Source organism: Streptomyces hygroscopicus (assembly GCF_026168105.1).
In the GTDB taxonomy this organism is placed as follows: domain Bacteria; phylum Actinomycetota; class Actinomycetes; order Streptomycetales; family Streptomycetaceae; genus Streptomyces; species Streptomyces hygroscopicus_D.
Window position 1 is genome coordinate 113,841 of record NZ_LBMW01000012.1, and the last position, 56,848, is coordinate 170,688.

General features: G+C 69.9%; 53 protein-coding genes and 1 pseudogene (2 of these 54 only partly in view). 36 read left to right on the top strand and 18 right to left on the bottom strand.

Going from position 1 to position 56,848, the window contains the following annotated elements; translation table 11 throughout:
• On the top strand, positions 1–643 hold the final stretch of the coding sequence (gene uvrA / locus AAW14_RS14755; protein ID WP_265564009.1) for an excinuclease ABC subunit UvrA. It extends 2,396 nt beyond the left edge of the window; only the last 643 of its 3,039 coding nucleotides appear in the window; the start codon falls outside the window, past its left edge; its stop codon occupies positions 641–643.
• Between the two features lie 144 nt (positions 644–787).
• On the opposite strand, the gene AAW14_RS14760 is transcribed toward uvrA, so the two are convergent.
• Both AAW14_RS14760 and AAW14_RS14765 read right to left on the bottom strand, forming a co-directional pair.
• Positions 788–1,711 carry a carbohydrate kinase family protein gene (locus AAW14_RS14760; protein WP_265564011.1) on the bottom strand — a complete coding sequence of 308 codons (924 nt, stop codon included), beginning with the start codon at positions 1,709–1,711 and terminating at the stop codon, positions 788–790.
• Positions 1,708–2,811: a LacI family DNA-binding transcriptional regulator gene (locus AAW14_RS14765; protein ID WP_265564012.1), complete on the bottom strand. Its 1,104-nt coding sequence runs from the start codon at positions 2,809–2,811 to the stop codon at positions 1,708–1,710. Before AAW14_RS14765 ends, AAW14_RS14760 begins: the two co-directional genes overlap by 4 nt.
• A gap of 335 nt (positions 2,812–3,146) precedes the next feature.
• Between AAW14_RS14765 and AAW14_RS14770 the strand changes: the two genes are divergently transcribed.
• Complete coding sequence (locus AAW14_RS14770) at positions 3,147–3,575, top strand: Rieske (2Fe-2S) protein (protein WP_265564014.1); 429 nt, start codon at positions 3,147–3,149, stop codon at positions 3,573–3,575.
• A gap of 18 nt (positions 3,576–3,593) precedes the next feature.
• Here AAW14_RS14770 and AAW14_RS14775 read toward each other — a convergent pair whose 3' ends face one another.
• On the bottom strand, positions 3,594–4,541 hold the full coding sequence (locus tag AAW14_RS14775; RefSeq protein ID WP_265564016.1) for a hypothetical protein: 948 nt from the start codon (positions 4,539–4,541) through the stop codon (positions 3,594–3,596).
• Positions 4,542–5,087: 546 nt separating this feature from the next.
• On the opposite strand from AAW14_RS14775, the gene uvrC reads away from it, so the two are divergent.
• The 12 genes from uvrC to pgi all read left to right on the top strand — a co-directional run bounded on the left by uvrC (position 5,088) and on the right by pgi (position 20,063).
• Complete coding sequence (uvrC, locus tag AAW14_RS14780; RefSeq protein WP_265564018.1) at positions 5,088–7,121, top strand: excinuclease ABC subunit UvrC; 2,034 nt, start codon at positions 5,088–5,090, stop codon at positions 7,119–7,121.
• Positions 7,118–8,131, top strand: coding sequence for an RNase adapter RapZ (gene rapZ / locus AAW14_RS14785; RefSeq protein WP_265564020.1), 1,014 nt, complete (start codon positions 7,118–7,120; stop codon positions 8,129–8,131). The genes uvrC and rapZ overlap by 4 nt, the downstream gene beginning before the upstream one ends.
• Complete coding sequence (locus AAW14_RS14790) at positions 8,128–9,195, top strand: gluconeogenesis factor YvcK family protein (protein WP_265564022.1); 1,068 nt, start codon at positions 8,128–8,130, stop codon at positions 9,193–9,195. The genes rapZ and AAW14_RS14790 overlap by 4 nt, the downstream gene beginning before the upstream one ends.
• Positions 9,186–10,175 carry a DNA-binding protein WhiA gene (gene whiA, locus AAW14_RS14795; protein WP_265564025.1) on the top strand — a complete coding sequence of 330 codons (990 nt, stop codon included), beginning with the start codon at positions 9,186–9,188 and terminating at the stop codon, positions 10,173–10,175. Before AAW14_RS14790 ends, whiA begins: the two co-directional genes overlap by 10 nt.
• Before the next feature lie 151 nt (positions 10,176–10,326).
• Entirely contained in the window at positions 10,327–13,281 is a 2,955-nt protein-coding gene (locus AAW14_RS14800) for a M14 family metallopeptidase (protein WP_265564027.1), read from the top strand.
• Between the two features lie 227 nt (positions 13,282–13,508).
• Positions 13,509–14,516 carry a type I glyceraldehyde-3-phosphate dehydrogenase gene (gap, locus tag AAW14_RS14805; RefSeq protein ID WP_265564029.1) on the top strand — a complete coding sequence of 336 codons (1,008 nt, stop codon included), beginning with the start codon at positions 13,509–13,511 and terminating at the stop codon, positions 14,514–14,516.
• Positions 14,517–14,684: 168 nt separating this feature from the next.
• Positions 14,685–15,896, top strand: a complete 1,212-nt coding sequence (locus tag AAW14_RS14810) for a phosphoglycerate kinase (protein ID WP_265564031.1) — start codon at positions 14,685–14,687, stop codon at positions 15,894–15,896.
• A 5-nt stretch (positions 15,897–15,901) separates the two neighbouring features.
• Complete coding sequence (gene tpiA / locus AAW14_RS14815) at positions 15,902–16,678, top strand: triose-phosphate isomerase (RefSeq protein ID WP_265564032.1); 777 nt, start codon at positions 15,902–15,904, stop codon at positions 16,676–16,678.
• Positions 16,679–16,831: 153 nt separating this feature from the next.
• Positions 16,832–17,068 carry a preprotein translocase subunit SecG gene (gene secG, locus AAW14_RS14820; protein WP_265564034.1) on the top strand — a complete coding sequence of 79 codons (237 nt, stop codon included), beginning with the start codon at positions 16,832–16,834 and terminating at the stop codon, positions 17,066–17,068.
• Between the two features lie 211 nt (positions 17,069–17,279).
• A complete protein-coding gene (locus AAW14_RS14825) occupies positions 17,280–17,615 on the top strand; it encodes an RNA polymerase-binding protein RbpA (protein WP_003957010.1) in 336 nt (111 codons plus the stop codon).
• 177 nt (positions 17,616–17,792) lie between these two features.
• The gene (locus AAW14_RS14830; protein ID WP_265564036.1) at positions 17,793–18,338 is read left to right on the top strand and encodes a hypothetical protein; all 546 of its coding nucleotides are present in this window, start codon (positions 17,793–17,795) and stop codon (positions 18,336–18,338) included.
• Between the two features lie 72 nt (positions 18,339–18,410).
• The gene (gene pgi / locus AAW14_RS14835) at positions 18,411–20,063 is read left to right on the top strand and encodes a glucose-6-phosphate isomerase (RefSeq protein ID WP_265564038.1); all 1,653 of its coding nucleotides are present in this window, start codon (positions 18,411–18,413) and stop codon (positions 20,061–20,063) included.
• A 293-nt stretch (positions 20,064–20,356) separates the two neighbouring features.
• Here the strand turns inward: pgi and AAW14_RS14840 are convergent, their stop codons facing one another.
• The 3 genes from AAW14_RS14840 to AAW14_RS14850 all read right to left on the bottom strand — a co-directional run bounded on the left by AAW14_RS14840 (position 20,357) and on the right by AAW14_RS14850 (position 23,962).
• On the bottom strand, positions 20,357–22,636 hold the full coding sequence (locus AAW14_RS14840) for an ABC transporter permease (RefSeq protein ID WP_265564040.1): 2,280 nt from the start codon (positions 22,634–22,636) through the stop codon (positions 20,357–20,359).
• A gap of 64 nt (positions 22,637–22,700) precedes the next feature.
• Positions 22,701–23,450 (bottom strand): ABC transporter ATP-binding protein, encoded by a 750-nt coding sequence (locus tag AAW14_RS14845; protein ID WP_265564043.1) that lies wholly within the window; start codon positions 23,448–23,450, stop codon positions 22,701–22,703.
• Positions 23,447–23,962, bottom strand: a complete 516-nt coding sequence (locus AAW14_RS14850; protein ID WP_265564044.1) for a PadR family transcriptional regulator — start codon at positions 23,960–23,962, stop codon at positions 23,447–23,449. Before AAW14_RS14850 ends, AAW14_RS14845 begins: the two co-directional genes overlap by 4 nt.
• A gap of 124 nt (positions 23,963–24,086) precedes the next feature.
• Here AAW14_RS14850 and AAW14_RS14855 point away from each other — a divergent pair, with 124 nt between their 5' ends.
• The 5 genes from AAW14_RS14855 (at position 24,087) to AAW14_RS14875 (ending at position 30,795) form a co-directional block, all read left to right on the top strand.
• Positions 24,087–25,358: an ABC transporter substrate-binding protein gene (locus AAW14_RS14855; RefSeq protein WP_265564046.1), complete on the top strand. Its 1,272-nt coding sequence runs from the start codon at positions 24,087–24,089 to the stop codon at positions 25,356–25,358.
• Positions 25,359–25,557: 199 nt separating this feature from the next.
• Positions 25,558–27,204 carry an alpha-amylase family glycosyl hydrolase gene (locus AAW14_RS14860; RefSeq protein WP_265564048.1) on the top strand — a complete coding sequence of 549 codons (1,647 nt, stop codon included), beginning with the start codon at positions 25,558–25,560 and terminating at the stop codon, positions 27,202–27,204.
• A 61-nt stretch (positions 27,205–27,265) separates the two neighbouring features.
• Positions 27,266–28,591, top strand: coding sequence for an ABC transporter substrate-binding protein (locus AAW14_RS14865; RefSeq protein WP_265564050.1), 1,326 nt, complete (start codon positions 27,266–27,268; stop codon positions 28,589–28,591).
• A 6-nt stretch (positions 28,592–28,597) separates the two neighbouring features.
• Positions 28,598–29,959: an ABC transporter permease subunit gene (locus AAW14_RS14870; protein ID WP_265564052.1), complete on the top strand. Its 1,362-nt coding sequence runs from the start codon at positions 28,598–28,600 to the stop codon at positions 29,957–29,959.
• Entirely contained in the window at positions 29,956–30,795 is an 840-nt protein-coding gene (locus AAW14_RS14875) for a carbohydrate ABC transporter permease (RefSeq protein WP_265564053.1), read from the top strand. Before AAW14_RS14870 ends, AAW14_RS14875 begins: the two co-directional genes overlap by 4 nt.
• Before the next feature lie 136 nt (positions 30,796–30,931).
• Here AAW14_RS14875 and pgl read toward each other — a convergent pair whose 3' ends face one another.
• The 5 genes from pgl to tkt are packed head-to-tail and all read right to left on the bottom strand — an operon-like array spanning position 30,932 to position 37,573.
• Entirely contained in the window at positions 30,932–31,714 is a 783-nt protein-coding gene (gene pgl, locus AAW14_RS14880; RefSeq protein ID WP_265564056.1) for a 6-phosphogluconolactonase, read from the bottom strand.
• Positions 31,711–32,799 carry a glucose-6-phosphate dehydrogenase assembly protein OpcA gene (opcA, locus tag AAW14_RS14885; protein WP_265564058.1) on the bottom strand — a complete coding sequence of 363 codons (1,089 nt, stop codon included), beginning with the start codon at positions 32,797–32,799 and terminating at the stop codon, positions 31,711–31,713. Before opcA ends, pgl begins: the two co-directional genes overlap by 4 nt.
• Positions 32,796–34,328 carry a glucose-6-phosphate dehydrogenase gene (gene zwf, locus AAW14_RS14890; protein ID WP_265564060.1) on the bottom strand — a complete coding sequence of 511 codons (1,533 nt, stop codon included), beginning with the start codon at positions 34,326–34,328 and terminating at the stop codon, positions 32,796–32,798. Before zwf ends, opcA begins: the two co-directional genes overlap by 4 nt.
• A gap of 4 nt (positions 34,329–34,332) precedes the next feature.
• Entirely contained in the window at positions 34,333–35,451 is a 1,119-nt protein-coding gene (gene tal / locus AAW14_RS14895) for a transaldolase (protein WP_265564062.1), read from the bottom strand.
• A 34-nt stretch (positions 35,452–35,485) separates the two neighbouring features.
• Positions 35,486–37,573 carry a transketolase gene (tkt, locus tag AAW14_RS14900; RefSeq protein WP_265564064.1) on the bottom strand — a complete coding sequence of 696 codons (2,088 nt, stop codon included), beginning with the start codon at positions 37,571–37,573 and terminating at the stop codon, positions 35,486–35,488.
• A 356-nt stretch (positions 37,574–37,929) separates the two neighbouring features.
• Here tkt and AAW14_RS14905 point away from each other — a divergent pair, with 356 nt between their 5' ends.
• The 3 genes from AAW14_RS14905 to AAW14_RS14915 all read left to right on the top strand — a co-directional run bounded on the left by AAW14_RS14905 (position 37,930) and on the right by AAW14_RS14915 (position 40,543).
• Complete coding sequence (locus tag AAW14_RS14905; protein WP_416223303.1) at positions 37,930–38,916, top strand: heme o synthase; 987 nt, start codon at positions 37,930–37,932, stop codon at positions 38,914–38,916.
• A 93-nt stretch (positions 38,917–39,009) separates the two neighbouring features.
• The gene (locus AAW14_RS14910; RefSeq protein ID WP_265564068.1) at positions 39,010–39,366 is read left to right on the top strand and encodes a hypothetical protein; all 357 of its coding nucleotides are present in this window, start codon (positions 39,010–39,012) and stop codon (positions 39,364–39,366) included.
• A 70-nt stretch (positions 39,367–39,436) separates the two neighbouring features.
• Entirely contained in the window at positions 39,437–40,543 is a 1,107-nt protein-coding gene (locus tag AAW14_RS14915; RefSeq protein WP_265564070.1) for an amidohydrolase family protein, read from the top strand.
• A gap of 8 nt (positions 40,544–40,551) precedes the next feature.
• Here the strand turns inward: AAW14_RS14915 and AAW14_RS14920 are convergent, their stop codons facing one another.
• The 4 genes and pseudogenes from AAW14_RS14920 to AAW14_RS14935 form a co-directional block, all read right to left on the bottom strand.
• A complete protein-coding gene (locus AAW14_RS14920; protein ID WP_265564072.1) occupies positions 40,552–41,559 on the bottom strand; it encodes a COX15/CtaA family protein in 1,008 nt (335 codons plus the stop codon).
• 94 nt (positions 41,560–41,653) lie between these two features.
• Positions 41,654–42,424 carry an ABC transporter permease gene (locus AAW14_RS14925; RefSeq protein ID WP_265564073.1) on the bottom strand — a complete coding sequence of 257 codons (771 nt, stop codon included), beginning with the start codon at positions 42,422–42,424 and terminating at the stop codon, positions 41,654–41,656.
• A complete protein-coding gene (locus AAW14_RS14930; protein ID WP_265564076.1) occupies positions 42,421–43,344 on the bottom strand; it encodes an ABC transporter ATP-binding protein in 924 nt (307 codons plus the stop codon). Before AAW14_RS14930 ends, AAW14_RS14925 begins: the two co-directional genes overlap by 4 nt.
• Positions 43,334–43,874: pseudogene (locus AAW14_RS14935) on the bottom strand (AAC(3) family N-acetyltransferase); the annotation flags it as partial. The gene AAW14_RS14930 and the pseudogene AAW14_RS14935, both read right to left, overlap by 11 nt.
• Before the next feature lie 172 nt (positions 43,875–44,046).
• Between AAW14_RS14935 and AAW14_RS14940 the strand changes: the two are divergent.
• From AAW14_RS14940 to AAW14_RS14995, 12 genes are all read left to right on the top strand, one after another.
• On the top strand, positions 44,047–44,811 hold the full coding sequence (locus AAW14_RS14940; RefSeq protein ID WP_265564078.1) for a helix-turn-helix transcriptional regulator: 765 nt from the start codon (positions 44,047–44,049) through the stop codon (positions 44,809–44,811).
• Complete coding sequence (sufB, locus tag AAW14_RS14945) at positions 44,808–46,229, top strand: Fe-S cluster assembly protein SufB (protein WP_265564080.1); 1,422 nt, start codon at positions 44,808–44,810, stop codon at positions 46,227–46,229. The genes AAW14_RS14940 and sufB overlap by 4 nt, the downstream gene beginning before the upstream one ends.
• Positions 46,230–46,318: 89 nt before the next feature.
• Positions 46,319–47,542 (top strand): Fe-S cluster assembly protein SufD, encoded by a 1,224-nt coding sequence (gene sufD / locus AAW14_RS14950; protein WP_265564081.1) that lies wholly within the window; start codon positions 46,319–46,321, stop codon positions 47,540–47,542.
• Positions 47,539–47,859 (top strand): non-heme iron oxygenase ferredoxin subunit, encoded by a 321-nt coding sequence (locus AAW14_RS14955; RefSeq protein WP_265564083.1) that lies wholly within the window; start codon positions 47,539–47,541, stop codon positions 47,857–47,859. Before sufD ends, AAW14_RS14955 begins: the two co-directional genes overlap by 4 nt.
• 7 nt (positions 47,860–47,866) lie before the next feature.
• Positions 47,867–48,631, top strand: a complete 765-nt coding sequence (gene sufC, locus AAW14_RS14960) for a Fe-S cluster assembly ATPase SufC (protein ID WP_265564085.1) — start codon at positions 47,867–47,869, stop codon at positions 48,629–48,631.
• Entirely contained in the window at positions 48,628–49,884 is a 1,257-nt protein-coding gene (locus AAW14_RS14965) for a cysteine desulfurase (RefSeq protein ID WP_265564087.1), read from the top strand. The genes sufC and AAW14_RS14965 overlap by 4 nt, the downstream gene beginning before the upstream one ends.
• Positions 49,885–49,894: 10 nt before the next feature.
• A complete protein-coding gene (gene sufU, locus AAW14_RS14970; RefSeq protein ID WP_265564089.1) occupies positions 49,895–50,362 on the top strand; it encodes a Fe-S cluster assembly sulfur transfer protein SufU in 468 nt (155 codons plus the stop codon).
• Positions 50,359–50,694 (top strand): metal-sulfur cluster assembly factor, encoded by a 336-nt coding sequence (locus tag AAW14_RS14975; RefSeq protein ID WP_265564091.1) that lies wholly within the window; start codon positions 50,359–50,361, stop codon positions 50,692–50,694. The genes sufU and AAW14_RS14975 overlap by 4 nt, the downstream gene beginning before the upstream one ends.
• Positions 50,695–50,826: 132 nt before the next feature.
• Positions 50,827–51,147 carry a DMT family transporter gene (locus tag AAW14_RS14980; RefSeq protein ID WP_265564092.1) on the top strand — a complete coding sequence of 107 codons (321 nt, stop codon included), beginning with the start codon at positions 50,827–50,829 and terminating at the stop codon, positions 51,145–51,147.
• A complete protein-coding gene (locus tag AAW14_RS14985) occupies positions 51,147–51,761 on the top strand; it encodes a TetR/AcrR family transcriptional regulator (RefSeq protein ID WP_265564094.1) in 615 nt (204 codons plus the stop codon). Before AAW14_RS14980 ends, AAW14_RS14985 begins: the two co-directional genes overlap by 1 nt.
• Positions 51,758–52,747, top strand: a complete 990-nt coding sequence (gene dapD, locus AAW14_RS14990; protein WP_265564095.1) for a 2,3,4,5-tetrahydropyridine-2,6-dicarboxylate N-succinyltransferase — start codon at positions 51,758–51,760, stop codon at positions 52,745–52,747. Before AAW14_RS14985 ends, dapD begins: the two co-directional genes overlap by 4 nt.
• 229 nt (positions 52,748–52,976) lie before the next feature.
• The gene (locus AAW14_RS14995; protein ID WP_265564097.1) at positions 52,977–53,384 is read left to right on the top strand and encodes an SseB family protein; all 408 of its coding nucleotides are present in this window, start codon (positions 52,977–52,979) and stop codon (positions 53,382–53,384) included.
• A 111-nt stretch (positions 53,385–53,495) separates the two neighbouring features.
• Here the strand turns inward: AAW14_RS14995 and AAW14_RS15000 are convergent, their stop codons facing one another.
• Positions 53,496–53,999, bottom strand: a complete 504-nt coding sequence (locus AAW14_RS15000) for a hypothetical protein (protein ID WP_265564099.1) — start codon at positions 53,997–53,999, stop codon at positions 53,496–53,498.
• Positions 54,000–54,066: 67 nt separating this feature from the next.
• Positions 54,067–54,972: a 4-hydroxy-tetrahydrodipicolinate synthase gene (gene dapA / locus AAW14_RS15005; RefSeq protein ID WP_265564101.1), complete on the bottom strand. Its 906-nt coding sequence runs from the start codon at positions 54,970–54,972 to the stop codon at positions 54,067–54,069.
• A gap of 144 nt (positions 54,973–55,116) precedes the next feature.
• Between dapA and AAW14_RS15010 the strand changes: the two genes are divergently transcribed.
• Both AAW14_RS15010 and AAW14_RS15015 read left to right on the top strand, forming a co-directional pair.
• Entirely contained in the window at positions 55,117–55,779 is a 663-nt protein-coding gene (locus tag AAW14_RS15010) for an ArsR/SmtB family transcription factor (protein WP_265564103.1), read from the top strand.
• 29 nt (positions 55,780–55,808) lie between these two features.
• Complete coding sequence (locus tag AAW14_RS15015; RefSeq protein ID WP_265564105.1) at positions 55,809–56,543, top strand: SRPBCC family protein; 735 nt, start codon at positions 55,809–55,811, stop codon at positions 56,541–56,543.
• Between the two features lie 98 nt (positions 56,544–56,641).
• Here the strand turns inward: AAW14_RS15015 and AAW14_RS15020 are convergent, their stop codons facing one another.
• Positions 56,642–56,848, bottom strand: partial view of an endonuclease/exonuclease/phosphatase family protein gene (locus AAW14_RS15020; RefSeq protein ID WP_265564107.1) — the end only. The gene runs 1,620 nt beyond the window's last position; only the last 207 of its 1,827 coding nucleotides appear in the window; the start codon falls outside the window, past its right edge — the gene reads right to left on this strand; the stop codon is at positions 56,642–56,644.

Consider the following 56,848-nt stretch of genomic DNA (forward strand, 5'->3'; position numbering starts at 1 on the left):
GGCCCTGCACTTCTTCGAGGCCGTTCCGGCGATCGCCCGTCATCTGCGGACGCTGCACGACGTCGGTCTCGGCTATGTCCGTCTCGGTCAGTCGGCGACCACCCTGTCCGGTGGTGAGGCCCAGCGGGTGAAGCTCGCCAGCGAGCTTCAGAAGCGCTCCACCGGGCGCACGGTCTACGTGCTGGACGAGCCGACCACCGGTCTGCACTTCGAGGACATCAGCAAGCTGCTCAAGGTGCTCGGGGGACTCGTCGACAAGGGCAACACGGTCATCGTCATCGAGCACAACCTCGACGTCATCAAGACCGCCGACTGGGTCGTCGACATGGGCCCCGAAGGCGGCGCGGGCGGCGGCCTGGTGGTCGCGGAGGGCACGCCCGAGGAGGTCGCCGGGGTCCCGGCGAGCCACACCGGAAAGTTCCTGCGCGAGATCCTCGGCGCCGAGCGCATCAGCGACGCGGCTTCGGTGAAGGCTCCCCGCGGGACGGCGGCCAGGAAGACGGCCGCCGCCTCGTCGACGGCGAGGAAGACCGCGACGGCCAAGACGGTGAAGACCGCGAACAACACCGTGACCAAGAAGGCGGCCGGCGCCACGAAGAAGGCGGCACCCGCGAAGAAGACCACGCGGGCGCGCAAGGCCTGACCGGATCAGGAACACGATCCGGCCTATCCAGCCCATCCGGCCGATCCGGCGCTCCGCGGGAATGTCCCGCGGAGCGCCGCTTGTCGCACCCGGGGCCTACGATCACGATCGGCCGCCGGGCCGGCATCGAGCGGTCCGTCGGTGTCAGACCTGGAGCCAGGGGCCGGTCAGTTCGGACGCGAACGGTGGTTCCGCACCGGCCCGGGAGCAGGTGATCGCCGCGGCGCGGGCCGCGAAGCCCAGCAGTTCGGCCCAGCCGTCGGCATCCAGGGCGGCCAGGGCCGCCGGGGAGAGGGCATCGAGGGCGGCCAGGCCATGCAGCAGCGCCGCGTTGACCGTGTCACCGGCGCCGATCGTGTCCACGACGTCGACCCGCACACCCGGCACGGAGTGCTCCGCCCCGTCGCGGGTGAAGGCCGTCAGTCCGTCACCACCATGGGTGATCACCACGGCGGCTGGGCCCGAGGCCAGCCATTCACGCGGAGTGCCGCCCAGCCACTGGGCGTCCTCCGCGGAGAGCTTCAGCAGCGACACGGACGGCAGCCAGTTCTTGAAACGGGCCCGATAGGCGTCGGGATCCGGGATCAGCCCCGCGCGGATGTTGGGGTCGAGCGCCGTGAACAGGCCCTGGGCGGCGGCGTCGCGCATCAGCTCCTCGTATGCGCTCGCCCCCGGTTCCAGGACGAGCGAGCAGGTGCCGAACGACAAGGCCCGGGTGCCCTGCGGAAGGCGCACCGGCGCCGTGAACAGCCGGTCGGCGGTGCCGTCGACGTAGAAGGAGTACGCGGCCGAGCCCCTCTCGTCGATGGTGGCGACCGCCAGTGTGGTCGGCTCGGTGCCGCGCTGGACGGCGGAGACATCCACGCCCGCCTCGCGCAGCCCGTCGAGCAGGGCTTCTCCGAAGGCGTCGTACGAGGCGCGGGAGCAGAAGGCCGTCGGGGAGCCGAGTCGGCCGAGTGCCACGGCGGTGTTGTACGGGCCGCCGCCGAGTGCCGGCTTCAGGTGTGCGAGTGCGCCCGGGCCCTGCGGGACCAGGTCGATCAGGGCCTCACCGGCGACGACGATCACGAGACGGTTCCCTTCTCGGAGGGTGTGTCGGGGCAACCGCACGAGGTGCGGTGGACGAACGCACAGGGCAGCCGCAGGGTGCGGGAAGGACGGTCCGGCGACTCCAGCCGGTCCAGGAGCAGCCGTACGGCCTGGGCGCCGAGCTCCGTGCTCGGCTGGGAGACGGTGGTGAGCCGGGGCGAGAAGAGATCCGCCCACGCGAAGTCGTCGAAGCAGCACAGTGCCAGGTCGTCCGGCACGGACAGCCCGCGGTCGCGCAGGGTGCGCAGAGCGCCGATGGTCATCGCGTTGTTGGCCGTGACCAGAGCCGTCGGCGGTGCAGCGAGCGACAGCAGAGTGGCGGTGGCGCGCTCGGCGCCCTCGGCCGCGGAGTCACCCCGGGCCACCAGTCGCTCGTCGTAGGGGAGGCCGGCGGCAGCGAGTCCGTGCCGGTAGCCGCCGATCCGCTCGCTCGTGGTGCTGAGCCCGGGAAGGCCCGCTACCAGTCCGATGCGCCTGTGCCCGAGTCCCGCGAGATGGGTGACCAGACGCGCCATGGGTTCGGCGTTCTCCGCGCAGACCTGGTCGAAGCGAAAGGGAGCCCTGGCATGTCCGTCGCGCTCGGAGGCGCCCTCGCCGGTGGCCGGTGGCGGGGGCGTGCGCGCGGGGACGTCCTCGACCAGTCGGTCGAGGAACACGGTGGGTACGCCATGCCTCCCCAGCAGCGCGAGAAGTCCGCGCGGGTCCGCCGAGGGCGCGATGATCAGGCCGTCGACGCGGCGCTCGTGCAGGAGCTGGACGACCTTGCGTTCGTGTTCGGGGTCGTCGTGGGGGTCGGCGATGAGCAGGCCGTAGCCGTGTTCCAGGGCCCCGGCTTCGACGCCCTGGAGGATCTCCGTGAAGTACGGGTTGCTGATCGCCGACACCGCGAGTCCGATGGACCGGGTGCGAGAGGTCACCAGGGAACGGGCGAGTGTGTTCGGTGTGTAGCCCAGCTCGTCGATGGCTTCCAGCACCGCCTGGCGGGTGTGGGGCAGTACCGGGCGGGTGCCGTTCAGAACGTGGGAGACGGTCGCCACGGAGACGCCCGCGCTCCGCGCGACATCGGCCATGGTTGCCAAGCGCGTCTCCCTCCTCGGGCCCTCGCTGCTCACGCCTTCCGATCGGAAGGTATCCCATTCGACGGCGGACGTAAACGCTTGCGCAAACGTTTACGTCCTCGCGCCCCCACCGTCTCCGGGCCACCGTCTCCTCAATCGGCCACCGCTCTCCTCACCCGTCATCGTTCCCCTAACCCGTCATCGACCTCCTCGCTCATCACCATCTCCTCGCTCATCACCGTCTCCTCGTCCGGCCACCGGCCCCTTGCCCCGCTCCCAGGCGGAACGGCCGCTGCCGGTATCGTCGGTCTGCCTCGCCGTCCCGGTGCGTACCGGACCCGACCAGTGGAGATCTCATGCCCGCCCGCCCCTCCGCGACCCGTCGTACCGTCCTTCGCGGGGCGGCGCTCACCCCGGTCGCCGGGCTCGGCCTCGCCGCCTGCTCGCAGGGAGGCGACGGTGCCGCCGCGCCCGCCACGCCGACCGCGCCGGTCACGCTGGGAGCCGACGGTGAGGTTCCCGAGGGCGGCGCGAAGCTGTACCGGGACGAGAACGTGGTGGTGAGCCGGGCCAAGGACGGCTCCCTGAAGGCGTACAGCACCATCTGCACACACGCGGGGTGCGCCATCGACAAGCTGTCGGGCACGACGCTCGTCTGCCCCTGTCACGGCAGCCGGTTCGACGCCACGACCGGCAAGGTGGTGCAGGCTCCGGCCACCGAACCGCTGCCCGAGCTGCCCGTCGAGGTGAAGAACGGCCACATCGTGGCGGGCCCGGCGGTCTGACGGTTCAGGCGGGCCCGGTCACTCCCACTCCCAGCCGATCCCCACGATCCCCGACCGCACCCGCGGCTCCACCAGATGCACCGAGCGGTGGCGTCCGCTCAGCGCCAGCTCTTGGCGGCCGCTGCGCGGGGCGGCGGCGGAGTGCTGGGTGAAGCGGTGGCAGCGCACCGGCAGCGCCTCCTCGGCGAAGCGGATCTGAAGCGCGTACTGCCCGCCCGCCAATCCGAATCCCCGGACGTACTCGCAGGATGCGCCCGCGGTGCCGTCCTCGATGGCGTAGCGGAAGAGAAACGTATCCCCGCTACGCAGTCGTGTGTCGAAGAGCAGTTCGGCGACCAGGACGCCCGTGTCGTGGTGCCATCGCACGCGCCCGGTGCGGCAGTTTTCCAGCGCATGCACCCGGGTGCGCTCCGGGTTGCAGCCCGGGTCACCGTGATGGATGGCGACATAGCGGTCCACGCCGTCCTTGTGGGCGCGCACGATGTGGTGCGACTCGCGGGCCAGCAGCTCCCGGCGCGCCCCGATGCGGACGCGTTCGTGGTGCCCGATGGTGTGCAGCCCCCCGTCGAGCGGCGACTCCAACTCGGCGAGGAGCCGTTCCAGCACGTCCGAGGCCTCCACCAGGGAGCGGTACGAGCGGCCCGAGGGACGGTCGGGGCCGGTGTGCTCGTCGGCCTTGGTCAGCAGCCGGACCAGCGACTCGTCCGGCAGCTGGAGTATCTCCTCCAGGGCACGCACGGCGCGCAGGGACTCCGGGCGTTGGGGGCGGCGCGCGCCCTGCTGCCAGTAGCTCAGACTCGTCACGCCGACCCTGACCCCGTACCGCGACAGATGGTGCTGCACACGCTGCAGCGGCAGCCCGCGGGCGGCGATCGCGGCGCGCAGCGCGACATGGAAGGGGCCGCCACGCAGGGCCGCCTCCAACTCTGCCGGGGCGACGTCCGCGTGCTGTGTGCCGTGCCGCATACAGGGGCCTTTCTGTGTATGTTCACGACGGCTGGTCAGACCGTTCGAGCGGGTCGTTCCGGGCCGCCGGGGGACGCCCGGAGCTCGTTCACAAGCGAACCCCGCCGTTCACGGCCCAAAGTTTCCCCGCATTGAAGCGTGTTGACCAAGCTCCGACAACACCCGATGCCCACTCCACGCAACACTCTCGTCGCCGACACCGCGAGGCCGGCCGGCCGGGCGCGCCCGGGTGCGCGGCCCACATGACGCGGGGCTGCGGCCTCCACCGCCGGGAGCTGCCGAGGCGGGGGAGCGGTGCCTGGGACGCCGTACGGCACACGCGCGTGCCGCTCACGTTGCGGAAGTACGGGGCGGGTGGCCTCACCGTCCCCCCTTCTCGGCCAGCGCCGTGGATGTGGCCGGTACCGGCGCCACGGCAGCCGTCGTCGCTACCGGTGCCACGTCAGCCGTCACCCCAGGGCCCGCGCCTCTCGTGTCCCACGGGTCCCGTTGGCCCTTGTCCACAGGGGCGCCGCGGTGTCGGTGGCCGCCAGTAGGGTGTGAGACATGGCCGACCCCTCCAGCTACCGCCCCAAGCCGGGAGAGATCCCGGACTCCCCCGGGGTCTACAGGTTCCGTGACGAACACCGTCGGGTGATCTACGTCGGAAAGGCGAAGAGCCTGCGCCAGCGCCTGGCGAACTACTTCCAGGACCTGGCGAGCCTCCACCCGCGCACCCGCACCATGGTCACCACGGCGGCGTCCGTGGAGTGGACCGTGGTGTCCACGGAGGTCGAGGCCCTGCAGCTGGAGTACACCTGGATCAAGGAGTTCGACCCCCGGTTCAACGTCAAGTACCGCGACGACAAGAGCTACCCCTACCTTGCGGTGACGATGAACGAGGAGTTCCCGCGCGTCCAGGTGATGCGCGGCCAGAAGCGCAAGGGCGTACGGTACTTCGGGCCGTACGGGCACGCGTGGGCGATCCGTGACACCGTGGACCTGCTGCTGCGCGTCTTCCCCGTGCGCACCTGCTCGGCCGGCGTCTTCAAGAACGCCGAGCGCACGGGCCGCCCCTGTCTGCTCGGCTACATCGGCAAGTGCTCCGCGCCCTGCGTCGGCCGGATCTCCCCCGAGGACCACCGTGAACTGGCCGACGAGTTCTGCGACTTCATGGCCGGCCGCACGGGGACGTACCTCCGCCGTCTGGAGAAGCAGATGACGGAGGCGGCCGAGGAGATGGAGTACGAGCGGGCCGCCCGCCTGCGCGACGACATCGAGGCCCTGAAGAAGGCCATGGAGAAGAGCGCGGTCGTGCTCACCGACGCGACCGACGCCGACCTCGTCGCCGTCGCCGAGGACGAGCTGGAGGCGGCCGTACAGATCTTCCATGTGCGCGGCGGACGCGTGCGCGGCCAGCGAGGCTGGGTCACCGACAAGGTCGAGGACGTCACCACCGGCGCCCTCGTCGAGCACGCCCTCCAGCAGCTCTACGGCGAGGAGACGGGCGATTCCGTGCCCAAGGAGGTCCTCGTCCCGGCGCTGCCCGACCCCATAGAACCGGTCCAGGACTGGCTCACCGGCCGCCGCGGGTCGAACGTGTCGCTCCGCATCCCGCAGCGCGGCGACAAGAAGGCACTGATGGAGACCGTGCAGCGCAACGCCCAGCAGGCGCTCGCGCTCCACAAGACCAAGCGCGCCTCCGACCTGACCACTCGCTCGCGCGCCCTGGAGGAGATCGCCGGGGCCCTTGAGCTGGACAGCGCCCCGCTCAGGATCGAGTGCTACGACATCTCGCACCTGCAGGGCGAGGACGTCGTGGCCTCCATGGTCGTCTTCGAGGACGGGCTCCAGCGCAAGAGCGAGTACCGCCGCTTCCAGATCAAGGGCTTCGCCGGTCAGGACGACGTCCGGTCGATGCACGAGGTGATCACCCGCCGCTTCCGGCGTTATCTCGCTGAGAAGGAGAAGACGGGGGAGTGGGCCGACGGTGACGTGCTGACGGAGGAGGACGGGCGGCCCAGGCGGTTCGCCTACCCACCGCAGCTCGTCGTGGTCGACGGTGGGCAGCCGCAGGTCGCGGCGGCCAAGAGGGCCCTGGACGAGCTCGGCATCGACGACATCGCCGTGTGCGGCCTCGCCAAGCGTCTGGAGGAGGTCTGGCTGCCGGAGGAGGACGATCCGGTGGTCCTGCCCCGCACGAGTGAGGGCCTGTACCTGCTCCAGCGCGTCCGGGACGAGGCGCACCGCTTCGCGATCACCTACCAGCGTGCCAAGCGGGGCAAGCGTCTGAGGTCGGGCCCCTTGGACGAGGTGCCGGGTCTCGGCGAGGGCCGCAAACTGGCGCTGATCAAGCACTTCGGCTCGGTGAAGAAGCTGCGGTCCGCGACAATCGACCAGATTCAGGAGGTCCCCGGTATCGGCCGCAAGACGGCCGAGACAATCGCCGTGGCCCTCGCCCGGGCGGTCCCGCCCGCACCCGCCGTGAACACGGCGACTGGAGAGATCATGGAAGAGGAGGAACCCGGGACATCGGCGGGTTCCCCCGGGGCACCCGTGTCTGCGGGCGCCCCGGACGAACGACGGGGGCAGGAGACATGAGCGAGCACGAACGGCGCACGGAAGAACGCTCGGCACAGGGCCCGGCCGCCCACAAGGAGACGGGCGACGATCGGGCGCGACAGCACGCGGCCCAGGAAAACGGAGCACAGGTGAGTACGGGCATCGAAACAGCCGGGGTCCCCGACGCGGCGATCCCCGAATTGGTGATCATCTCCGGCATGTCCGGCGCCGGCCGCTCGACGGCCGCCAAGTGTCTGGAGGACCTCGGCTGGTTCGTCGTCGACAACCTGCCGCCCGCGCTGATCCCGACCATGGTGGAACTGGGCGCGCGCTCCCAGGGCAACGTGGCCCGGATCGCGGTCGTCGTCGACGTCCGCGGCAGACGTTTCTTCGACAACCTCCGCGAGTCCCTGGCGGACCTGGAGGCGAAGAACGTCACGCGGCGGATCGTCTTCCTGGAGTCCTCCGACGAGGCCCTGGTACGCCGCTTCGAATCCGTCCGCCGTCCCCACCCCCTCCAGGGCGACGGCCGTATCGTCGACGGCATCGCCGCCGAGCGCGAGCTGCTGCGCGAGCTGCGTGGCGACGCCGACCTCGTCATCGACACCTCCAGCCTCAACGTGCACGAACTGCGCGCCAAGATGGACGCCCAGTTCGCCGGCGAGGAGGAGCCCGAGCTGCGGGCCACCGTCATGTCCTTCGGGTTCAAGTACGGCCTCCCGGTCGACGCCGACCTGGTCGCGGACATGCGCTTCCTGCCCAACCCGCACTGGGTCCCGGAGCTGCGCCCGTACACCGGTCTGAACGAGGAGGTGGCCGCGTACGTGTTCAACCAGCCCGGGGCCAAGGAGTTCCTCGACCGTTACGCCGAGCTGCTGCGGCTCATCGCGGCCGGATACCGCCGCGAGGGCAAGCGCTACGTGACCATCGCCATCGGTTGTACCGGCGGCAAGCACCGCTCCGTCGCCATGTCCGAGAAGCTCGCCGCCCGTCTGGCCGCCGAGGGAGTGGAGACCGTGGTCGTACACCGGGACATGGGGCGCGAGTGACTGGACGTGCTCTGCGGCTTAGCAGGCTGCGCCGGGTGGTGCCCGAGGGGCGCGGGGGCGCACCCGCCGAGGCCCGCGGCGGCCGGGCGCGCCGCCGTGGCGCCCAGCCCAAGGTGGTCGCCCTCGGCGGCGGCATGGGCCTGTCCGCCTCGCTCGCCGCGCTGCGCCGGATCACCGGCGACCTCACCGCCGTCGTCACCGTCGCCGACGACGGCGGCTCCAGCGGCCGACTCCGCGACGAGCTGGGTGTGCTGCCGCCGGGCGATCTGCGCAAGGCGCTGGCCGCGCTGTGCGGCGACGACGACTGGGGCCAGACCTGGGCCCGCGTCATCCAGCACCGCTTCCAGTCGAAGGGCGACCTGCACGAGCACGCGGTCGGCAACCTCCTCATCGTCGCGCTGTGGGAGCAACTCGGCGATCACGTCCAGGCGCTCGACCTGGTGGGGCGGCTCCTGGGCGCCCACGGACGTGTCCTGCCCATGTCCGCCGTGCCCCTGGAGCTCCAGGCGCTGGTCAAGGGGCACGACCCGGAGCGTCCGGACGAGGTGGGCACCGTACGGGGGCAGGCGACCGTCGCGCTCACCCCGGGCGAGGTGCAGTCCGTGCACCTGGTACCACCCGACCCGCCCGCCGTCCCCGAGGCCGTGGCCGCGGTCCTGGACGCCGACTGGGTGGTGCTCGGGCCCGGCTCCTGGTTCTCCTCGGTGATCCCTCACCTGCTTGTGCCCGAGCTCCTGGACGCCCTCGTGGAGACCAAGGCGCGCCGGGTGCTCTCCTTGAACCTCACGCCGCAGCCCGGAGAAACCGAGGGCTTCTCCCCGCAGCGTCATTTGGAGGTTTTGGGACGACACGCCCCTAAACTCGCCCTGGACGTGGTGCTGGCCGACCGGGCTGCCGTGCCCGACAGCGCCTCGCTGACCGAGGCCGCCAAGCGGTTCGGTGCCGCGGTCGAGCTGGCGCCGGTGGCCCGTACCGACGGGTCCCCGCGGCACGACCCGGAGCTGTTGGCCGCCGCGTACGACCGTATTTTTCGGATGCATGGAAGGATCGGCCCATGGCGATGACGGCAGCGGTGAAGGACGAGATCTCCCGGCTTCCCGTCACCCGGACCTGCTGCAGAAAGGCGGAGGTCTCGGCGATCCTGCGGTTTGCGGGCGGACTTCACCTGGTCAGCGGCCGTATCGTGATCGAGGCGGAGCTGGACACGGCCATGGCGGCCCGGCGTCTGAAGCGGGACATCCTGGAGATCTTCGGCCACAGCTCCGAACTGATCGTGATGGCGCCCGGCGGTCTGCGCCGCGGCTCCCGTTATGTGGTGCGCGTGGTCGCGGGCGGGGACCAGCTGGCCCGGCAGACCGGCCTCGTCGACGGCCGGGGCTGGCCGATCCGGGGTCTTCCCCCGCAGGTGGTCTCGGGGGCCACCTGTGACGCCGAGGCGGCCTGGCGCGGCGCGTTCCTGGCGCACGGCTCGCTGACGGAGCCCGGGCGCTCGTCCTCCCTCGAGGTGACCTGCCCCGGTCCGGAGGCCGCGCTCGCCCTGGTCGGCGCCGCCCGCCGGCTGTCCATCGCCGCGAAGGCCCGCGAGGTCCGGGGTGTGGACCGCGTGGTGGTCCGGGACGGGGACGCGATCGGCGCGCTGCTCACCCGCCTCGGCGCGCACGAGTCCGTGCTTGCCTGGGAGGAACGCCGGATGCGCCGCGAGGTCCGGGCCACGGCGAACCGTCTGGCCAACTTCGACGACGCCAATCTGCGCCGCTCGGCCCGTGCCGCCGTCGCCGCCGGGGCGCGGGTCGCCAGGGCCCTGGAGATCCTCGGTGACGAGGTCCCCGAGCACCTCGCGGCCGCGGGCCGTCTGCGCATGGAGCACAAGCAGGCCTCCCTGGAGGAGCTGGGTGCCCTCGCCGACCCGCCGCTGACCAAGGACGCGGTCGCGGGCCGTATCCGCCGTCTGCTGGCGATGGCCGACAAGCGTGCCGCGGACCTCGGGATCCCGGGCACGGAGTCCAACCTCACGGAGGAGATGGCGGACAACCTCGCGGGGTGACGGACCGAGCCCCAGCACGCCGGTGCCGACGCACAACAGGGCTGTCGGCACCGGCGTTTGTCTGTCTTTGAGGCGCCCTTGACTCGATCATGAACTGACATGAACCTGGCAATCTGTTCGCCGCTGTGGCGAACCACCGCTAGGGGGGTTCATGAGACACAGAGCGAGATCGATCCTCGCAGTCGGCGCACTCCTGCTCGGTGGAGCGGGCCTTGCACCCATGGCCCAGGCGCAGCCCGGAGGTTCGTCGAGGCCCGACCCGGACGAGGTGAAGGTCTTCCGGGCCGACGTCACCCAGAGGCAACTACCCCTGCTGCTCGAGGCCGGACAGGACGGCCATGAACTGGGCGAGCAGGTGGCCGCGCACGGCTCCTCCACCGTCGAGGTCTACCTCACCGACCGGCAGGCCAAGAGCCTGCAGAAGCAGGGGGTCGCCCTCACCGAGCACGCGCTTTCCACCAAGGCCGAGACGCGGGTCGAGAACGCCGCGCAGGGCGTGTTCCGCCCTTACAGCGGCAAGGGCGGTCTCAAGGAGGAGATCGTCAGCACCGGCCGGACCCACCCCGACCTCACCAAGGTCGTCTCCATCGGCAAGACCCTGGGCGGCAAGGACATCCTCGCGCTCAAGCTGACCAGGAACGCCAAGAAGTCCAAGGACGGCTCCAAGCCCTCCGTGCTGTATCTGTCCAACCAGCACGCGCGTGAGTGGATCACACCGGAGATGACCCGCCGGCTGATGCACTACTACCTGGACAACTACGCGACGGACAAACGCATCAAGAAGATCGTCGACTCCACCGAGCTGTGGTTCGTCCTGTCGGCCAATCCCGACGGCTACGACTACACCTTCAAGAACTCCGGCACCCGCCTGTGGCGCAAGAACCTGCGGGACGTCAACGGCGACGGCGTCATCGGCGTCGGAGACGGCGTCGACCTCAACCGCAACTTCGCCTACAAGTGGGGCTACGACAACGAGGGTTCCTCACCCGACCCCACCAGCGAGACCTACCGCGGCGCACGCCCCGAGTCCGAGCCCGAGACACGCGCGCTCGACACCTTCGAGAAGCGCATCGGGTTCACCTACGGCATCAACTACCACTCCGCCGCTCAGCTGCTCCTCTACGGCGTCGGCTGGCAGGTGGCCACGCCGACCCCCGACGACGTCCTCTACAAGGCGCTCGCCGGAACCCCCGACACCCCGGCCATCCCGGGATATCGCTCACAGGTCTCCTCGGAGCTGTACACGACGAACGGCGAGGCGGACGGCCACGCGTCGAACGTCAACGGCATGGCGATGTTCACCCCCGAGATGTCGACCTGCCAGACGGCGTCGAACGTCGACCCCAACGATGCCTGGAACGCGTCCGACTGCCGGTCGGTCTTCAATTTCCCCGACGACGAGAAGCTGATCGAGCAGGAATTCGAGAAGAACATCCCGTTCGCGCTCTCCGTCGCCGAGACGGCGCCCCACCCCGACCAGCCGTCATCCCCGGTCGGCATCGACGCACCGGACTTCACCCCCGCCGCGTTCCCGACGTCGTACGCGCGCGGCGCCGACCAGGAGGTCTCGGTCGTCGTACGGAAGTCCGTGCGCGACAAGGAACTCAAGTACCGCGTCAACGGCGGCCGTACGCAGGACATGGCGCTCAGGCCCTGGAAGGGCGGTGAGACGTACGGCGGTGACGACAACCTCTACTTCGACGAGTACCGGGCCAAGGTGAAGGACGGCGACCCGGGCGACAAGGTCGAGGTCTGGTTCACCGGCGAAAACAGGGGCGGCAAGAAGACGTCCAGCCCGCACTTCACCTACACCGTGGCCGAGCGGGCGCGGGCGGACATTCTGGTGGTCGCCGAGGAGGGCGCCAAGGCCACCCAGGCCCAGATCTATCTCGATGCCCTGAGGGCCGGCGGCCGAAAAGCCGTCCTCTGGGACGTCGCCACCCAGGGCGCGCCCGACGCGCTCGGCGTGCTGGACCACTTCAGGACGGTCGTCCACTACACGGGCGCGAGCATCCCCGGCAGCGCCACCCAGCTGCAGCTGCGCGCCTTCCTCAACGAGGGCGGCAGGCTGATAGAGGCGGGCGAGCAGGCCGGCGGCGCCGTCGACCTCGGCCGCGGCACGCTCTCCGACGACTTCAGCCAGTACTACCTGGGCGCCTACTCGCGTACGTCGACCTCGGGGGCCACCGGCTTCAGCGGCTCCGGCAGGCTGAGCGGCTTCGCGGGGCCACTGGGTGCCGCGCCCGGCAACCCCCTGGACAAGGCGGGCATGTACGGCGTCACCTCGGACGAGCTGCCCGTCGCGCAGTACCCCCGGTTCGCGAGCGCCGGGGCGGGCCGGTTCGCCGGGATCGTCAATCCGTACGGGCCGTACGCGGGCTCCTACATGGCCGCCGCCGTCCACACCGACGACGCCTACAAGCGGTTGACCCGCTCCATCGACCTCACCAAGGTGAGCGCCGCCGACAGGCCCACCCTGCGCGCCCACATGCTGTGGGACACCGAGCCCGGCTACGACCATGCCGTGGTCGAGGTCCACACCGCCGGGGCCGACGACTGGACGACGCTGCCGGAGTCCGGCGGGGCCACCAGTGACGCGGTGCCGGCGGGCTGCGCGGCAGGGTTCCTCGTCGGGGAGCACCCCTGGCTCAAGCACTATCTGACCGTGGCGTCGGGCGGCTGCACCGCGGCCGGCGCCACCGGCACGTGGCACAGCCTCACCGGCTCCTCGGGCGGCTGGCGGCAGGTGAACTTCGACCTCAGCGCGTACGCCGGGAAGACGGTCGAGGTCTCGCTGAGCTACATCACCGACCCCGGTACGGGCGGCCACGGTGTCCTCGCCGACGACGCCTCGCTCGTGGTCGGCGGCACGGCCACCGGGACCGAGGGCTTCGAGACGTCCCTCGGCGCGTGGAGGGTGGCGGGCCCACCCCCGGGAAGTCCGGCCGTCCTCAAGGACTGGGCGCGCACGGGAGAGCTGTTCAGGACGTACGGAGCGGTCACCACGGACCGGACCGTGCTGCTGGGCTTCGGGCTGGAGCACCTCGCGTCGGGGGCCGACCGGACGGCCCTGATCAGGAAGGCACTCGCCGCGCTCGGCGGCTGACGCCGCGCAGTCAATGGCAGTTGGTTCCGTATCACCGGAAGGAGTGATCGGGCCCTCGCGCAAGGGCGGTCCGTACCCCTACTGGCGGGTACGGGCCGCCCGTCCGAGTATGAGGCATCTCGATGTCACTACGGCGGCCTCCGGAGGGTAGGGTCGTAGGCGGTCGGGGACATCCCAAATAGAGCTCGCCGGCGTCGAAACCGGCGTACCAACGAGGAGATCGGTTCGTGACGATCCGCGTAGGCATCAACGGCTTTGGCCGCATCGGTCGTAACTACTTCCGCGCGCTGCTGGAGCAGGGTGCAGACATCGAGATCGTGGCTGTCAACGACCTGGGTGACACCGCGACCACCGCCCACCTGCTGAAGTACGACACCATCCTGGGCCGCCTCAAGCAGGAGGTCTCCCACACCGCCGACACGATCACCGTCGACGGCCGCACCATCAAGGTGCTGTCCGAGCGCAACCCGGCCGACATCCCGTGGGGCGAGCTGGGCGTCGACATCGTCATCGAGTCGACCGGCATCTTCACCAAGCGCGAGGACGCCGCGAAGCACCTCGCCGGCGGCGCGAAGAAGGTCCTGATCTCGGCTCCGGCCAAGGACGAGGACATCACCATCGTCATGGGTGTCAACCAGGACAAGTACGACGCGGCGAACCACCACGTCATCTCCAACGCCTCCTGCACCACCAACTGTGTGGCTCCGATGGCGAAGGTCCTCGACGAGAACTTCGGCATCGTCAAGGGTCTGATGACCACGGTGCACGCGTACACGAACGACCAGCGCATCCTGGACTTCCCGCACAAGGATCTGCGCCGCGCCCGTGCCGCCGCCGAGAACATCATCCCGACCACCACCGGTGCCGCGAAGGCCACCGCCCTGGTGCTCCCGCAGCTCAAGGGCAAGCTGGACGGCATCGCCATGCGGGTCCCGGTCCCGACCGGCTCCGTCACCGACCTGGTCGTCGAGCTCGGCCGCGAGGTCACCAAGGAAGAGGTCAACGCCGCCTTCCAGAAGGCCGCCGAGGGCGAGCTCAAGGGCCTCCTCGACTACACCGAGGACCCGATCGTCTCCTCCGACATCGTCAACGCGCCGGCGTCCTGCACCTTCGACTCCTCCCTGACCATGGTCCAGGAGGGCAAGAACGTGAAGGTCATCGGCTGGTACGACAACGAGTGGGGCTACTCCAACCGTCTCGTCGACCTGACGGTCTTCGTCGGCAACCAGCTCTGATCGCCGAAGCAGGCACCTCGATGTGAGAACAGGGCTCGGGCAGCGCGTGGTCGCGCCGCCCGGGCCCTGACTCACGTACGGCGAGCCGGCCCGGTGTACCCGGGGGCGGCTCGCGTGCAGATCGACCGGCCCTCGTACGATCAAGAGCCCTTTCCCAGGAGTCCCCCTATGAAGACGATCGACGAACTTCTCTCCGACGGCGTGGACGGCAAGCGGGTCTTCGTCCGCGCCGACCTCAACGTGCCGCTGGCCGACGGTGTGATCACCGACGACGGCCGCATCCGCGCCGTGCTGCCCACCGTCAAGGCCCTCACCGACGCGGGTGCCAAGGTGGTCGTCGCCTCGCACCTGGGCCGCCCCAAGGGCGCCCCGGACCCCGCCTTCTCGCTGCTGCCGGCCGCCGAGCGCCTCGGTGAACTCCTGGGCGCCCCCGTGGCCTTCGCCCAGGACACCGTCGGCCCCGCCGCCCATGACGCCGTCGACGGCCTCGAGCCCGGCCAGGTCGCGGTCATCGAGAACCTGCGCTTCAACCCCGGCGAGACCTCCAAGGACGACACCGAGCGCGGCGAGTTCGCCGACCAGCTCGCCGCCCTCGCCGACGTGTACGTGAGCGACGGCTTCGGCGCGGTCCACCGCAAGCACGCCTCCGTGTACGACCTCCCGGCCCGTCTGCCGCACTACGCCGGCTACCTCATCGCGACCGAGGTCGGTGTCCTGAAGAAGCTCACCGAGGACCTCAAGCGGCCGTACGTCGTCGTGCTGGGCGGCGCCAAGGTCTCCGACAAGCTGGCCGTCATCGACCAGCTGCTCGGCAAGGCCGACCGTCTGCTGATCGGCGGCGGCATGGCCTACACCTTCCTCAAGGCCAAGGGCTACGAGGTCGGCAAGTCCCTCCTGCAGGAGGACCAGATCCCGGCCGTCAGGGAGTACATCGAGCGCGCCGAGAAGACCGGCGTCGAGCTGCTGCTGCCCGTGGACGCGCTGGTCGCGCCCGACTTCCCGGACCTGAAGACCAAGGCCCCGGCGCATCCGACGGTCGTCGCCGCGGACGCGATCCCGGCCGACCAGGAGGGCCTGGACATCGGCCCGGAGACCCGCAAGCTGTACGCCTCGAAGCTCGCCGACGCGGCCACCGTCTTCTGGAACGGTCCCATGGGCGTCTTCGAGCACCCCGACTACGCCGAGGGCACCAGGGCCATTGCCCAGGCTCTGATCGACTCCCCGGCCTTCACGGTCGTCGGCGGCGGCGACTCCGCCGCGGCCGTGCGCCAGCTGGGCTTCGACGAGTCGGCATTCGGCCACATCTCGACCGGGGGCGGCGCCTCCCTCGAATACCTCGAGGGCAAGACGCTCCCCGGACTCGCCGCACTGGAGGACTGACCTAGATGAGCACGCGCACGCCGCTGATGGCGGGCAACTGGAAGATGAACCTCAACCACCTCGAGGCCATCGCGCACGTCCAGAAGCTCGCCTTCGCCCTCGCGGACAAGGACTACGAGGCCGTCGAGGTCGCCGTCCTGCCGCCCTTCACCGACCTGCGCTCCGTGCAGACCCTGGTCGACGGCGACAAGCTCAAGATCAAGTACGGTGCCCAGGACGTCTCGGCGCACGAGTCCGGCGCCTACACCGGCGAGATCTCCGCGTCGATGCTGGCCAAGCTGAAGTGCACCTTTGTGGTGATCGGTCACTCCGAGCGACGGCAGTACCACGGCGAGACCGACGAGCTGGTGAACGCCAAGGCCAAGGCCGCATTCAAGCACGGACTGACCCCGATCCTGTGTGTCGGCGAGGAGCTGGAGGTCCGCGAGGCCGCCGAGCATGTCGGGCACACGCTCGGTCAGCTCGAGGGCGGTCTGAAGGACCTGCCGGCCGAGCAGGTCGAGACGATCGTGATCGCGTACGAGCCCGTTTGGGCCATCGGCACCGGAAAGGTCTGCGGCTCCGACGACGCCCAGGAAGTCTGCTCGGCGATCCGCGGCAAGATCGCCGATCTGTACTCGCAGGACGTGGCCGACAAGGTCCGCATCCAGTACGGCGGCTCGGTGAAGTCGGGCAATGTCGCCGAGATCATGGCGAAGCCTGACATCGACGGCGCCCTGGTCGGCGGCGCCTCGCTGGACGCGGACGAGTTCGTCAAGATCGTCCGTTTCCGGGAGCAGTGATCAGCACTCCCGGGCGGTCCTCCACGTCATGAGTATGCGGTAGGGGCGATCCGTCGTACCCTTGCGGGGGCTGGTGGCGTTTTCGATATGCGGCTCCGCCGCGTGGCCACCGGCCCCCGTCGTCCATCCGAGTCCGAGGAAGTTGGTCCAGCCGTGGTTTTGGGGTTCTCGATCGCCCTGATCGTCTTCAGCCTGCTGCTGATGCTGCTGGTGCTGATGCACAAGGGGAAGGGCGGCGGCCTCTCCGACATGTTCGGTGGCGGCATGCAGTCCTCCGTCGGCGGCTCCTCGGTCGCCGAGCGCAACCTCGACCGGATCACCATCGTGATCGGTGTGCTCTGGCTTGCGTGCATCGTGGTGCTGGGCATCCTGATGAAGGTCAACCACTAGCGCCGGCCTTAACCGGCATATCGCACATTGGGCACGTAACGCCCCATGTCCGGTACGGGTCTTCGGACGCGGCCTATCATGGGGCGTGCGTCTGGGGGCGGGGGTAACTCCCATCACTGGACGCGCGTTGGGCCTTACGTAGACTGAGGCGCTCGCAGCGAAGCGAAACGCCGACGAGTTTCGCGGCACCATCACGCAGGGAGTTACGACCGTGGCAAGTGGCAACGCGATCCGAGGAAGCCGGGTCGGGGCGGGGCCGATGGGCGAGGCCGAGCGCGGCGAGTCCGCGCCGCGTCTGCGCATCTCCTTCTGGTGCTCCAACGGGCACGAGACGCAGCCCAGCTTCGCCAGCGACGCGCAGGTTCCCGACACCTGGGACTGCCCGCGCTGCGGCTTTCCGGCCGGTCAGGACCGGGACAACCCGCCGGACCCGCCGCGCACCGAGCCCTACAAGACGCACCTCGCGTATGTCCGGGAGCGGCGCAGCGACGCGGACGGCGAGGCGATCCTCGCCGAGGCGCTCGCCAAACTGCGGGGCGAAATCTAGAAGTTGAGTCCAGTCGGGTGCCTTCTGGCGCCCGGCCGGTCGCGTTCGGTGCGCCCCCGGCCGTGGGTGGCCCGTGAGGGTGCCCGGCTGTGCCCGAACTCGCGGTTTCCCCTGCTCAGCACGATTGTCAGTGGTGCCCTTTACGGTTTGTGCATCGGCGAATCGTGAGGGGGGACGATGACAACGGTCGAGGTGGCGGACGTCTTACGGCGGCCCGCGTGGCGTGGGGGATTCGCGCGGCTGTGGACCGCCGGAGTTTCCTCGCTCGGGGACGCGCTGCGTACGGCCGCGCTGACCCTGCTCGCGGATCGCATGCCGCACCGGACGCCTCCGCGCGCTGATCCTGGCCGGAAGGTCCGGACGGCGTGCCTGCCGCTCATGGGGGCCGTCCGCGACCTGGGCGCCCTGCTCGTCGCATTGCTGCTGCTCGGCGCCATGACGATGGTGTGGAACGTCAACCAGGTCACGATGACGCGGCATCGGGGCCCCGAGTCAATGCTGGGGCGCATCGCCTCCGCCTTCCGCACGGCCTCGACCTCCGGAGCCCCGCTCGGCGCCCTCCTCGGCGGATCGATGGCACGGGTGTACGGGTTGAACGAGCCGGCGCTGCTCGCAGCCGTGCTCTTCGGGCTCGCCGTCACCTCGTTGACAACCGTACGCAAGCCGGACGTACCTGTTGTTGCGCCGGACGACGGCGTGACAAGAGGTCACCCCACCCTCTGATCAATTAGGTTGGGACCGGCAGCGGGGCGAGGTACGCAGCAGCACAGGCAAGGAAGAAGGCTGAAGTCCGAGATGAACGCAGACAGCCGTACCAGGCTCAACCAGACGCCCGAGTGGGCCGCGCTGGCCAAGCACCGCGAGGAGCTCGGCGAAGTGCACCTGCGCGACCTGTTCGCGGCGGACCCCGGACGCGGCAGCGGGTACACGCTGCAGGTCGGTGACCTGCACATCGACTACTCCAAGCACCGGGTCACCGACGAGACGCTGCGGCTGCTGCGCGAGCTGGCCGCCGCTCGGGACGTGTTCGGCCTCAGGGACGCCATGTTCCGCGGTGAGAAGATCAACACCACCGAGAACCGCGCAGTCCTGCACACCGCGCTGCGCGCCCCGCGTGACGCGGTGATCGAGGTCGACGGGGAGAACGTCGTCCCCAAGGTGCACGCGGTCCTGGACAAGATGGCCGCCTTCAGTGAGCGTGTCCGCTCGGGCGAGTGGACCGGGCACACCGGCAAGCGCATCAAGAACGTGATCAACGTCGGCATCGGCGGCTCCGACCTGGGTCCGGCCATGGCCTACGAGGCGCTGAGCGCCTTCACCGACCGCGGTCTGACGGTCCGCTTCGTGTCGAACGTCGACGGTGCCGATCTGCACGAGGCCACCCGCGACCTCGACGCCGCCGAGACGCTGTTCATCGTCGCTTCGAAGACGTTCACCACGATCGAGACGATCACCAACGCGACGTCGGCGCGCCAGTGGCTGCTGACGGAGCTGAAGGCCGGTCAGGAGGCCGTGGCCAAGCACTTCGTGGCCGTTTCGACGAACGCCGAGAAGGTCGCGGAGTTCGGCATCGACACGGCCAACATGTTCGAGTTCTGGGACTGGGTCGGCGGCCGCTACTCGTACGACTCGGCGATCGGGCTGTCCCTGATGATCGCCATCGGCCCGGACCGCTTCCGTGAGATGCTCGACGGATTCCATCTCGTCGACGAGCACTTCCGCACCGCCCCCGCCGAGTCCAACGTGCCGCTGCTGCTCGGCCTGCTGGGCATCTGGTACGACAATTTCCACGACGCCCAGACGCACGCCGTCCTCCCGTACTCGCACTACCTGTCCAGGTTCACCGCGTATCTCCAGCAGCTCGACATGGAGTCCAACGGCAAGTCCGTGGACCGGGACGGCCGTGAGGTCGAATGGCAGACCGGGCCGGTCGTGTGGGGTACGCCGGGCACCAACGGCCAGCACGCCTACTTCCAGCTGATCCACCAGGGCACCAAGCTGATCCCGGCCGATTTCATCGGCTTCGCGAACCCGGTCGCCGAGCTCAGCGACGAGCTGAAGGCGCAGCACGACCTGCTGATGGCGAACTTCTTCGCCCAGACCCAGGCGCTGGCCTTCGGCAAGACCGCCGACGAGGTGCGCGCGGAGGGCGTGCCGGAGGAGCTGGTGCCGCACAAGACGTTCAGGGGCAACCGGCCGACGACCACGATCCTCGCCAAGGACCTCACCCCCTCGGTCCTCGGCCAGCTGGTCGCGCTCTACGAGCACAAGGTGTTCGTCCAGGGCGCGGTCTGGAACATCGACTCCTTCGACCAGTGGGGCGTCGAGCTCGGCAAGGTCCTGGCCAAGCGTGTCGAGCCCGCGCTCACCGAGGGCGCCGCGGTGGAAGGCCTGGACGGGTCGACCAAGGCTCTCGTCGCCAAGTACCGGGAGCTGCGCGGCCGTTAGCCTCGGCGGACGGGAAGGGGACGGTGTGGACCGCCGCCCCTTCCCGGAGCCGCACCTGCTCCCCGCTCGGAACACCGGTTCGGAACACCGTGTTCGGAACACCCTGTTGGGGTCGGCTCGCTCGGGTCACCCTGTCCCGGCCAGTCCGCTCGGGCCACCCAGTCCCGGCCGGTTCGCTCGGGTCACCCTGTCCCGGCCAGTCCGTTCGGAACACCGTGTTCCGGGAGCCCGCCGCTCGGGCCACCGTGTTCAGGCCGCCCCACTCGGTACATCACGCTCGGCGGACCCGCGGCTCAGGCCACCGCGCTCAGGGTGTCCGCGAGCCTGCGGCGAGCCGCCCGGGAGGCGGGCAGGGCGGCGAGGGCGGCGGCGCCCAGCACGGCCGCGGCACCGAACAGCAGCAGGAGGACCGGGGAGGGGCCCTGGGCCAGTCCGGCGCCGATACCGCTGGACCGGCCCTGGACGTCGATCAGCCAGTGGGCGAGGGGAATTCCCAGCGCCGTGCCGACGCAGACAGCGGCCAGTGCCGTGCAGGCGGTGGCGGTGACGGTGATACCCGTGATCTGCCGCGGGGACAGACCGATCGCCTTGAGCGCCAGCAGATCCCGCTCGCTCTCACGGATGGTGCCGCCGATCGCGGTCAGCAGCTCGATGAGTCCGATGAGCGCGAGAACGGCGATCAGCCCCAGGACCACTCCGCGTAGCGGTGAGAGCCCGTCCGCCGGATTTGTGATGGGATGCACATCCAGATGTCCCGGCGCGGCCGTGGCCAGCTCGCCCGCGACCTGGTGCGGATCGGCGCCGGGCCGGAGGCGGAGCTGGTAGAGGGTGGGACGCAGCTGAGGGTCGTTCTCCGTCAGCGTGTCGAGCGAGGTGGAGATGACCCGCCCGGCGTTCTCCGGCTCGATGCTGCGGCCCACGATGTGCAGGATCTGCGGCTGGTCACCCACCGTCATCCGCACCCAGTCGCCGACGCGCACGTCCAGCAGATCGAGCAGCCCCTGGCCGGCCACCGCCTCGTCGGGACCCAGGGCGGGACGGCCCTCGGCGACGGCGTAGGGGTACGGGTCCTGGCGTGTGCCCAGGCCGCGCAGGGCGATCGTGGCCGTCTGACCCGGGACCAGGGCCGCCACCTCGACGCCCGGGTAGGCGGCTGCGACCTGCGGATTCTTCTCCAGCAGGGAGTGTGCTGCCTGCTCGCCGAGATCGCCGTCGGGGCGCACGGTGAGGGACGCGAGGCCCATCTGCTCGGGTCTGCTGTGGAAGCTGTCGATGGTGGTCCATGCGCTCATCGCCACCACGATCAGCAGCAGCGGCAGCGCCAGCCGGGCGATCGTGGCCACCGACCGGGGACGGCGCGTGAACGCCTTGTGCCAGCCCAGGACCAAAGCGGGTGGCAGCCGCAGTCCGAGGGCCCTGCGCGCCGGGCCCGAGAGCCGGCCGGACGGCGCCGCCGCGGGCCGAGGCACCGGTACCGGAGGCACCCGCCCCGCTCGCCAGGCCGCGAGCCCGGTGGTGGCTGCGATGAACAGCACGGCGCCCACCGGTACCGCGAACAGCGCCACGGTGTGCCCGGGCAGCCCCTGCCATACGCCGACCGCGTCCCCGAGGCGCCCCGGGATGTAGCGGCCCAGCCCTTGCGTGAGGGCCCCGGCGGCCAGCGCGCCCAGCAGAGCGTAGGCCACATGCTGGAGGAGGAAGATCCGGACGACCTGGCCGGGCGTGAAACCGATCGCCTTCAGGACCGATATGTCCCGCAGATGGCCCCGGATGCGGGTGCCGATCGCTCCGTGCACGGCGAACCCGGCGGCGACGAGCGCGCCCAGTCCGAACAGGGCCAGTACCTGACCAAACAGCCGGTTGTCGCCCTGCGCCTCGGCCCGCGCCTGTTGCCACGTCGAGACCTCGGTGACCGCGCCGGCACCCAGCATGGTGACGGCGCGCTGGACGATGTAGTCCGTGTCACCGGGGTCGGCCAGGCGCAGTCCGGTCACCTGGCCGCCGGGGTGGCGCACCGCGGACGGCAGCGCCCAGACGAGCCCCGGCTGTTCGCCGGGGCGGTAGCGGGGCTCGGCGCTGTCGGCGATGCCCACGACGGTCAGCGTCCGGGCCGTGCCGACGAGTGTCAGGGTGTCCCCGGGTTCGGCCAGCAGCGCCCGGGCGAGCCGGGTCTCCAGCACCACGCCCCCGGGGCGCGCAGGGTCCAGCCAGTGGCCCGAGGTCAGCAGCGGTCGTCCGACGGTGGGGCGCTGGTCGGTGGCGCGCAGTTCGACGGTGGCGCGGGTGCCTCGGGAGGCGAGGGTCCCGGACTCGGTGGCGTAGGGGCCGGCGACGGATTCGACGCCGTCCAGTGCGGCGAGCTTGGCCGGGGCGGCGGACGGACCGGTGTGGATCCACACATGTGCGCCGCGCGCCTGGGTGAAGACCCGCTGCCAGGGGTTGGTCGCATACCCGAAGAGCGCCGTCGCCAGCAGCAGCGAGACGACGATGCCGGCGGTGGCGAGCACGATGAACAGTGCCTCGCCGCGATGAGTCCGAAGATCGGAGTGCGCCCAGCGCAGGGTGGCCCGCACGGCGTCAGCCTCTCGGCTCGCGCGGGGCGCGGGGGGTCGCCCTCGGAAGTTCGTACACCGCGGATCAGTCCTTCAGCTCCAGCACGCCGGATATCCCGCTCCGGCGCGGCGACGCGCCGTCCAGCTCCGCGTCGTCGGCGATCCGGCCGTCGAAGAAGCTGATCACCCGGTCGGCGGCGCTCGCCAGCCGGGCGTCGTGGGTGACCAGCACGATGGTCTGGCCGCGCTGGTGGAAGCGGGACAGCAGCCGCATCACCTCACGGGTGCCCTTGCTGTCGAGGCTGCCCGCGGGCTCGTCGGCGAGCAGCAGCGGCGGATGGTTGACCAGGGCCCGGGCCAGCGCGACCCGCTGCTGCTCGCCGCCGGACAGCTCGCCCGGCATGCTGCGCTCCTTGCCCGCGAGGCCCAGCTCGGCCAGCAACTCCTCCCGCGCGGCGCGTGCCTGCTTCGGCGGGGCCCCGGCGAGCAGCGCGGGCAGCTCGACGTTGTCCGCGACCGACAGGTTGGAGACCAGGTTGAAGAACTGGAAGACGATCCCGATGCGCTTCCTGCGCTCCACGGCCCAGCGCGCCTCGGTGTAGGAGTCGGTGCAATCGCCGTCCAGCCAGATGCTGCCGTCGTCCGGCCGCTGCAGCCCGCCCAGCAGATGCAGCAGCGTCGACTTCCCGGCACCGGACGGGCCGGTGACGGCCACGAATTCGCCCCGCGCCACACGCAGGTCGACCCCGCGCACGGCATGGGCGGGCGCACCTTCGCCGTGGTGGGTCTTGACCAGGCCTTCGGCGCGCAGCAGAGGAGTGGGGTGGTCGTTCACTCCAGCTCCTCCAGTTCCTCCTGGCACCGCTCCAGCCAGTCGAGGTCGGCCTGCAGGTGCAGCATCGCGCCCTCGATCAGCAACTGGGCGATACGGTTGTCGCGGTCTTCGGCGGCGGCCAGTTTCGACAGGTCGCGCATGGTGTTCAGGTACTGGCGCCGTTGTTTGTTGATCAGGGCGATCTGGTCGGCGAGACCGGTCTGCGGGGCGAGCGCCAGTTTCATGAAGAACTCGTCCCGTACCCGTGGCTCGTCCGCCGCCTCCTCGTACCAGGCGCGCAGCGCCTCCCGCCCGGCCTCGGTGAGGTGGTAGATCTTCTTGTTGGGTCGGCTGGACTGCTCGACCTCCTCGCCTTCGATCAGTCCCGTCTTCTCGAGGCGGCCGAGGGTGACGTAGATCTGGCCGACATTCGGCTGAGGGTACGCGGCCCCCAGCAGTTGCTCAAGGTCCTGCTTGAGCTCGTAGCCATGGGCCGGGCCGCGTGCGAGGAGTGCCAGGAGGGGCAGGCGCACTCGTGCTTTCCTCCTCGGGTCCTCGTATTGTGCTCCAGGCCCTAGTATCGCTCATACCTAACAGGTATACATGGCCTCTGACCCCGGGCGAAGGTGCCCGGCGCCGGTGTACAGGGAGGAACCTATGCGGTGGATACACGCCGCCGGTAGGGGCCTCCTCGCCCTCGCGGTGGTGCTGACCGGTTACATCGCCTCGGGTGCCCGTGCCGACGACGCCATCGCGGGTGGCCGCGGACCGCTCACCCTGGCCACCGCCGGTGACCTGACCGGCTACCTCGGCCCGCTCCTCGACGGCTGGAATCGTACCCATCCCGGTGAGAAGGTCACGCTCGTCGAGCTCCCGGACTCCGCCGACGAGACCCATGCGCAGATGACCACCGATCTGCGCGGCGGCGACCGCAGCAGGTTCGACGTCCTCAACATCGATGTCGCCTGGACCTCCGAGTTCGCGGCGGCAGGCTGGATCCGCCCGCTGCCGCGCGACCGTTTCCCGCTGAAGAGCTTCCTGCCGCCGGTGGTCGACACGGCCACCTACAACGGGCAGCTGTACGCGGTCCCCTACGTCACCAACGCCGGCCTGCTCCTGTACCGCAAGGACATCCTCGACAAAGAGGGTGTCCGGCCGCCGCGCACCTGGGCCGAACTGGAGCGGGACGCGAAGACCATCGCCCCCAAGTACGGACTCGACGGGTATGCGGGCCAGTTCCTGCCGTACGAGGGCCTCACGGTCAACGCGGCCGAGGCGGTGTACTCGGCGGGCGGCACGATCCTGGGCGACGAGGGCGAGCGCGTCACCGTGAACTCGGCCGCGGCCCGAGAGGGCATCGGGTTCCTGGCCCGCGGTGTGCACGAGGGCTGGATCCCGAGGAAGGCGCTGACGTACAAGGAGGAGGAGTCCAAACAGGACTTCCAGGACGGCCATCTGCTCTTCCTGCGCAACTGGCCGTATGCGTACGCCGTCGCCTCCGCCAGGGGGTCCAAGGTCGCGGGGAAGATCGGTGCCGTACCGCTGCCGGGACCGAACGGGCCGGGGACCAGCGTCCTCGGCGGCTCCAATCTGGCGGTCAACACGCATGCGCGGCATCCCGAGTCGGCCGCGCGTCTGATCGCGTACCTCACCAGCGAGCGCGTCCAGAGGCAGGTCCTCACGCGGGGCGCGCTGCCACCCGTACGCGCCGCGCTCTACGACGACCCTGGGCTGATACGGCAGTTCCCGTATCTGCCGACTCTGCGGGCGAGCGTCCTCGCGGCCGCACCGCGCCCCAAGAGCCCGCGCTACGACCAGGTCAGCCTGGCGGTGCAGGCTGTCGTCCACGATGCGCTGACCGGGCACGAGACGCCCGAGAGCGCGGTGCGGCGACTGGCGCGAGAGCTCGCCGCCATCTCCCAGCGCTAGCGGCGCTGGATCAGCACCAAGGTCCAGCATAGTTACTTGTTAGGTAACGCGGACATCTCATCTCGCCTCTGACTGCCCCCATATGTCCGGATATCATCCCCCAACTCTTCGGTAGTTTCGGTCTGTTCGTTGACACCTGTGCGACACGTCTACTTAACATGCATGCATAACCGTAAGCACGCACAGACAGGTCGACGGGGTGAGTCTCAAGCGCATCGACACCCACCGCTGGTGGCGCGACGCAGTGATCTACCAGGTGTACGTCCGCAGCTTTCTGGACAGCACCGGCGACGGCATCGGCGATCTCGCCGGGGTCAGGGCAGGGTTGCCGTACCTGAAGAAGCTCGGCGTCGACGGCGTCTGGCTCAGCCCCTTCTATCCCTCGCCCCAGCACGACCACGGATACGACGTGGCCGACTACTGCGACGTCGACCCGCTCTTCGGTGACCTCGCCGAGTTCGACCTGCTGGTGGCGGCCGCCCGGCGGCTGGGCATCAAGGTGCTCCTGGACATCGTCCCCAACCACTGCTCCAGCGAGCACCCGTGGTTCCGTGAGGCGCTCGCCTCCGCCCCCGGCAGCGCGGCCCGTGCCCGCTTCCACTTCGCCGAGGGCCGTGGTCCGGACGGCGCGGAGCCGCCCAACAACTGGCACGCCATGTTCGGCGGCCCGGCCTGGAGCCGCGTCACGGAGGCGGACGGCCGTCCCGGCCAGTGGTACCTGCACATGTTCACGCCCGAACAGCCCGACTGGAACTGGCGCGAACCCGAGGTCGCCGCCCACTTCGACGAGGTGCTCCGCTTCTGGCTGGACCGGGGCGTCGACGGCTTCCGCATCGACGTCGCCGCCGGCCTCTTCAAGCACCCGGACCTGCCCGACTCCCCGGACCCCGAGGCGGACGCGCGTACCCGGGACTCCGTCAACCCGCTCGCCTGGAACCAGCCCGAGGTGCACGACGTGTGGCGGCACTGGCGCGCGGTGTGCGAGGAGTACACGGCACAGGACGGCCGCGAACGCCTGCTGGTCGGCGAGGTCTCGGTCCCGACCGCGCGCGAGCACGCGAAGTACGTCCGCCAGGACGAACTCCACCAGGCCTTCTTCTTCGACCTGCTCAGCGCCCCCTGGAGCGCCGACGCCTTCCGCAAGGTCGTCTCCGAGGCCATGCAGGACATAGCCGGCACCGGCTCCACGGTCACCTGGGTCCTCAACAACCACGACCAGGTCCGCACCGTGACCCGCTACGGCGAGCTCCTCACCGAGGGCAGCGGCCTGGGCGCCGCCCGCGCCCGCGCTGCCGCGCTGCTGCTGCTGGCGCTGCCCGGGGCCGCGTACATCTACCAGGGCGAGGAACTGGGTCTGCCCGAGGTCGTGGACCTGCCCGACGACGTGCTCACCGACCCGATCTTCCGCCGTACCGGAAGCCGCGCCCGCATCCGCGACGGCTGCCGGGTGCCGCTGCCCTGGTCGGGGCAGGCCTCCCCGTTCGGCTTCACCTCCGGGGCCGAAGGGGCCAAACCGTGGCTGCCACAGCCGGAGTGGTTCGCCGAGCACGCCACCGACCGGGCCCTGGCCGACACCCGCTCCTTCTGGCACCTGTACCGCGACGGACTCCAGTTGCGTGCCGCGCTCCCTCAGCTGGGTGAGGGCTCGCTGCGCTGGCTGGACACCCCGCCGGGCGTCCTCGGATTCGTCCGCGGCGACGGTCTCGTCTGCGCCGTCAACTTCGGTACGGCTCCCACCCCGGCACCGGTCTCCGGAACCCCCCTGCTCGCCAGCGGCCCCTGCCCCCCTGGGGTGCTCGCCGGCTCCACGGCCGCCTGGTGGATCAGCGACGGCACCGACCTCTGACCACCACCGTCCGAAGCCCTCCCTACCCGTCAACTCCCCATCCTCCGAAGGGACATCAACGATGATGCGACGACGTACCACCTTGCTCACCGGCTGCACCGCACTCGTCCTGGCGCTCGGCGCGACCGCCTGTGGCGGCGGTCCGGTCTCCGCGGGCGGCGGCGACAAGGCGCTCAGCGGCCAGACCGTCACCGTGGCCGGTGTCTGGACCGGCAGTGAGCAGAAGAACTTCCAGAAGGTGCTGGACGCGTTCACCGCGAAGACCGGCGCCAAGACGCAGTTCGTGTCCACCGGCGACAACGTCTCCACCGTCGTCGGCAGCAAGATCGAGGGTGGTAACGCCCCCGACGTCGTGATGGTCCCGCAGGTGGGTGTGCTCCAGCAGTTCGCGAAGAAGGGCTGGCTCAAGCCCCTGTCGGGGACCACTCAGCAGACCGTGGACGCCGACTACGCAAGCGTGTGGAAGAAGTACGGCAGCGTCGACGGCAACCTCTACGGCCTGTACTTCAAGGCCGCTCACAAGTCGACGGTGTGGTACAGCCCCGACGCGCTGAACCAGGCCGGCGTCAAGCCGCCGAAGACGTTCGACGAGATGCTGAAGGCCGGACACACCGTCGCCGACTCGGGCCTCGCCGCCTTCGCGGTCGCCGGGCAGGACGGCTGGACGCTCACCGACTGGTTCGAGAACATCTACCTCTCCCAGGCCGGGCCCGAGAAGTACGACGCCCTTGCCGCCCACAAGCTCAAGTGGACCGACCCGACCGTGGTCAAGGCGCTCACCACGCTCGGCACGCTCTTCAAGGACAAGCAGCTGATCGCGGGCGGCCAGAAGGGGGCCCTCAACACCGACTTCCCGGGCTCGGTGGAGAAGGTCTTCGGGCCCAAGCCCGAGGCGGGCATGGTGTACGAGGGCGACTTCGTCGCCGGGGTCGCCCACGACCAGTTCGGCAAGACGATCGGCAAGGACGCCAACTTCTTCCCGTTCCCGGCGGTCGACGGCGGCACCGCGCCCGTGGTCAGCGGCGGTGACGCGGCGGTCGTCCTCAAGGACGGCAAGAATGCCGCGGCCGGGATGAAGCTCCTGGAGTACCTGGCGACCCCCGAGGCCGCGGCCGTCTGGGCGAAGGCGGGCGGCTTCCTGTCCCCGAACAAGAAGCTCGACCCCGCCTCCTACAGCGACGACGTGGCCCGCGCGACCGCGAAGTCCCTCATCGCCGCGGGGGACTCGGTCCGTTTCGACATGTCGGACCAGGCGCCCGCGGCCTTCGGCGGCACCAAGGGCGCCGGCGAGTGGAAGCTCCTTCAGGACTTCCTGAGTGACCCGTCCGACCCGAAGGGCACGGCGGCCAAGCTGGAGGACGCGGCGGCCAAGGCGTACGGGGGCTGACCCGACATGACCGCCACCGCACTCGCGAAAGAGGCGAGTTCCTCGCCCGTCGCGCCCGCCGACCGCAATCGGCGCGCGCGACGGCGCGGGCGGGTAATCGCCCTGCTCTTCGTCTTCCCCGCGCTGCTGTTGCTCGGCGCGCTCGTCGTCTATCCGGTGCTGTTCTCCGTCGGCCGCAGCTTCTTCGACGCCTCCGGCACCCGGTTCGTGGGCGGCGACAACTACGCCGAGATGTTCCGTGACCCGGCGACGCTGAAGGCCATCCGGAACACCACGATCTGGGTGGTCGTCGCCCCGGCCCTGCTGACCGGCCTCGGCCTGATCCTGGCCGTGCTGGTGGAGAAGGTCCGCTGGGCGACGGCGTTCAAGCTGCTGCTGTTCATGCCGATGGCGGTGTCCTTCCTCGCCGCGGGCATCATCTTCCGGCTCGCCTACGACGAGGACCCGAACAAGGGTGTGCTGAACGCCGCCGCGGTCTCGGTCCACGACGCCTTCGAGGGCACGTCGTCGTACCCGACGGCGCGGGCTCGCCTCGGACAGGGGCTGACCCAGGGCCCGGACGGCTCGTACCGGACAAGTTCGAGTGTCTCGCCGGGTGACTCGGTGGCGCTCGCCATGGTCGGCGTGCTGCCCAAGGACCTGCCCAAGGGCGCCGAGCCCGCGTACGCGGCGGCCGGACACAAGGCGGCCCCCGACGAGCTGCGCGGGGTCGTCTACCTGGACTTCACGCCCGGCGGGGGAGGGCGGCCGGGGAAGGTCGACCCGCGGGAGAGCGGGCTGCCGGAGATGAAGGTCGAGGCGGTGCGTGACGGCCGGACCGTCGCGAGCACGACGACCGCGTCCGACGGCTCCTTCCGCTTCCCGGGGCTGCGCTCCGGCGCCTACACCATGACGCTGCCAGCTTCCAACTTCGCGCAGCCGTACCAGGGCGTCTCCTGGCTCGGACCGACGCTGGTCACGCCGGCGATCATCGGGGCCTACCTGTGGATCTGGACCGGCTTCGCGATGGTGCTGATCGGCGCGGGTCTTTCGACGCTGCCGCGGGACGCCCTGGAGGCGGCGCGGATGGACGGGGCCAACGAGTGGCAGATCTTCCGGCGGATCACCGTGCCGCTGCTGGCCCCCGTGCTGACCGTGGTCTTCGTGACCCTGGTGATCAACGTGATGAAGGTCTTCGACCTCGTCTACATCATCGCGCCAGGGCCGGTGCAGGAGGACGCGACCGTGCTCGCCACCCAGATGTGGCTGGTGTCCTTCGGCGGCGGCAATAACCAGGGGCTCGGCAGCGCCCTCGGTGTGCTGCTCCTGCTGCTGGTGATCCCCGCGATGGTCTTCAACGTCCGCCGTTTCCGAAGGAGTCAGCGATGAACGCGGTCAGGCGGAGCCTGGGCAACGGGCTGGTGCAGGCCGTCCTGGTGGTGATCGGCCTGGTCTGGCTGACTCCGCTCGCGGGACTCTTCGTGTCGTCGCTGCGGTCGGCCGAGGACACGGCGAAGGGGGGCTGGTGGACGGCACTGGCCGGCCCCGGGCAGCTGTCCTTCGACAACTACTCGGCCCTGCTGAAGAACTCCGGGATGACCCAGGCGTTCTGGAACACGGTGCTGATCTCGGTGCCGGCGACGACACTGGTCGTCGTCATTGCGGCGCTCGCCGGGTACGCCTTCGCATGGCTGGACTTCCCGGCCCGCGAGCCGCTGTTCCTGCTGGTGGTGGCCCTGCTGGTGGTGCCCGTGCAGATCGGGCTGCTGCCGGTCGCCAAACTCTTCGGGCAGCTGGGGCTTTTCGGCACGATTCCGGGTGTCGTGCTCTTCCATGTGGCCTACGGTCTGCCGTTCGCCGTGTTCCTGCTGCGGAACTACTTCGCCGAGATGCCGAAGGAGATGCTGGAGGCGGCGCGCATGGACGGGGGCAGCGAATGGCGCATCTTCACGCGGCTGGTGCTGCCCGTGGGGCGGCCCGCGATCGCCAGTCTCGCCATCTTCCAGTTCCTCTGGGTGTGGAACGACATGCTGGTGGCACTGCTGTTCGCCGACAGCTCCTCGCAGCCGCTGACGGTGGAACTCCAGTCGCAGATCCGGCAGTTCGGCAGCAACATCGATGTGCTGGCGCCGGGTGCGTTCCTGTCGCTGATCGTGCCGGTGGTGGTGTTCTTCGCGTTCCAGCGGCACTTCGTACAGGGCGTCATGGCGGGGTCGGTGAAGTAGCCCCACCCGCCGAACGCCGAACGCCGAACGCCGAACGCAGAACGCAGAAGGCCGACGGCGGAGTTCGGAACGCATAAAGCCGGACGGGCTGGGATCCCAGCCCGTCCGGCTTTTCTCCAAGAGTCCCGCCCGTCCCTCAGGGCGACGCCGGCGGATACAGCGACCGCGGCAGCTTCGACGCAGCCGCCGCGTCCAGCAGCCACAAGGTGCGTGACCTGCCGCGCGCGCCCGCCGCCGGGGCCTGGATCTCGCCCGCTCCCGACAGGGCGATGGCGACCGCTTGGGCCTTGTCCTCGCCGGCCGCTAGCAGCCACACCTCGCGGGCCGAGCGGATCGCCGGCAGCGTGAGCGTGATGCGGGTCGGGGGCGGCTTGGGCGCACCGTGCACGCCGACCACCGTCCGCTCGGTCTCGCGCACCGCGGGCATCTCCGGGAAGAGCGAGGCCACGTGGGTGTCCGGGCCGACGCCCAGCAGCAGGACGTCGAAGGTGGGCACCGCGCCGTGGTTCTCGGGACCCGCCGCCTGGCCCAGCTCCGCCGCGTACACCTCGGCCGCAGCGTCCACATCGTTGCCGTAGGAGCCGTCCGGCGCGGGCATCGGGTGCACGCGCTTCGGGTCCAGCGGTACCGAGTCGAGCAGCGCCTCGCGCGCCTGGGTGTAGTTGCGCTCCGGGTCCCCCTCGGGCAGGAACCGCTCGTCGCCCCACCACACGTCGAGCCGGCCCCAGTCGACGGCGTCCCGGGCGGGAGCGGCGGCGAGCGCCGCGAGCAGGCCGTTGCCGTTGCGGCCGCCCGTGAGCACGACCGAGGCGGAGCCGCGCGAGGCCTGCGCGTCCACGACCTTGGTGATCAGCCGGGCTGCGGCTGCCTGGGCCATCAGTTCCTTGTCACGGTGCACGACGAGCTGGGGTGTGCTCATTTCGCGGCCGCCTTCTTCGCGGGGGGCTTCCGGGCCGCCTTCTTCGCGGGTGCCTGCGTGGCGCTCCCGGAGGACGCCCCGTCCGACGCCGCCTCGGCCGCGGGCTCCTCGGCCGGGGCACCCGCGGACTCCTCGGCCGGTGCCCCGGCCGGTTCGACCGCCGTGGTCAGCCGGTCCACGCCGTACCGCAGCGCCGACGCGTACGTGTCGTCCGGGTCCAGCCTACGCAGCTCCTCCGCGATCAGCTCGGCCGTGTCGCGGCGCTTGAGCGCCACCGCACGATCGGGCTGGCCCTCGATGGACAGCGTGGCGAGCGAGCCGTCGGCCCGGTCGAGGGCGATCGGGCCGCAGCTCGTGTCCATCCGGACGGCGGTGAGGCCCGGGCCGGAGGACAGGGAGCGCCTGACGGGGACGTCCAGCCGGTCCGCGAGCCACATCGCCAGCAGCTCGCAGCTCGGGTTGAACTCTTCGCCCTCCACCTCGACCGCCTTGACATCACAGGTGACCTGATCGAGGGCCGCGGCGAGCATGGAGCGCCACGGCGTGATGCGGGTCCACGACAGATCCGTGTCACCGGGCGTGTAGGCGTCGGCGCGGGCGTTCAGTTCCCGTACCGGCGCCTCGGCCGTATAGGAGTCCGTGACCCGGCGCTGGGCGAGCGCGCCGAGGGGATCGCTGGCCGGGTCGAGCGGTGCGTTCACCGGCCACCACACCACCACCGGGGCGTCGGGCAGCAGCAGCGGCAGCACCACCGAGTCGGCGTGGTCCGCGACCTCGCCGTACAGCCGCAGGACCACCGTCTCACCGGTGCCCGCGTCCGCGCCCACCCGCACCTCGGCGTCCAGACGCGAGGACGTGCGGTCGCGCGGGGTACGCGAGACGCGCTTGATGACCACCAGGGTGCGCGAGGGGTGCTCGCGCGAGGCGTCGTTGGCGGCCCTCAGGGCGTCGTAGGCGTTCTCCTCGTCGGTGACGATGACCAGGGTGAGGACCATGCCGACGGCCGGGGTGCCGATGGCACGGCGGCCCTGCACCAGCGCCTTGTTGACCTTGCTGGCCGTGGTGTCCGTGAGGTCGATCTTCATGGCCGGCGCCAGCTCCGTCCGTCTCGCTCGAGCATCTCGTCCGCCTCGACGGGCCCCCACGTGCCGGCCGGGTACTGCGCGGGCTTGCCGTGCTTGTCCCAGTACTGCTCGATCGGGTCGAGGATCTCCCAGGACCTCTCGACCTCCTCGGTGCGCGGGAAGAGGTTCGAGTCGCCGAGCAGGACGTCCAGGATCAGCCGTTCGTACGCCTCCGGGCTGGACTCCGTGAAGGACTCGCCGTAGGCGAAGTCCATGGACACGTCCCGGATCTCCATCGAGGTGCCCGGCACCTTGGAGCCGAAGCGGACGGTGACGCCCTCGTCGGGCTGTACACGGATGACGACCGCGTTCTGGCCCAGTTCCTCGGTGGCGGTGGTGTCGAAGGGGGAGTGCGGGGCGCGCTGGAAGACCACTGCGATCTCGGTGACCCGGCGGCCGAGGCGCTTGCCGGTGCGCAGATAGAAGGGGACGCCCGCCCACCGGCGGTTGTCGATCTCCAGCTTGACCGCGGCGTAGGTGTCGGTCTTCGACTTGGGATCGATGCCCTCCTCCTGGAGGTAGCCGACCGCCTTCTCGCCGCCCTGCCAGCCGGCCGTGTACTGGGCGAACACGGTGTCCCGGCCGAGGTTCTTCGGTAGCCGCACGGCCCCGAGCACCTTGGTCTTCTCGGCGGCGAGAGCGTCGGCGTCGAAGGAGGCGGGCTCCTCCATGGCGGTGAGGGCCATCAGCTGGAGGAGGTGGTTCTGGATGACGTCACGGGCGGCGCCGATGCCGTCGTAGTAGCCTGCCCGGCCGCCGATGCCTATGTCCTCGGCCATCGTGATCTGTACATGGTCCACGAAGGACCGGTTCCAGATCGGCTCGAACATCGTGTTGGCGAAGCGCAGTGCCAGGATGTTCTGGACGGTCTCCTTGCCCAGGTAGTGGTCGATGCGGAAGACCTGGTCCGAGGCGAAGACCTCGTGCACGATCGCGTTGAGCTCCTCGGCCGACTTCAGGTCGTGACCGAACGGCTTCTCGATCACCGCGCGCCGCCAGGAACCGCCCTCCTGGTCGGCCAGACCGTGCTTCTTCAGCTGCTGGATGACCACCGGGAAGGACTTCGGCGGCACGGAGAGGTAGAAGGCGAAGTTGCCGCCCGTGCCCTGTGCCTTGTCCAGTTCCTCGATCGTGGAGCGCAGCCGCTCGAACGCGTCGTCGTCGTCGAAGGTGCCCTGGACGAAGCGCATCCCCTGGATGAGCTGCTGCCAGACCTCCTCGCGGAACGGCGTGCGAGCGTGCTCCTTGACCGCGTCGTGGACCTCCTTGGCGAAGTCCTCGTGCTGCCACTCACGGCGGGCGAAGCCGACGAGCGAGAAGCCCGGCGGCAGCAGACCGCGGTTGGCGAGGTCGTAGACGGCAGGCATCAGCTTTTTACGTGACAAATCGCCTGTAACGCCGAAAATGACCAGGCCCGACGGCCCCGCGATACGCGGGAGCCGTCGGTCCGCGGCGTCACGAAGCGGATTCGCTCCGTGTGCGGATGTCAAGGTGTCAGCCCTCCGAAGGGGCGAGGCGCTGCAGCTCCGCCTCGGTCGACTTGAGCAGGTCGTTCCAGGAGGACTCGAACTTGTCGACGCCCTCCTCCTCGAGAAGCTGGACCACGTCGTCGTACGAGATCCCGAGCTTCTCGATCGCCTCCAGTTCGCCGCGCGCCTGCTCGTAGGTGCCGGCGATGGTGTTGCCGCGGATCTCCCCGTGGTCCTCCACGGCCAGCAGGGTGGCCTCGGGCATGGTGTTCACCGTGTTCGGCGCCACCAGCTCGTCGACGTACATGGTGTCCTTGTACGCCGGATCCTTGACGCCGGTGGAGGCCCACAGCGGGCGCTGCTTGTTGGCCTGCGCCTTGTCCAGGGCGAGCCAGCGGTCGCTGCCGAACACCTCCTCGTAGGCCTCGTAGGCGAGGCGCGCGTTGGCGATGGCCGCCTTGCCGCGCAGCCCCTTGGCCTCGGGCGTGCCGATCGAGTCGAGCCGCTTGTCGATCTCGGTGTCCACCCGGGACACGAAGAAGGACGCCACCGAGTGGATCTTGGACAGATCCAGCCCGCGCTCCTTCGCCCGCTCCAGGCCGGTCATGTAGGCGTCCATGACCTCGCGGTAGCGCTCGAGGGAGAAGATCAGCGTGACATTGACGCTGATGCCGTTGGCGATGGTCTCGGTGATCGCCGGCAGGCCCGCCTTGGTGGCCGGGATCTTGATGAGCGTGTTCGGACGGTCGACCAGCCAGGCGAGCTGCTTGGCCTCGGCGACGGTGGCCCTGGTGTTGTGCGCCAGGCGCGGGTCGACCTCGATCGACACCCGTCCGTCCTGGCCCTGCGTGGCGTCGAAGACCGGGCGCAGGATGTCCGCCGCGTCCCGTACGTCCGCCGTCGTGATCATGCGGACCGCCTCTTCGACGGTGACCTTGCGGGCGGCGAGGTCGGCGAGCTGCTGCTCGTAACCGTCGCCCGACGAGATGGCCTTCTGGAAGATCGTCGGGTTGGTGGTGACGCCCACGACGTGCTGCTGGTCGATCAGTTCGGCGAGATTGCCGGACGTGATCCGCTTGCGCGACAGGTCGTCCAGCCAGATCGCGACGCCTTCCTCGGAGAGGCGCTTGAGTGCGTCTGTCATGGAAATTGCATCTCCTACTTGTCGTATATCAGCGTCAGCGCTGGGCTGCGGCGATCGATTCCCTGGCGGCGGATGCGACATTCTCGGCAGTGAAACCGAACTCGCGGAAGAGCACCTTTCCGTCGGCCGAAGCACCGAAGTGCTCGAGGGAAACGATGCGACCCGCATCCCCGACGAACCGGTACCAGGTCAGACCGATCCCGGCCTCCACGGCGACCCGCGCCTTCACCGACGGCGGCAGGACGCTGTCCCGGTACCCCTGGTCCTGCTCCTCGAACCACTCCACGGACGGCATCGACACGACCCGCGTCGGAATGCCCTCGGCCTGGAGCTGCTCACGCGCCTCGACGGCCACGTGCACCTCGGAACCGGTGGCGATCAGGATCACCTGCGGCTGCCCGCCCTCGGCCTCGAACATCACGTAACCACCGCGCACGGTGTCCTCGTTGGGCTCGTACGTGGGCACGCCCTGGCGGGTCAGCGCGAGGCCGTGCGGGGCGCCCTTGCCGAACTCCTTGGTCCAGCGGCGGAAGATCTCGCGCCAGGCGATCGCCGTCTCGTTGGCGTCGGCCGGACGGACGATGTTCAGACCCGGGATCGCGCGCAGCGAGGCCAGGTGCTCGACGGGCTGGTGCGTCGGGCCGTCCTCACCGAGGCCGATGGAGTCGTGCGTCCACACGTACGTCACCGGCAGGTGCATCAGGGCCGACAGGCGCACCGCGTTGCGCATGTAGTCGGAGAACACGAGGAACGTGCCGCCGTAGACGCGGGTGTTCCCGTGCAGCGTGATGCCGTTCATCGTCGCGGCCATCGCGTGCTCGCGGATACCGAAGTGGATCGTGCGGCCGTACGGGTCCGCCTCCGGCAGCGGGTTGTCCGCCGGGAGGAAGGAGCTGTTCTTGTCGATGGTCGTGTTGTTCGACCCGGCCAGGTCGGCCGAGCCGCCCCACAGCTCGGGGATGACCGCACCCAGCGCCTGCAGCACCTTGCCGGAGGCGGCACGGGTGGCGACGGACGCGCCCTCCTCGAAGACCGGGAGCTTCTCCTCCCAGCCGGTGGGCAGCTCGCCCTTGCCGATGCGCTCGAACTCCGCCGCGCGCTCGGGGGTGTTGGACCGCCACTCCTCGAACGACTTCTCCCACTCCGCCTTGGCCTGACGACCGCGCTCCAGCGCCTTGCGGGTGTGGTCGAGGACCTCATCTGCGACCTCGAAGCTCTTCTCCGGGTCGAAGCCGAGGACGCGCTTGGTGGCCGCGACCTCCTCCTCGCCCAGCGCCGATCCGTGCGCGGCCTCGGTGTTCTGCGCGTTCGGGGCCGGCCAGGCGATGATCGAGCGCATCGCGATGAAGGACGGCCGGTCCGTGACCTTCTTGGCCTGCTGGATCGCGTTGTAGATCGCGTGCGGGTCCAGGTCGCCGTCCGGCTTCGGCGCCACGCGCTGCACGTGCCAGCCGTAGGCCTCGTAGCGCTTGACCGTGTCCTCGGAGACCGCGGTCTCCGTGTCGCCCTCGATCGAGATGTGGTTGTCGTCCCACAGCAGGACCAGGTTGCCCAGCTTCTGGTGGCCGGCCAGGGAGGACGCCTCGGCGGAGATGCCCTCCTGGAGGCAGCCGTCACCGGCGATGCAGTAGATGAAGTGGTCGAAGGGGGAGGCGCCCTGCGGTGCGTCCGGGTCGAACAGGCCGCGCTCGTAGCGGGAGGCCATGGCCATGCCCACCGCGTTGGCGACACCCTGGCCGAGCGGGCCGGTCGTCGTCTCCACGCCCCGCGTGTGCCCGTACTCGGGGTGGCCGGGGGTCTTGGAGCCCCAGGTTCGGAAGGCCTCCAGGTCATCCAGCTCCAGACCGAAACCGGCCAGGTAGAGCTGGGTGTAGAGGGTCAGGGACGAGTGACCCGCGGACAGTACGAAGCGGTCACGGCCCACCCAGTCGGGGTCGGCCGGGTCGTGGCGCATCACCTTCTGGAAGAGGGTGTAGGCCGCCGGCGCCAGGCTCATCGCCGTACCCGGATGGCCGTTGCCGACCTTCTGTACGGCATCGGCGGCCAGGACGCGGGCGGTGTCGACGGCCCGCTGGTCCAACTCGGTCCACTCGAGGTCTGTGGTGGTCGGCTTGGTGCTCACCCTGGGTCAGGGCTCCTCTCCACATGTCGAATGCCGGTGCACTGGACGCCCACCGGCCGCTGCTGAGCCTACCCCCGTAAGTACGTGCGTCTTTTCGAGTCATTCCAGACTGCCGGGAGTCGCTCGGATCCGCCTCCCGACCGGCCTGATCCGCATTCGGCAAATGAATACGGAGGCGCTCATCCGACTGCTCAATCGAGCGATACCCGGCTCGTGCTCCCTGCTCGCACGGCCGCTCCCAACACGACCCACCCCCGCGAAGGGCGGACTCTGGGCAACGTCTAAAGTTGCGTGGGTACGCGCGAGCCTTTACCGGGAGTTCACAGCCGGGGCTTGCTGAGATGTCTCTGTCAGGGGTGTACGTGACGGTCGTCGAATCCCGTCCGACGGGTGGGGGCACCGCCCACGCCCGTGAGGCTGTGGAGGAGCTCGAAACGAGCAGCAGCCGGGGCCAGCGGCCGTTTGGGGCCCGTGTCAAGGCGTTCGTGGCGCTGACCAAGCCGCGCATCATCGAACTGCTGCTGATCACTACCGTCCCGGTGATGTTCCTCGCCCAGCAGGGGGTGCCGAGCCTCAGGCTCGTGCTGCTCACCTGCATCGGCGGTTACCTCTCCGCGGGCGGTGCCAACGCCCTGAACATGTACATCGACCGCGACATCGACGCGCTCATGGAGCGCACGTCCCAGCGCCCGCTCGTCACCGGCATCGTCAGCCCCCCCGAGTGCCTCGCCTTCGGCATCACGCTGGCGGTCGTCTCGACGCTGCTGTTCGGTTTCACCGTCAACTGGCTGTCCGCCTGGCTGTCGCTCGGAGCGCTCCTCTTCTACGTCGTCGTCTACACGATGATCCTCAAGCGGCGTACGTCGCAGAACATCGTGTGGGGGGGCATCGCCGGCTGCCTTCCGGTCCTGATCGGCTGGTCGTCGGTCACGAACTCCATGTCGTGGGCGCCGGTCGTTCTCTTCCTCGTCATGTTCTTCTGGACGCCGCCGCACTACTGGCCGCTGTCCATGAAGGTCAGGGAGGACTATCGGCGCGTGGGCGTGCCGATGCTGCCGGTCATCGCCTCCAACAAGGTGGTCGCCCGGCAGATCGTGATCTACAGCTGGGTGATGGTCGGGGTCTCCCTGCTGCTCACCCCGCTCGGCTACACGGGCTGGTTCTACACGACGGTCGCCCTGGCGGCGGGCGGCTGGTGGCTGTGGGAGGCCCACGCGCTGCAGAACCGGGCGAAGGCGGAGGCGACTGGTGCGAAGCTGAAGGAGATGCGGCTGTTCCACTGGTCCATCACCTATGTCTCGCTGCTGTTCGTGGCGGTGGCGGTGGACCCCTTCCTCCGCTAGCCGTCCCCGCGTACCACCGGGGGGAGGGGGCGTGGTCAAGGCCACGCACCCCTCCCGTCGCCGTTTGATCTACCCATCGGTAGCATCCTGGCCATGGCAGACACCAAGCAGGTTGACGAGGACACCGGCGCCAAGCAGGCCGCCAAGGCCGAGCGCCGGGCCGTCCGGCTCGCCAAGGAGATCGACGCCTTCGCCAAGGCGCACGGCGGCGCCGAGGGGAACGTGGCGTACATCGGCGACCGCGGCGCCAGGATCGTGCTCGTGGGCGAGGACGGCACGTGGGGTGACCTCGTCGCATCGACGTACGCGATCGCCGAGGAGGCGGTGCGGAAGGCGGGAATCACCGTCCACGAGGCTTTCGACGGAGAGTTCGCGGGCAAGGTGAAGACCGGCCCGTACGAGTGGACGCGCATGGCGGGAATCCAGGTGGGCGGCAAGCGCACCGCCTGAGAGCAACACCTCACGCCCGGTTCACCCGTTAGGACCTCAGGGAGCCACGGTCCAGTCGCGGGGAGTCCGGATGATCGAAACGCCGTCCCTGGTGGACCAGTACTGCCACGGCGTCCTCCGTACCGAGCTGGGCCTCGGCACTTTCGAGGCCCACCTCGCCCGCACCGAGGGCCCGCCGGCGGCCGGCACCACCCTCTTCGACACCCAGACGGGCTTCGCCGTACGGCGCTGGTGTCCTCCGCTGCTCGGTCTGGAGCCGCACTGCCCGCCCGCCCGCTATCTCGCCCGGCGCCGGGAACTCGGCGTCCTGGAGGCGGGGCGCAGACTGCTGCGGGGCAGCGGTATCACCACCTACCTCGTCGACACCGGGCTGCCCGGCGACCTCACCGGGCCCGCCGAGATGGCCTCGGCGGGAGCCGCCGAGGCGCACGAGATCGTCCGCCTTGAACTGCTCGCCGAGCAGGTGGCCGACACCTCCGGCACGGTCGAGGCGTTCCTCGCCAACCTCGCCGAGTCGATCCACGGGGCCGCGGCGCACGCCGTGGCGTTCACCTCGGTGGCGGGCGTACGGCACGGTCTGGCACTCGCGCCCGAGCCGCCGGGGCCGGGGGAGGTACGGGGCGCGGCCGGCCGCTGGCTGGCGGGCCGCCGGGTGGGTGGCGCCCTGTCGGATCCGGTCCTGCTGCGCCATCTGCTGTGGAGCGCGGTCGCCTCCGGCCGGCCCCTCCAGCTCCACTCGGGCCTCGGTGAACCGGGCCTGCGCATCGACCGCACCGACCCGGTCCTGCTCACCGACTTCGTACGTGCCACGGCCGGGCTCGGCACGGACCTCGTCCTGCTGCACGGCTACCCGTATCACCGGCACGCGGCGCATCTGGCCGGGGTGTTCCCGCATGTGTACGCGGACCTGGGGTCGGCACTCGTCCGCACGGGCGCCCGGGCCGCCGATGTCCTCGCCGAGCTCCTGGAACTGGCCCCCTTCGGCAAGCTCCTGTTCTCCAGCAGCGCCCACGGCCTGCCGGAACTCCATGTGATCGGGGCCCGTCTGTTCCGCGAGGCGCTCTCCCGGCTGCTGGGCACCTGGGTCGCCGAGGGCGCCTGGTCACTGGCGGACGCGCAGCGGGTGGCGGGCATGATCGCCGCGGGGAATGCGCGGCGGGTGTACGGCCTCGGCTGAGCCCCGCGTCACGCGGCGGTGAGGGCCGACTCCGCCGCGGGGCCCGGAAGTTCCGCCGTCACCCCGGGGCGTTCGCGCAACGACAACAGCACCCGGAGCACTCCGATCCACACCAGGCAGGAGCCGAACATGTGGAGGCCGACCAGGACCTCGGGAAGGTGCGTGAAGTACTGGACATAGCCGATGACGCCCTGGCCCAGGAGGATCAGGAACAGGTCCCGGGTGCGGTGCAGCGGGCCCGTGGGCGCGTCGACCGCCTTCAGGACGAACCACAGGGCGAACGTCAGCGTCACCACGATCCAGGCGAGCACGGCGTGCAGCTTGGCGACGGTCTCCCAGTCGATCGGGATGCGCTTGACGTCCCGGGAGTCGCCCGCGTGCGGACCCGCGCCGGTGACGACCGTGCCGAGGGCGATCAGCAGGACGGAGGCGACGACCAGGAACCACACCAGCTGCTGCACGGCCTTGCCGACCAGCGGACGCGGCGCCGAGTCGCCCTCCCGAGTGCGCTGCCACATCAGCGTCGCCACCGTGATGAGTGCGGTGGAGAGCAGGAAGTGGGCGGCGACGGTGTACGGGTTGAGGCCCACGAGGACCACGACGCCGCCCAGGATCGCGTTGCCCATCACGATCCAGAACTGGGCCCAGCCGAGCCGGGTGAGGACCCGCCGCGACGGCTTCTGCGAGCGCGCGGCCACGATCGCCCAGCCGACGGCCGCGCACAGCACGTACGTCAGCATGCGGTTGCCGAACTCGATGGCGCCGTGCACACCCATGGCGCTGGTCGTGGTCAGAGAGTCGTCGGTGCACTGCGGCCAGGTCGGACAGCCGAGCCCGGAGCCGGTCAGGCGCACGGCACCGCCGGTGACGACGATGACCACCGACATGACGAGCGCGGCGAGTGCCGCCCGCCGGACCGTCCGGGGCTCCGGGGTCCAGCGTGCGGCGATGAAGGCGAGCGGGTTGCGCACGGCCGCTACGGCATCGGCGCGGGTCACGTTTGGCACGCCCCTCATGGTAGGGCTCCGCTTGTGCACGGTTTCACGAGGGGTCGGCCCGGGGGACGGACGTCACTCCCCGACGTCTTTTGCGGGAGGTCTTTCACGGACGTCACTCCCAGCGGAAGAACTTCCCGGCCGCGGCCAGTCCCACCACGGCCCAGACCCCGAGGATGCCCAGGTCGCCCCAGGGCACCCCGGCGCCGTGCTGGAGAACGCCGCGCAGGCCGTCCGAGAGCGCCGAGATCGGCAGCGCAGCGAGCACGTCCTGGGCGCCGGACGGGAATCTGTCCAGCGGGACGATCACGCCGCCGCCGACGAGCAGCAGCAGGAAGACCAGGTTGGCGGCGGCCAGGGTCGCCTCGGCCTTCAGCGTGCCCGCCATCAGGAGGCCGAGCCCGGAGAAGGCCGCCGTGCCCAGGACCAGCAGGAGCAGCACGGCGAACAGGTTGCCCTGCGGTGACCAGCCCAGCGAGAAGGCGATCACCGTCAGCAGGATCACCTGGAGTACCTCGGTGACCAGGACGGAGGCCGTCTTGGCGGTCATCAGCCCCCAGCGGGGCAGCGGCGAGGAGGCAAGCCGCTTCAGCACCCCGTACCGGCGCTCGAAGCCGGTCGCGATCGCCTGACCGGTGAACGCGGTCGACATCACGGCGAGCGCCAGGATGCCGGGGGTGAGGAAGTCGACTGCCTTGCCTGCGCCGGTGTCCACGATGTCGACGGAGCTGAACAGGACGAGCAGCAGCGTCGGGATGACGACCGTCAGGAGCAGCTGCTCGCCGTTGCGCAGCAGCATCTTCGTCTCGAGCACGGCCTGTGCCGCGATCATGCGCGGCAGGGGGGCCGGGCCGGGCTTCGGCGTGTAGGTACCGACGGTGGTCACGAGCGCAGCTCCTTGCCGGTCAGCTCGAGAAAAACGTCCTCGAGGGTGTGCCGTTCGACGGAGATCCTGTCCGGCATCACCCCGTGCTGGGCGCACCAGGAGGTGACCGTCGCCAGCAGCTGCGGGTCGACCTTGCCGACGACGCGGTACGCGCCCGGCGTCAGCTCCGCCGCCGTGCAGTCCGCCGGGAGCGCCTTCAGCAGGGACCCCACGTCGAGGCTGGGGCGGCCCGTGAAGCGCAGCGTGTTCTCGGCGCCGCCGCGGCACAGCTCCTCCGGGGAGCCCTGCGCGATGACCCGGCCCGCGTCGATGATCGCGACGTCGTCGGCGAGCTGCTCGGCCTCGTCCATGTAGTGCGTCGTAAGGATCACGGACACGCCGTCGGTGCGCAGGTCGCGTACGAGGTCCCAGGTGGCCCGGCGTGCCTGGGGGTCGAGGCCGGCGGTGGGCTCGTCCAGGAAGACCAGGTTCGGGCGGCCGACGACGGCCATGGCGAGGGCGAGCCGCTGCTGCTGCCCGCCCGACAGGCGCCGGTACGTCGTGCGTCCGCAGCTGCCGAGCCCCAGCCGCTCGATGAGCGCGTCCACGTCGAGCGGGTGGGCGTGGAGCTTGGCGACATGGCGGAGCATTTCGTCGGCGCGGGCGCCCGAGTAGACGCCGCCGGACTGGAGCATGACGCCTATCCGGGGACGCAGCGCCGAGGCGTCGCGGACCGGGTCCAGGCCCAGGACACGCACCGTGCCGGAGTCCGGCTTCCGGTACCCCTCGCAGGTCTCGATCGTGGTCGTCTTGCCCGCCCCGTTGGGGCCGAGTACGGCGGTGACACCCGCGCGGGCCACCAGGTCGAGGCCGTCCACCGCGGTCTTCGTGCCGTACCGCTTCCTCAGGGCCCGGACCTGGACGACCGGCTCACTTCGCATGGCTCCAGAGTCTAGGTACGCCGTTCGGGCGCCGGACGCGCGGGTCCGACATCCACTCCTCACCCGGCCGGTGCAGTGCCGGCCACCGATCTGCGTACGCCACGGCGTCCGCCACCGGGAACAGCCGGACGGCGGCGGCGCCCACCTTCCTCCGTACGACGGGACGGTCCCGCCCGAAGTCATGGCCCAGCTCGTCGAACCGGTCCGCGGAGATCGCCACCTCCGTCACCACCTCCCAGCCGTCCGGCCCCGGCCGCGCCACCGGGACGCGTGGGGCGGGAATCCGGTACTCGGCCGGGTGGAAGCGGGTGCACGCGTCGTGGCCCGCGCCCAGCAGCAGGGCCCGGGCGCCCAGCTTCTCCAGCGGGGCCGGCGGGCTGAGTCCGCCGAGGCGGCAGTCGGTCGCATGGCTCTCGACGATCTCCTCCGCCCGTTGCCCCGACCGCCGCGAACGAGGTCCGCGGGTGCGCGCCGCGCAGGGCCCCGGCCACCTGCCGGGTGTTCCGGCTGACAAGAGGGCCGGTCGGAGGCGGTATCGGCATGGTCGGGCACTTTCCCGGACAGCCGCCGTGGACGCCACCGATTTGATCGATCAAAGATCGTTTCCGCAGGTCGCCTTAGGCATGCCTAAGTGATGTACGGCACCGCCGGTCGCCGGGGCGGCGCTTGTCAGGCTCTGAGGAATTACGCAACAATGGCGTTGTGAAAAACGTCGACGAGGCTCGGGAGACCCCCACGGGGGCCCCTCAGGAGGAGCTTGCGACCGGGGAGCGCTCGACGCGCAACCGGGTCGCGCGGTCCATCCTGGACCACGGGCCGTCGACCGTCGCGGAGCTGGCCGGACGGCTCGGACTCACCCAGGCGGCCGTACGGCGGCATCTGGACGCGCTCGTCGCGGACGATGTCGTGGCGGCCCGTGAGCAGCGGGTGTACGGGGCGCGTACGCGAGGCCGCCCCGCCAAGGTCTTCGCGCTCACCGACTGCGGCCGCGACGCCTTCGACCAGTCGTACGACCAGCTCGCCGCGGACGCGCTGCGCTGGATCCGCGAGCAGTTCGGCGGGGAAGACGCCGTGGTCGCCTTCGCCCGCGCCAGGATCGCCGAACAGGCCACCGCCTACCGCAAGGCGATCGAGGCCGCCGACCCCGAGCAGCGCACCGAAGCGCTGGCCAAGGCGCTGACTGCGGACGGGTACGCTGCTACGGCGCGCAGCGCACCGGTCGGTGAGCAGCTCTGCCAGCACCACTGCCCGGTCGCCCATGTCGCGGAACAGTTCCCCCAGCTGTGCGAGGCCGAGACGGAGATCTTCTCCCAGCTCCTCGGCACGCACGTGCAGCGACTGGCGACGATCGCGCACGGCGACGGCGTCTGCACGACGTTCATCCCCAAGGCGCCGCACAAAGCCTCAAAGAACTCCGAGACCACCCACAACGCATCTGCCAGCACGGCCGGGAGGAACCCCGCATGACTCTCCCCACGGAGACTGCCCACCCCGAACTCGAGGGCCTGGGCAAGTACGAATACGGCTGGGCCGACTCCGACGAGGCCGGTGCCGCGGCGAAGCGCGGTCTGAACGAAGGGGTCGTCCGTGACATCTCGGCGAAGAAGTCCGAGCCGGAGTGGATGACCAAGCTGCGTCTCAAGGGTCTGCGGCTCTTCGAGAAGAAGCCCATGCCGAACTGGGGCTCGGACCTGTCGGGCATCGACTTCGACAACATCAAGTACTTCGTGCGCTCCACGGAGAAGCAGGCGGAGTCCTGGGAGGACCTGCCCGAGGACATCAAGAACACGTACGACAAGCTCGGCATCCCGGAGGCGGAGAAGCAGCGCCTCGTGGCCGGTGTCGCGGCGCAGTACGAGTCGGAGGTCGTCTACCACCAGATCCGTGAGGACCTGGAGGAGCAGGGCGTCATCTTCCTCGACACCGACACCGCGCTGAAGGAGCACCCGGAGCTCTTCAAGGAGTACTTCGGCACGGTCATCCCCGCCGGTGACAACAAGTTCGCTTCCCTGAACACCGCCGTGTGGTCGGGCGGCTCCTTCATCTACGTCCCGCCGGGCGTGCACGTGGAGATCCCGCTCCAGGCCTACTTCCGCATCAACACGGAGAACATGGGCCAGTTCGAGCGGACCCTGATCATCGTCGACGAGGGTGCCTACGTGCACTACGTCGAGGGTTGCACGGCCCCGATCTACAAGTCCGACTCGCTGCACTCCGCGGTCGTCGAGATCATCGTCAAGAAGAACGCCCGCTGCCGTTACACGACCATCCAGAACTGGTCGAACAACGTCTACAACCTGGTCACCAAGCGCGCCGTGGCGTACGAGGGCGCGACCATGGAGTGGATCGACGGCAACATCGGCTCCAAGGTGACGATGAAGTACCCGGCCGTCTACCTGATGGGCGAGCACGCCAAGGGCGAGACCCTCTCCATCGCCTTCGCGGGCGAGGGCCAGCACCAGGACGCGGGTTCGAAGATGGTCCACATGGCGCCGAACACCTCGTCCAACATCGTGTCCAAGTCGGTGGCGCGCGGCGGCGGCCGTACCTCGTACCGCGGTCTGGTCGAGATCGGCGAGGGCGCGGCCGGATCGAAGTCGAACGTGCTGTGCGACGCGCTGCTCGTCGACACGATCTCCCGCTCCGACACGTACCCGTACGTCGACGTCCGCGAGGACGACGTGTCCATGGGCCACGAGGCGACCGTCTCCAAGGTCTCCGAGGACCAGCTCTTCTACCTGATGAGCCGTGGTCTGAGCGAGTTCGAGGCGATGGCGATGATCGTGCGCGGCTTCGTCGAGCCGATCGCCAAGGAACTGCCCATGGAGTACGCGCTGGAGCTCAACCGGCTGATCGAGCTGCAGATGGAAGGCGCGGTCGGCTGACGACCGTCCTCATCGGCAGCAGGCGGCCCGCCTTCCCGGGGCGGGCCGTGGGTCACCACTGACTTTAGGAAGAGAGCACAACGACAGCCATGGCTGAGGCCCAGAACTCCCCCAAGCCCTCGACCTCGCTCGGCCAGGGGGCGCCCCCACCGCTGGGCAGCACCACCGCCGGCCAGATCGCGGTTGCCGCCGAGTCGACCGTCGCCACGCGCATGAGCGCGCCGCCGTCCTTCGACGTGGCGGACTTCCCGGTCCCGCACGGTCGTGAGGAGGAGTGGCGGTTCACGCCGCTGGAGCGGCTGCGCGGTCTGCACGACGGCACCGCCGTCGCCAACGGCGGGGGCGTGAAGGTGGCCGTCGACGCCCCCGAGGGCGTCACCGTCGAGACCGTCGGCCGCGACGACGCACGGCTCGGCAAGGCGGGCGCCCCGGTGGACCGCGTCGCAGCCCAGGCGTACTCCGCCTTCGAGCAGGCCTCGGTCGTGACCGTCCCGAAGGAGACCGTTCTGACCGAGCCGATCCGCATCGCGGTGCACGGCGAGGGCGGGGTCGCCTTCGGCCAGCAGGTCATCGAACTCGGCGCCTTCGCCGAGGCCGTCGTCGTCATCGACCACACGGGTGACGCGGTGGTCGCCGCCAACGTCGACTACCTCCTGGGCGACGGCGCCAAGCTGACGGTCGTCTCCGTCCAGGACTGGGACGACAAGGCGGTCCATGTCGCCCAGCACAACGCGCTGGTCGGCCGGGACGCCTCCTTCAAGTCGGTCGTCGTGACCTTCGGCGGCGACGTGGTCCGGCTGCACCCGCGGGTGACCTACGCGGGCACCGGCGCCGAGGCCGAACTGTTCGGGCTCTACTTCACCGACACGGGCCAGCACCAGGAGCACCGGCTCTTCGTCGACCACAACACTCCGCACTGCAAGTCGAACGTCGTCTACAAGGGCGCGCTCCAGGGCGACGAAGCGCACGCCGTGTGGATCGGTGACGTGCTCATCGAGGCCAAGGCCGAGGGCACGGACACCTACGAGATGAACCGCAACCTCGTCCTCACGGACGGCGCGCGCGTCGACTCGGTCCCCAACCTGGAGATCGAGACCGGCGAGATCGTCGGCGCCGGCCACGCGTCCGCCACCGGCCGCTTCGACGACGAGCAGCTCTTCTACCTGATGGCCCGAGGCATCCCGGAGCACGAGGCCCGCCGTCTGGTGGTCCGCGGCTTCTTCGCCGAACTGGTCCAGCAGATCGGCGTCGAGGACATCCAGGAGCGCCTGATCGCCAAGATCGAAGAGGAGCTGGAGGCGTCGGTCGCATGAGCCCCTTCGTACGCGTCTGCGGGCTGAGCGAGTTGGAGGAGGACACCCCGAAACGGGTGGAAATCGACGGCACGCCCATCTCGCTCGTGAAGACCGAGGGCGAGGTGTTCGCGATCTACGACATCTGCTCCCACGCGAACGTCTCGCTGTCGGAGGGCGAGGTGGACGACTGCCACATCGAGTGCTGGCTGCACGGCTCGCGCTTCGACCTTCGCTCCGGCAAGCCCGACGCACTTCCGGCGACGCGCCCCGTCCCCGTATACCCCGTAAAGATCGAAGGGGACGACGTTCTCGTCTCCGTCACCCAGGAGTCCTGAGGCACCCATGGCAACGCTTGAAATCCGAGACCTGCACGTCACCGTCGAGGCCGACAACGCCACGAAGGAGATCCTCAAGGGCGTCGACCTCACCGTGAAGCAGGGCGAGACGCACGCCATCATGGGCCCCAACGGCTCGGGCAAGTCGACCCTCGCCTACTCGCTCGCGGGTCACCCGAAGTACACGATCACCAGCGGCACCGTGCTGCTCGACGGCGAGGACGTCCTGGAGATGTCCGTCGACGAGCGCGCCCGCGCGGGCCTGTTCCTGGCGATGCAGTACCCGGTCGAGGTCCCCGGCGTCTCCGTCTCCAACTTCCTGCGCACCTCCGCCACCGCGATCCGCGGCGAGGCCCCGAAGCTGCGCACCTGGGTGAAGGAGGTCAAGGAGACCATGGAGCGTCTCCACATGGACCCGTCCTTCGCCGAGCGCAATGTGAACGAGGGCTTCTCCGGCGGTGAGAAGAAGCGCCACGAGATCCTCCAGCTGGAGCTGCTCAAGCCGAAGATCGCGATCCTCGACGAGACGGACTCCGGCCTGGACGTCGACGCGCTCCGCATCGTGTCCGAGGGCGTCAACCGTGTCCGGGAGTCGGGCGAGGTCGGCACCATGCTGATCACGCACTACACGCGCATCCTGCGCTACATCAAGCCCGACCACGTCCATGTGTTCGCCGGCGGCCGCATCGTCGAGTCCGGTGGCCCCGAGCTCGCGGACAAGCTGGAGAACGAGGGCTACGAGGCATACGTGAAGGGTGGCGCATCCGCGTGACACAGCTGCCGGGCCTCCTCGACACCGAGGCGATCCGCAAGGACTTCCCCGTCCTGGACCGGCTGGTCCACGACGGCAAGAAGCTCGTGTACCTGGACAACGCAGCGACCTCGCAGAAGCCGCGCCAGGTGCTGGACGTCCTGAGCGAGTACTACGAGCGCTACAACGCCAACGTCCACCGCGGTGTGCATGTGCTCGCCGAGGAGGCCACGGCGCTGTACGAGGGGGCGCGCGACAAGGTCGCCGCGTTCATCAACGCGCCGAGCCGCGACGAGGTGATCTTCACCAAGAACGCCTCCGAGTCGCTGAACCTCGTGGCGAACATGCTCGGCTGGGCCGACGAGCCCTACCGGGTGGACCACGACACCGAGATCGTCATCACCGAGATGGAGCACCACTCCAACATCGTCCCGTGGCAGCTGCTCGCGCAGCGTACGGGCGCGAAGCTGAAGTGGTTCGGTCTCACCGACGACGGCCGGCTCGACCTGTCGAACATCGACGAGATCATCACGGAGAAGACGAAGATCGTCTCCTTCGTGCTGGTGTCCAACATCCTGGGCACGGTCAACCCGGTCGAGGCGATAGTGCGCCGCGCACAGGAGGTCGGCGCGCTGGTGTGCATCGACGCCTCGCAGGCGGCGCCGCACATGCCGCTGGACGTCCAGGCCCTCCAGGCCGACTTCGTGGCCTTCACGGGCCACAAGATGTGCGGTCCGACGGGCATCGGCGTGCTCTGGGGCCGTCAGGAGCTGCTGGAGGACCTGCCTCCGTTCCTGGGCGGCGGCGAGATGATCGAGACGGTGTCGATGCACTCGTCGACGTACGCTCCCGCTCCGCACAAGTTCGAGGCGGGTACGCCGCCGATCGCGCAGGCGGTCGGGCTCGGCGCGGCGATCGACTACCTGTCCTCGATCGGCATGGACAAGATCCTCGCCCATGAGCACGCGCTCACCGAGTACGCGGTGCAGCGGCTGAGCGAGGTCCCCGACCTGCGGATCATCGGCCCGACCACGGCTGAGGACCGGGGCGCGGCGATCTCCTTCACGCTCGGCGACATCCACCCGCACGACGTGGGCCAGGTCCTCGACGAGCAGGGCATCGCGGTCCGGGTGGGCCACCACTGCGCCCGCCCGGTGTGCCTGCGGTACGGAATTCCTGCGACCACGCGAGCGTCGTTCTATCTGTACTCCACGCCGGCCGAGATCGAGGCACTGGTCGAGGGGCTGGAGCACGTACGGAACTTCTTCGGCTGAAGGGCTGGTCGTGAAGCTTGATTCGATGTACCAGGAAGTCATCCTGGACCACTACAAGAACCCCCACGGGCGTGGTCTGAGGGATGGCGACGCCGAGGTGCACCACGTCAATCCGACCTGCGGCGACGAGATCACGCTGCGTGTGAAGTACGACGGCACGACGATCAAGGACGTCTCGTACGAGGGCCAGGGCTGCTCCATCAGCCAGGCCTCGGCCTCCGTGCTGAACGAGCTCCTCGTCGGCAAGGAACTGGCCGAGGCGCAGAAGATCCAGGAGGCCTTCCTGGAGCTGATGCAGTCCAAGGGCCGGATCGAGCCCGACGACGCGATGGAGGAGATCCTGGAGGACGCGGTCGCGTTCGCCGGGGTGTCCAAGTACCCGGCGCGGGTGAAGTGCGCCCTCCTGAGCTGGATGGCGTGGAAGGACGCGACGGCCCAGGCGCTGGGCGGAGCCGACGCCGAAAGGAAGACGGCATGAGCGACACCGTGGAGATGAAGCCGGTCTCGGAGGAGGAGCTCCGCGAGGCCCTGATGGATGTCGTCGACCCCGAGCTGGGCATCGACGTCGTCAACCTGGGCCTGATCTACGGCATCCACATCGACGAGACGGCGAACATCGCCACCGTCGACATGACCCTGACCTCCGCGGCCTGCCCGCTGACGGACGTCATCGAGGACCAGGCCAAGTCCGCCACGGACGGCCTCGTCAACGAGTTGCGGATCAACTGGGTCTGGATGCCGCCGTGGGGCCCCGACAAGATCACGGACGACGGCCGTGAGCAGCTTCGGGCACTCGGCTTCAACGTCTGAGATCCACCGGCCGAAGAGAACGGCGACGCCCGACGGGCGTCGCCGTTCTCGTGCTCTGCGCAGCCGCCTGCCGCGAGGGACGGAGGCCATGAATGTGTACGGCCGTACGCATCGATGCGTACACTCGTACACATGGAATACGCCTTCCTCGCCGGCGCCATCGGTGCCGAGGTCGTGGCCACGACCGCCATGAAGTACAGCGACGGCTTCAGCAGGGTCTGGCCCTCGCTGGTGACCCTTCTCGGTTACGTCGTCTCCTTCGTGCTGCTCGCCCAGGCTCTGAAGAGCATGTCGATCGGGACGGCCTATGCGATCTGGTCCGGAGTCGGCACGGCGACCGTCGCCGCGATCGGCCTGGTTCTCTTCGGGGAGGGGCTGGGGCTCGCCAAGATCGCGGGGATCGCGCTGATCGTCGGCGGGGTGGTGGTCCTGAACCTGGGAGGTGCGCACTGATGCCCCGGCGTTACGACCCCGAGCGACGGCAGCGGATCATCGACGCGGCGATCCGTGTCGTGGCGGACAAGGGCATCGGGGGACTGAGCCACCGCTCTGTCGCCGCCGAGGCCGATGTGCCGCTCGGCTCCACGACGTACCACTTCAAGACCCTCGACGAGCTGATGGTCGCCGCGCTGCGGCAGGCGAACGAGGGCTTCGCCAAGGTGCTCACCGAGAGCGGCCTGCTGGAGGGCGCCGAGGACGATCTCGCCGGTGACCTGGCCCGGGTCATGGGGGAGTGGCTGGGCGGCGACCGGGCGGGCGTCGAGCTGGAGTACGAGCTGTATCTCGCAGCCCTGCGCCGCTCCGCGCTGCGCCCGGTCGCCGCCGAGTGGACCGAGGAGACGGCCGAGCGGCTGGCCCGTCGCACCGACCCGGTCACCGCGCGGGCCCTCCTCGCACTGATGGACGGGATCTGTCTGCAGGTGCTGCTGACGGGCGCCGAGTACGACGAGGAGTACGCGCGGGAGGTGCTGGGACGGGTGATTCCCCGCCCCGCCCGACCGTCCCCTGAGACGACCCCGGCACCGGTTCGCCCACCCGGCCCAAGCCACGTTAGGTTTCCCCTATGACCGACACGACTGCTCCCCGTACCACCGGTGCCGTGGCCGCCGGCCTCGCCACCATCGCCGCCGACGGCACCGTTCTCGACACCTGGTTCCCCGCGCCCGGACTGTCCGCCGAGCCGGGCCCGTCCGGCACGGAGCGGCTGTCCGCCGAGCGTGCCGTGGAACTGCTCGGTGCAGGCGCCGCGAAGGCCGTGGGCCCGGACGCCCGCCGGGGCGTCGAGGTGGTCGCGGTCCGCACGGTCATCGCCTCGCTCGAGGAGAAGCCGATCGACGCGCATGACGTCTATCTGCGTCTGCACCTGCTCTCGCACCGTCTGGTCAAGCCGCACGACCAGAGCCTGGAGGGCATGTTCGGCTTCCTCGCCAACGTCGCCTGGACCTCGCTGGGCCCGGTCGCCGTCGACGACATCGAGAAGGTGCGCCTGAACGCCCGCGCCGAGGGCCTGCACCTCCAGGTGACCTCCATCGACAAGTTCCCGCGCATGACGGACTACGTCGCGCCGAAGGGCGTCCGTATCGCCGACGCAGACCGGGTCCGCCTGGGTGCCCACCTCGCCGAGGGCACCACGGTCATGCACGAGGGCTTCGTGAACTTCAACGCCGGCACGCTCGGTACGTCCATGGTCGAGGGCCGTATCTCCGCGGGCGTCGTGGTCGGCGACGGTTCGGACATCGGCGGCGGGGCCTCCACGATGGGCACGCTCTCCGGCGGTGGCAACGTGATCATCTCCATCGGCGAGCGCTGCCTGATCGGCGCCGAGGCGGGCGTCGGCATCGCCCTCGGCGACGAGTGCGTCGTCGAGGCCGGTCTGTACGTCACCGCCGGCACCCGGGTCACCATGCCCGACGGCCAGATCGTCAAGGCCCGCGAACTCTCCGGCGCCTCCAACATCCTCTTCCGCCGCAACTCGGTCACCGGCGCGGTCGAGGCCCGCCCGAACAACGCGGTGTGGGGCGGCCTGAACGAGATCCTGCACAGCCACAACTGACCCGCGGCGGCCGTGCCCTGCGGCCGCCTGACCGATCAACGCTCTGACCTGCTGCTGAGCTGTCGGCAGTCGTCGGTGTCGGTCATCGTCGAGCGCCCTTCCACGGCCCCGAGAGGGCCCGGAAGGGCGCTTTCGTTTCCGACCCCGAGCCTTCACAGCATGATCGCGTCGATCGCGGGTAGGCGCTCTGCGTATCGGGGGCGGGTTCCTGCAGCAAGGGACGGGCTCCATGACTGAGATCCCATCAGAGGTCTTCGAGACTGTGGCGAGGGATGCCCTCCACGAACTGGCCACGGCTCCCAATTGCAAGGCGTTGGGGGCTCTGGCCGGGTGTGATGTGCTGATCCCGGCGGTGAGCGGTATCTGCTACACCAGTGGTCGCAGTGGGTTCGTGCGGTTTGTGCTGCCGGTGGTCGAAAGCGTGAACTCTGCCCCGGCGGTCATGGTGTTCACGTCCGAGGAGCGGCTGTTCAGGGCCTTCCCTTATGTGCCCTGCTACCGGCCGGTCACATTGCGGCAGTTGGCCGCTCATTGGCCGACCGACGAAGTGGTTCTGGTCATCGATGCCGGGGACGAGGACTCACTGACGCTGTCTGCACACGAGGCACAGTGGTTTCTCGCACGCTGCCTCGTTTGACGCGCAGCCATCGGCCTCTCGGTCACCCCGGACAACCGGTCCCAGGGCTCCGGCGGTTAGCGGCCGGGCCGTGTGGGCCCGCACGAGCGGGCACACGCAGTCGCCCGGTACCTATGGTGTGAGCGTCGCCGTGAACTCCGCCAGTGCCGCGAAATCCTCCTCCCGCAGTCCGACCCGTGGGTCGACGTGGTGCAGGAGGGCCGGGCCCGGGTGGTGGGCGGTGACGTACGCCTCGTCCGCGAGGCTCTGCTCGTCGTCCACCCAGGCGAAGGGGCGGCCGTGGGCGTGCGCCACGATCGCCTCGGTCTTCCAGTGCACGCCGTCGGGGCGCAGCGCGAACAGACCGGGCCCGAAGTCGACGTACGGAAGCTCCGGGAGCCCGATCACCGGGCCGATCCAGCGGTTCGCCGCGTCCATCCATGTGCTGGCCCAGCACAGCTCGTAGCCCAGCTGAAGCAGCGCCTCACCGTGCCCCGGGTGGAGCCAGACCCGCAGAGGCCGTCCGGGGTGCAGGGCCACCCGGATCGTCGTGTACCCCTCGGGGCGGCGCTCAGGCCCGGCGGCCCACGGATTGAGAGGGCCGTCGACGTCGAGGTACAGCAACGGTCGGCTCACTCCGTCAACGTACGACAGCGGGATGGTGGCGGGCGAAGGGGCTCCGTACCTGCGCGACCGACCCTGCTCACTTCCCGCCGGTCAGCTCCTGGTGGGCAGAGAGCAGTGCGTCGACCGTCTCCCGGTCCGCGGGCCGCAGCGGCGGGCGGACCGGGCCGGCGGGCAGGCCGAGCCGGCCGAGCACTCCCTTCACCGTGACGGTGCCCGGCAGGGCCGAGGCCATCATCAACTCGACCAGCGGCACGACCCATTGCTGAAGACGCGCCGCCTGGGCCGTCTCGCCCGCGTCGAACGCGTCCAGAACCGCGCGGAACTGACGCGGCGCCACATTGGCCACCGTGCTCACATATCCCGCGCCGCCGACCGCGTACAGCGCGAGCACCTGCTCGTCGCAGCCCGCGTAGTACGCCAACTCCGTTCTTCCCAGCACCTTCTGGGTGCCGAGGAGGTCGTACGCGCAGTCCTTGACCGCCACGATCCGCGGATGCTCCGCGAGCCGGATCATCGTTCCGGGCTCGATACGGGTGCCCGTGCGGCCCGGGATGTCGTACAGCACGAGCGGGAGCCCGGAGGCGTCGGCGATCTCGCGGAAGTGTGCCTCGACCGCCTCCTGCGGAGGCCGGCTGTAGTACGGCGTGACCACCAACAGCCCGTCCGCGCCCGCCTTTTCTGCTGCCAGTGCCAGTTCCACCGTGTGCCGCGTGTCCGCGGTGCCCACACCCGCGACGATCGTCGCCCGTGCGCCGACCGCCTCGCGCACCGCCCGCACCAGCGCGGCCTTCTCGGCGTCGGTCGTGGTCGGCGACTCGCCCGTGGTGCCGGACAGCACCAGGCCGTCGCAGCCCTCGGCCACGAGATGGTCTGCGAGCCGCTGCGCCCCGTCGAGGTCGAGCGTGCCCGTCTCGGTGAAGGGCGTGATCATCGCGCACAGGGCGCGGCCGAAGGGAGGGGAGGGGAGGGCCGTTGTCGTCATGGGAGTAGTTTCGGCAGGGCGATCGTGAAGCTCCACTTAATTCTTCTACAGGGTATTGATAAGAGCTGCTGTTGGGTGGTTGTGTCCGGCACCGACAACTCTGTCCTCCTGGACAAAAAATATTTTCGGTGAGAGCCTGAAGCCATGTTGGACGTCACCGTGATCGAGGACCCCGAGGCCGCAGCCGTCTCGCTGGACCCCGTGCGGGCCCGGCTGCTCGCCGAGCTGGCGGACGGGCCCGCGTCGGCCGCCATGCTGGCCGGCAGGGTCGGGCTGCCCCGGCAGAAGGTGAACTACCACCTGAAGGCCCTGGAGCGGCACGGTCTGGTCGAGCTGGCCGGCGAGCGCCGCAAGGGCAATGTCACCGAGCGGCTCATGCGAGCCACCGCCGCGTCGTACGTCATCAGCCCGCTGGCGCTCGCCTCCGTGCAGCCCGACCCGGACCGCTTCCGCGACCAGCTCTCGGCTCGCTGGCTGCTCGCCCTCGGCGCCCGGCTGGTACGGGACGTCGGCTCCCTGATCACCGGCGCCGCGAAGGCCCGCAAACGGCTCGCGACGTACGCGCTCGACGGTGAGGTGCGCTTCGCCTCGGCCGCCGACCGTGCCGCGTTCATCGAGGAGCTGACGGCGGGCGTCAGCGCCCTCATACGCAAGTACGACGCCCCGGACGCCGAGGGCGGCCGGGACCACCGGATCGTCGTCGCCGTACACCCCACGGTGAAGCCGGAGGCAGCGGATTCCGCGCCCGTGCCGGAGGCGGCGGAGCCCGGGCCCGCGGCGCCGCCGGCCGCCGAACTCACCGACTGACCCGCTCATCTCACGCGCAGGAGCCCACCATGTCCAAGGAATTCGAGATCGCCCGCGAGTTTGAGGTCGAGGCCACCCCCGAGGAGGTGTGGGAGGCCATCACCACCGGCACCGGTGGCTGGCTGTGGCCGATGGACGCGCCCGAGCCGCGGGTGGGCGGCAGCGGTCCCTTCGGATCCAGGGTCATCGCCTGGGACCCGCCCCACCGCTACACCAACCGCGTCGCGGACGTCGAAGGCATCTCCCAGCAGACCCTCAACCAGCTCGACCACACCATCGAGCCGCGCGAAGGCGGCCGGCACGCCTGGGTGCGGTACGTGCACAGCGGCATCTTCGTCGACGACTGGGACAACCAGTACGACGGGGCCGACAAGCACACCGACTTCTACCTCCACACCCTGCGCGAGTACCTGACCCACTTCGCGCCCCGCCCGGTCTCCTTCGCGACCCTGAACGGTCCCGAGGCGTCCACGGCGGCCGACGCCTTCACCGCCGTCGGGCGGGCACTGGACCTCGGGGAGGGCATCGCCGTGGGCACCACCGTCGAGGTACGGGGACCGGGGCGTGGTCTGTTCGACGCCGTGGTCGACTACCACAACCCCTACTTCATCGGGCTGCGCACCGACAACGCGCTCATCCGCTTCTTCGGCCGCAACCACTGGGGTGCGCCGGTCGGCATCAGCGTGCACGACTTCGCACCCGGCGCCGACGCGAAGGCGAACGAGGCCGCCTGGCAGGGCTGGCTGACCGAGGTGTTCGCCTGACCCGCGTGTCCGCGCTGCCTGCGCGGACACGGGACGAGCCCGGCCCCCCGGACGACGGGGCCGGGCTCGTCGGCACAGGAGGCCGGAGCCGCGCAGGGCTACGGCCGGAACCGCAGCACCTGCGGGTCGTGGTCGCTGATCTGGTCGTGGAACTCCGAGTTGATGTGCACGCTGTCGTAGTCGAGGTCGCAGCCGCGGCGGATGGACGGGCCGACCAGGATCTGGTCCAGGACCTGCTCGTTGCCCTGGTAGTCGTACGTGTAGCGCTCACTCTTCGGCAGCGACTTGATCGCAGACCACAGCTC

Bases quoted from the DNA above. Each gene is read 5' to 3' on its own strand.
- AAW14_RS14770 (WP_265564014.1), top strand. From the start codon at position 3,147: ATGCCCGCCCGCCCCTCCGCGACCCGTCGTACCGTCCTTCGCGGGGCG.
- AAW14_RS14775 (WP_265564016.1), bottom strand. From the start codon at position 4,541: ATGCGGCACGGCACACAGCACGCGGACGTCGCCCCGGCAGAGTTGGAG.
- uvrC (WP_265564018.1), top strand. From the start codon at position 5,088: ATGGCCGACCCCTCCAGCTACCGCCCCAAGCCGGGAGAGATCCCGGAC.
- rapZ (WP_265564020.1), top strand. From the start codon at position 7,118: ATGAGCGAGCACGAACGGCGCACGGAAGAACGCTCGGCACAGGGCCCG.
- whiA (WP_265564025.1), top strand. From the start codon at position 9,186: ATGGCGATGACGGCAGCGGTGAAGGACGAGATCTCCCGGCTTCCCGTC.
- AAW14_RS14800 (WP_265564027.1), top strand. From the start codon at position 10,327: ATGAGACACAGAGCGAGATCGATCCTCGCAGTCGGCGCACTCCTGCTC.
- AAW14_RS14810 (WP_265564031.1), top strand. From the start codon at position 14,685: ATGAAGACGATCGACGAACTTCTCTCCGACGGCGTGGACGGCAAGCGG.
- tpiA (WP_265564032.1), top strand. From the start codon at position 15,902: ATGAGCACGCGCACGCCGCTGATGGCGGGCAACTGGAAGATGAACCTC.
- AAW14_RS14830 (WP_265564036.1), top strand. From the start codon at position 17,793: ATGACAACGGTCGAGGTGGCGGACGTCTTACGGCGGCCCGCGTGGCGT.
- pgi (WP_265564038.1), top strand. From the start codon at position 18,411: ATGAACGCAGACAGCCGTACCAGGCTCAACCAGACGCCCGAGTGGGCC.
- AAW14_RS14855 (WP_265564046.1), top strand. From the start codon at position 24,087: ATGCGGTGGATACACGCCGCCGGTAGGGGCCTCCTCGCCCTCGCGGTG.
- AAW14_RS14865 (WP_265564050.1), top strand. From the start codon at position 27,266: ATGATGCGACGACGTACCACCTTGCTCACCGGCTGCACCGCACTCGTC.
- AAW14_RS14870 (WP_265564052.1), top strand. From the start codon at position 28,598: ATGACCGCCACCGCACTCGCGAAAGAGGCGAGTTCCTCGCCCGTCGCG.
- AAW14_RS14875 (WP_265564053.1), top strand. From the start codon at position 29,956: ATGAACGCGGTCAGGCGGAGCCTGGGCAACGGGCTGGTGCAGGCCGTC.
- pgl (WP_265564056.1), bottom strand. From the start codon at position 31,714: ATGAGCACACCCCAGCTCGTCGTGCACCGTGACAAGGAACTGATGGCC.
- opcA (WP_265564058.1), bottom strand. From the start codon at position 32,799: ATGAAGATCGACCTCACGGACACCACGGCCAGCAAGGTCAACAAGGCG.
- tal (WP_265564062.1), bottom strand. From the start codon at position 35,451: ATGACAGACGCACTCAAGCGCCTCTCCGAGGAAGGCGTCGCGATCTGG.
- AAW14_RS14910 (WP_265564068.1), top strand. From the start codon at position 39,010: ATGGCAGACACCAAGCAGGTTGACGAGGACACCGGCGCCAAGCAGGCC.
- AAW14_RS14915 (WP_265564070.1), top strand. From the start codon at position 39,437: ATGATCGAAACGCCGTCCCTGGTGGACCAGTACTGCCACGGCGTCCTC.
- AAW14_RS14920 (WP_265564072.1), bottom strand. From the start codon at position 41,559: ATGAGGGGCGTGCCAAACGTGACCCGCGCCGATGCCGTAGCGGCCGTG.
- AAW14_RS14930 (WP_265564076.1), bottom strand. From the start codon at position 43,344: ATGCGAAGTGAGCCGGTCGTCCAGGTCCGGGCCCTGAGGAAGCGGTAC.
- sufB (WP_265564080.1), top strand. From the start codon at position 44,808: ATGACTCTCCCCACGGAGACTGCCCACCCCGAACTCGAGGGCCTGGGC.
- sufD (WP_265564081.1), top strand. From the start codon at position 46,319: ATGGCTGAGGCCCAGAACTCCCCCAAGCCCTCGACCTCGCTCGGCCAG.
- AAW14_RS14955 (WP_265564083.1), top strand. From the start codon at position 47,539: ATGAGCCCCTTCGTACGCGTCTGCGGGCTGAGCGAGTTGGAGGAGGAC.
- sufC (WP_265564085.1), top strand. From the start codon at position 47,867: ATGGCAACGCTTGAAATCCGAGACCTGCACGTCACCGTCGAGGCCGAC.
- AAW14_RS14975 (WP_265564091.1), top strand. From the start codon at position 50,359: ATGAGCGACACCGTGGAGATGAAGCCGGTCTCGGAGGAGGAGCTCCGC.
- AAW14_RS14980 (WP_265564092.1), top strand. From the start codon at position 50,827: ATGGAATACGCCTTCCTCGCCGGCGCCATCGGTGCCGAGGTCGTGGCC.
- AAW14_RS14985 (WP_265564094.1), top strand. From the start codon at position 51,147: ATGCCCCGGCGTTACGACCCCGAGCGACGGCAGCGGATCATCGACGCG.
- dapD (WP_265564095.1), top strand. From the start codon at position 51,758: ATGACCGACACGACTGCTCCCCGTACCACCGGTGCCGTGGCCGCCGGC.
- AAW14_RS14995 (WP_265564097.1), top strand. From the start codon at position 52,977: ATGACTGAGATCCCATCAGAGGTCTTCGAGACTGTGGCGAGGGATGCC.
- dapA (WP_265564101.1), bottom strand. From the start codon at position 54,972: ATGACGACAACGGCCCTCCCCTCCCCTCCCTTCGGCCGCGCCCTGTGC.
- AAW14_RS15010 (WP_265564103.1), top strand. From the start codon at position 55,117: ATGTTGGACGTCACCGTGATCGAGGACCCCGAGGCCGCAGCCGTCTCG.
- AAW14_RS15015 (WP_265564105.1), top strand. From the start codon at position 55,809: ATGTCCAAGGAATTCGAGATCGCCCGCGAGTTTGAGGTCGAGGCCACC.